The sequence below is a fragment of the Gemmatimonadaceae bacterium genome (assembly GCA_035606695.1).
GTDB lineage: Bacteria > Gemmatimonadota > Gemmatimonadetes > Gemmatimonadales > Gemmatimonadaceae > JAQBQB01.
This window is the reverse complement of the sequence record DATNEW010000026.1, coordinates 401,227-458,897: the sequence shown is the minus strand read 5'-3', so window position 1 is coordinate 458,897 and position 57,671 is coordinate 401,227. Positions and strand designations below refer to the sequence as shown.

Here is a 57,671-nt window from a genome sequence, read left to right as displayed (position 1 = left end):
GTCGACGGCTCGCGCGTCGCGGGCGAGCGCGCGCTTCCTTCCGGCTCGCGCCTCAAGCTCGGCGCGGTCGAGCTGATGTTTCGCTCGCTCGACGGCGGCGACGACCGGCCGGATCCGACGAAACCGAAGCGGTCCTGGCTGCGCGATTTGCTGCGTCGCTTCACACAGCGTACGGCGGAGACCGATTAGAGCAGTCTGACGGCCGTTCTTCCGCGTTTCGAAAGAAATCGCCATACTGGTGGCGTCCCGTTCGACTTCCCCACTCCGAACAGGTCGGCCATGTCGTCACGCTCCCTGGTCGCGCGCGTCGTCGTTCTGCTCGCCGCGGTGAATGCGGCTACCGGCGCGCAGACAGACGCACCGGTGTACGGGCACGTGTCGTTCGAGAACTCGGGCGCGCCGGCCGCGCAGCCCGCCTTCCTCCGCGGCATGGCGCTGCTGCACAACTTCCAGTATCCGGAAGCGGCCGCCGCGTTTCGTGAAGCCGAGCGAATCGATCCGCGGTTCGCGATGGCGTACTGGGGCGAGGCGATGACGTACAATCACGGGGTCTGGCACGAGCAAGACTCCGTCTCGGGGCGCGGAGTGCTCTCCAGGCTCGGTCCGGACGCATCGGCACGACTCAGCGCCGCGCCTACCCAGCGTGAGCGCGACTATCTCGCCACACTCGACGTGTTGTACGGCACCGACGGTACCAAGTTCTCGCGCGATTCCGCGTATGCGGTGGCGTCGGCGCGCCTTGCCGCGAGCTATCCGCGCGACGACGACGCACAACTCTTTTACGCGCTCTCGCTGCTCTCGCTTCCGCGCGTGGATTCCACCTACATGCACGCGGCACAGATCGCCGAGCGCATCATGCGCGCGCATCCCGATCATCCGGGAGCGCTGCACTACGTCATTCATGCGTACGACGATCCGGCGCACGCCACGCGTGGTCTCCAGGCCGCGCGCGCGTACTCGAAGGTTGCCGTGAACGCGCCGCATGCACAGCACATGGTGTCGCACATTTTCATCGCGCTCGGGATGTGGGACGACGTCGTGAAGGCGAACGAGATCGCGGTGCACATGCATTCGTCGCCGGCGGAGGCGTTGGCGGCCGAGTGCGGGCACGGCGGGTTGTGGTTGCATTACGGGTATCTCGAGCAGGGGCGTCAGGCGGACGCGGCGCGGATGATGAACGATTGCCGCGAGCACGCGGGCGATTCGCCGGCCATCGCACGCGGCTTCGCCGAGATGCGGCTGCGGCAGATCATCGACGGCGCTGCCGCCGCCGCGCAACTGCCTACACTGCCCGACAGTCTCGCGATGGCGCCATTCCCGCGATTCATGCTCGCCTACGGCGACGCGTACGATGCGCTGCAACATCGCGACACGGCGGCGGCGCGTTCGTACATCGATCGCATGGTGGCCGCGCGCACGGTGATTCAGAACGCGCCGGCGCGCCCGAACACGGCGCAAGTGTTGGGATTCACCGGTGCCGCGATCGACGAGATGCGCGGAATCGTGCAGATCTACAGTGGCGACCGCGATGGCGGCATCGCGACCATCCGCGCCGCCGCCGAGCGCGAGGAGGCGCTGCCGTTCCTGTTCGGGCCGCCCGAAGTCGAAAAACCGACTCGCGAATTGCTCGGCGAATTGCTGCTGGCACTTCATCGACCGGCCGAGGCGCGCACCGAGTTCCAACGCGCGCTCGCGCGGACGCCGGAGCGGTCGTTGGCGCTGCTCGGACTGGCGCGTTCGAATCTTGTGGCGAGCGACTCTGCCGCGCCGCGCGACGCGTACCGGCGCTTGGCGAACAATTGGCATCGCGCCGATGCGACGACGCCGGCACTCGACGAAGCTCGGCACGGTGGTCCGGCCGCGCGCGCCGGCGCCGCGCAGCATGCGAGCAGCGACGTCGGCGTCATCCGGTTTCCCAACTCGGGATCGGCCGCCGCCCAGGCACCGTTCCTTCGCGCCATCGCACAGCTGCACAACTTCGAGTACCGCGAGGCGCAGAGTGCATTTCACGATGCCGAGCGCGCCGACCCGACCTTCGCGCTCCCCTACTGGTTCGAGGCGCTGTCGCATTCGCCCGTTCTCTGGAGCATCGACGACGCGCCGGGCGCGCGCGCCGTGCTCGCGCGGCTCGGACCGACGCCAGAGGCCCGGCTCGCGAAAGCACAGACATCGCGCGAACGTGCGTTCGGCGCGGCGATCGAAGCGTTCTACGAGGATTCGAGCCTCACGGCGCGTTCGCGCGTATTCATGGACTCCATGTCGGCGCTCGCGCAACGCGATACGTCGGATCTCGAGGCCTCGGCGTTCGCAGCGCTGGCCACGTTGATGTACAACCTGCCGACGAATCCCATGTCGCCGGCCGAGCGCGATGCCGTGGGCCGGCGCGCGATCGCGTTTGGCGAGCGGGTATATCACGCGAGTCCGCGTCATCCGGGCGGCGCGCACTATCTCATTCACGCGGCCGACGCGTATCCGTCGTACACGGCACGTGCGCTGCAGCCCGCATTCGATTACGCGTACATCGCGCCGGCGTCTGAACACGCGCAGCACATGCCGGCGCACACGTTCTTTCGGCTTGGCCTGTGGGACGATGCGAACGCCGCGAACGAGCGCGCGTGGAAGGCGTCGGTCGCCGAGGGAGCACGCGAGCACCGGGCCGCGACGGACCTCGACTATCACAACTTCACGTGGTTGCAGTACGTGTACCTGCAGCAGGGACGCTGGCATGCGGCGCGGGCATTAGTCGACAGTGCGCGAAGGATGATCGCGCCGTACGACAGCGGGTCGACGTTCACCGTCGATGCGCATTACGTGCCGACGTTTCTCGAATTCGGCTACGCCAACGAGACCGGGCGATGGACCGACGGCCCACGCGGCGCCCTCGCCACCGCGCCACTTGGTCCCGCGATGGAGCTGCAGCGTGAGCGCCGGCAAATGGGGGCGACCAATTGGGAGAAGACGATCGGTGCGCTGATGCGCGGCGATACGAGTGGCATGGCAACGGCATCGAACATCTCGGATGCGACGTTGCAGGGCATGGAGATCCGAGCGCTGATCGCCGAGCGCCGGGGCGATCGCGATACGGCGCTCGACTGGTGGCGTAAGGCCGCGCGCGTCGACACGTTGAACGGCGCGGGGCCGCCGCGCTATCTCGTCGCGCGCGATCATCTGGCCGCGTTGTTGATGGCGACCGGCCATCCCTCCGAGGCCGTGGCTGAGTATGAGCGTTCTCTCATTACCGCTCAGAACCGCTCCGCGGCACTCCTCGGGCTGGCTCGCGCCAAGCTCGCGAGCGGCGACACGATCGGCTCGGCGATGGCGTATCGACGGCTATTAGATAATTGGAAACACGCCGACGCTGATCTTCCGGCGCTCGCCGAAGCACGAGCCGGCGCGGACCGGGCGAAAGAGACGCGCGTCGCGATGACTCGCGCGGCGATCACCAAGCAGCGCGTGTGGTTCAAGAACGGCTCGCTCATGCTCGAGGGCTTTCTCTTCAAGCCAACCGGCAATGGGCCGTTTCCGGCGGTGCTGTGGAATCACGGGAGCGAGCACACGCCCGGCGCGGGGACGCAATTCGATTCGATCGGCGGCGCGTTCGTTCCGCGGGGCTACGTCGTGTTCGCGCCGTCGCGCCGCGGCCATGACGAGTCCGACGGCGAGCACATCGCACTCGTGCGCGGACGCGTGGCCGCGACACAGGGACAGAAGGCCGGCGACGACCTGGTGACACGGCTGCTGACGACCGAGCAGCTCAGCGACCAGCTCGCGGCATTGACGTATATGAAGTCGCTGCCGTTCGTGGATACGACGCGAATGGTGGTGGCAGGCTGCTCGTTCGGCGGAATCCAAACCTTGCTCGCGGCTGAAGGCAGCCATGGATTCAAGGCCGCGGTACCGCTCTCGCCCGCGGCGCAGAACTGGGATCACAACGACGCGCTCAAGGCTCGATTGTTGAGCGGCGTCGCCCGCATCAACATCCCGGTCCTGCTCATTCAACCACCGCGCGACGCCAGCCTCGCGCCGAGCAAGGACCTCGGGGCGGCGTTCACTCGGCTGCACAAGGCGTATCGCGGCATCGTCTGGCCCGACACGCTGAGCGCGCGCGACGCCGGACATTGTTTCGGCGGCCCGAACGGAACTCACGTCTGGGCCGGCGAAGCCGTGACGTTCTTCGATACGGTGCTCGCGAAGGCCGCGTCACGTCGATAAGAGAACTCTAAAACAACGCTCAGAACACGTCGAGATCTCGCCCCGACACCACGCGGCCGCTGTACCGCGTCTTGACCTCGGCGACAAACTTCTCGTCGGGCCAGTTGCCGGGAATCTGATGGTAGAGCACCAACAGCTTGGGATGTGCCTTCGTCGCGACGTCGCCCAGCTCGATGCTCGGCGTATGAAACGCGAGATGATACGCCTTCCAATCCGGCGTACGGTTCTCGATGTCGTGTGACGAGATGACTTCGTGCACGAGGACGTCGCAGCCGTTGCACGCCCGCACCACCGCATCGCTCGGCCGCGTGTCGCCCGAAATCACGATGGAGCGATCGGGCGTGTCGAAGCGATAGCCGAACGCGTGCGGCCAGCTGCCATGCAGCACCTCGAACGCCGTGACTCGAACCAGCGAGTCGCGATACACCTCTCCCGCGGACACGTCGAATCCCCGGCCGCCATAGCCGGTCTTGTTCGACGGCTCGCCGCCATAGAGGCGCATTTGAACGTCCGCCTCGTACGCTTCATTGAGATGCCGCACCATCGCCGCCGTTCCCGCGGGACCGTAGACGTCGAGCGGCACCGTCCGGCCCAGGACCCACGGCGAGAACATGAGATCGGCAAGGCCGACGGTGTGATCGGAATGCAGATGTGTTATGAACACCGTGCGGAGCCGCGCGGCTTGCAGCGCGCGAATACCACGATCGCGCACCGCGGCGGCGGCGCGGCGCACCACACCCGATCCCGCGTCGACGATGTACGCGGTGCTGTCGACGACGACCGCGACGGAATTGCCGGAGCGGTCGGGATCGGCGTTCGGCGTCCCGGTGCCAAGAAGGACGACGTGGGTGCGCGCCGTTGCCGCCGGCGTCTGCGCGTGCGCATTCACCCCGACGACTCCGCTGAGCCCGACCAGCACGAGGCCGATCACCGCGCGCGAGCTCATCCCGAATTCTTCTCCAGCCTCGCCATCCGCTTCCTGATCTCCGACACCTGCGGCTGAAACTCGGGATCGGCGTTCTTCCAGAGATTCACGAACTCCTGATAGTTGTGCATGGCCTTGGCGCGATCGCCTTTCGCTTCATAGAGCTCGCCAAGCCGGCGGAGCGCCGGGCCGCGGCCCGTGAAATCGACCAGTGCACGGTAGCTGTTCGTCGACCGGAAGAATTTCTCGAAATACACCGCCGCGGAGTCCGGTATGTTCAACTTGTCGTAGGCCCGGGCGATGTTGATGTACGTGCACGCATCGCATTCGTCGAACGGGCCGTCCGGTACGGAATCACCTTTCCAGAACTCTCGCAGCGCATCCTGCGGCCGATGCTCGGCCATCGCGATCTCGCCGAGCGCGCGGTGCGCGAGCGGCAGTTCGGCGCGCAGGCGATTGGTGTCGCGCACCTCCGCGTCGTGCTCGGCCAGCACCCCTTTCGCGCGATCCGGCCGCCCCGCGCGCGCGAAGATCGTGGCGACGCCGAAGTAATCGCGATCCGGAAGCGGCACGGCGCGCAGCGGCATGGCGGAGAGCGCCGCGTCGATCCGTTTCACCGCCCGGTCCGGCTGCTCGGCCGCGGTGACGTCGATCAACGACAAATTGATCGAATCGACGATCGGCGGCCGCCGCAGCGCAAGCGGCATCGCGGCCGTCAGGGCGGCGAGACGGGCTCGCGTTTGCTCCAACTTGCCTTGCGCTCCGACCGCCTCTGCGAGAAGCGGGAGCGCCGTCGTCGTCATGGCGCCCGTTTGCCCCCCGACAAGCGAATCGAGCGTCGTCTCCTCGTGCGCATAGTCACCCGAGGCGCCGTAAACAATGCCATGCACGACTATGGCGGCGCCTCGCGCGCCGGCCGATGGATTTCGCCTGGCCCACGCGTCGATGTACTCGTGCGCCTCGGCGAACTTGCCGAGATTCGCCAGATTGGCCGCAAGGTCCGTCGCCATCGTCAGACTCGACGGACGATTGCGCTCGGCCATGACAAAGAACGAATCGGCGCGGGCGTACTCACGCCGCGATTCGTACATCAGCCCGAGATTGACGCCGGAGGTTACGGAATCGCCGAGCGCGAGCAATTGCTGCTCGGCGGCGATCGCGCGTTGCCGGTCGCGCCCGGGGCCAAGGAAGTAATACGACGCCTCGGTCGATGCACGCTCCTTCGGTGTCAGACGATCACGAAACTGAAATGCCTTCGCGAGCACCGAGTCGCTGACCGCCGGCCCGTAACTCGCCGCGTTGTACACCGCGCCGAGCTTGCGCCACGCCATCGCGAATCCCGAGTCGACGGCGATCGCCTGCGACAGCTTTGCAATCGCCTTCGGATAATCCGCTTCGACGTCGTACGCGCGAACTCCGTCGGAATACGCACGGAGTGCATCGATCGACGCCGTGGTGACGCGCTCGAGCGGCGGCGCATTCTGCACCGAGCGAAGATTTTCGCCGAGCTTACCGCGCAGGTCGCGCCCGATCACGTCCACCGCGGCAATCAGTTCCTTCGGCCCGTCGACCGCCTTCTGCACGGTCGCGAGCGTCCGCGCCGAGTCGGCGGTCACGAGCCGGACCGAGACGACGAAGCCGTTGCCGAGTTGCGCGACTTCGCCGTCGACGATCGCCTTGATCCCCTCGCGCGCCGCGATGTCGCGCGCGAGCTGAAGATCGACGCGCGACGTCGTCGGTCGCTGCATGCGGGTGAGCGCGGCCGCAACGGACGCGGGAGGCACAAGCGTGATCGTATTCGTCTGCCCGAGACTCGAGCGCAGCGCTTCGGTAACGATGCCAGCGAGCGACGAGTCGGCGCCGCGCACGCGGAAGTCGGTCATGATGATCGGCTCGCGCGCCGTGATGCGCCCCGACGCGAGCAGCGACGCCGCCGGCCCGATGCCGAACGCGCGGAGCACCATCACGACCGCCACCAGCACGACGAAGGCTCCGAACGCGATGAATCCGCCGCGTACCGTGCGCTTCCAACTCATGTGTGGACTCGCGCGCATGGCGATCGTCGCCATCGTGCCGTGCGCCATCGTGCCACCCGGTGTGAGCGTCGGCGTGCTCGTGAGCGCGCGATGCGCCGTGCGCTGCACGAACGCGGTCACGAGGATCGCCGGCAACCCAAGCCCCGCCACGATCAACGCGCCCGGCAAGACCCAACTCGGCAACCCAATGCCGACGATCGCCGCCGTCGCCAGCAGCCATGCCGCGCCAAATGCGAGGGCCCACAACGCAAGCGCGACCCGCAAACGCACGCGTCCACCGAGGAGCACCGCGGATGCCGCGGCGGCGCTGCCGCTGGTCGTCGTCGCGAGCTCGAGCACGCGCACGACGTCGTCCGCGCTCTGCGGCCGCTTCGCGGGATCCTTCTCGAGGCACTGCATCACCAGATCGGCGAGCAGCGGCGGCGTATCGGGCCGCAGCTGCGCGATGCTCTGCGGCCGATCGCCCATGTGCGCGGCGAGCAACTTCTGCGGCGGCATACCGGCGAACGGCGGACGGCCGGCGAGCAGCTCGTACGCCATGCAGCCAAACGAATACAGATCGGCGCGCGCGTCGGTGTCCGGATCGGCGGCGGCTTGCTCGGGCGCCATGTAGACCGGTGTGCCGATCGACATGCCGATCTGCGTCAGTGATCCGCGCGTGGCGGTGGGATGCTCATCGGTGCGGGACGCCGACAGCGCCTTCGCGATGCCGAAGTCGGTGACGACCGCCGTGCCGCCGGTGATCAGGACGTTGTCCGGCTTGATGTCGCGATGCACGACGCCGCGTTCGTGCGCGTAGGCGAGCGCCTTGGCGACCTCGCGAAGATAGTTGACTGAGTCAACTATCGGCAGCGGGCCGAGGCCCAGGCGATCGCGCAGCGATTCGCCCTGCACGAATGGCATCGTGAACCACGGCAGTCCGTCCGTCTCGCCCGACGAAAGCACGGGCACGATGTGCGGATGCTGCAGCCCCGCGGCGACGAGAATCTCTCGACGGAACCGCTCGACGTTCACGCCGGCGACGAGGTCCGGCGGCAGCACCTTCACGACGACCTCGCGCCGCAGCGTCGCGTCGCGAGCCACGAAGACCCGCGACATTCCGCCGCCGCCCAACTCTCTTTCTATCGTATACGACGCGCCCAGCGAGTGCTGAACTTGATCCTGAAAGTCGGACACGGGCGGCGAGGCTCGCGCGGTTGGAAGTGCGGTAAACTTACGGTCCAGCGCGCGGGGGTGCCATGATCGACATCACGCGGCGCGCCCGGGTTCTCACTTGCCGCTGCCCCGCGTCACGGCACGCAGGCGGTTCGTCCTCCGGGAATGAGCGACACGCGTGGCGGCGGCGTGTTCGCGTTCGCGATGCGCAGCGCGACGTCGTGAACGAACTGCGCCACGTGCGCGAGCTTGTCGTAGTCGGAGTACTGCGGCTCGTCCGTCACCTGGTGATAGTCGACGTGAAACCCGGTGAAGAAGAATGCGGTCGGAACGCCGAAGCGATCGTATGCGGCGTGGTCGCTGCCGCAGGCGACACTGCCGCCGACGGCATCGGCGCGCCCGCGCGACCAATCGATGTCGAACCCCCACGTCGCCGCCGCGTTCGCCGAGTCGATGGCATCGGCAAACGTCGGCCGTCCGTCGCGCGGAGTGACGATGGCGACGTATCGCGGCCCTCCGCCCGGCGTGTCTTCCGCGCGCCCCCGGCTCACGTGATCCATCTGAAGCTGTGCGACGATGGAATCGATCGGCACGGTCGGATGGCTGGTAAACCAGCGCGATCCATTCAGGTTCCCTTCTTCGGCGGTGTGCCACACGAAGAGAATGGAGCGGCGCGGGCGAACGCGTGTCGTCGCGAACGCTTCAGCAATCTCTAATAGCGCCGCCGTGCCGGATCCGTCGTCGTCGGCGCCGTTGTAAATCGAATCGAGGCGCGCCGGCCGCAGCCGCCGAACGCTGTCGAGCGCGGCACGGAGGCGCGCGGCCTGGCCCGCATCGAGCATCGGCGGCTCGTCGCGCGCGCCCAGCGTGCGGAACATGCGATTGAAGACCCGCACGGAATCGTGATCCAGCAGCACGTTGCGTGTCCCGACATGATCCGAGTGCGCGCCGATGGCGACGTATTCGCCGCGCAGGGCCGGATCGCCGCCGCGCAGCACCGCGATGACGTTGCGCGCGGGAGCCGTATCGCGCACGCTGTAGGCGAGATTGCCGTGCAGCGCATTTCCGGTCGTTCCGGGACGAAGTGATTCGAGCGGCGACGAGAACAGACGCTGCGCGCTGCCGCGCGTCATGACGAGCACGGGCGCAACATGCGCGGTATCCGGCGGCTCGGCGGAATAAAAGGCCGTCGCCCATCGGTCCATGAACGCCGCCGTGAACATGCGCAGGCCTTGCGGAAAGGGACTGACGCCGACGACGGCGGCCGCGTCGAAATACCGGCCGCCGGGCCGGCGTAACGCGTACAGCGCCGGGGTCACGGCCTGCCCGCGCGCGTTCGTGTCGAGCCTAACCACGACGACCTTGCCGGCGGCGAGCGCCGGCGTGATGTAGCTCGACGTGTCGCCGAGCTTGCCGCCGTAGATCGCGGTGGCGTTGTCGAATGGTCGAACGCGCCAGCGCAGGTCGGGGATGGGTGCGGTCACGTCTCGCACAAATTCGAGCGGCGTGCGATCGGCGACGACGTGTGACCCGGGGTCGAGCCGCACGTTGAGAAGTGGGACGGTCTGGAAGTACGACCCGCCTTCGCCGGCTGGTTCGAGCCCGAGGCGCTTCACTTCGTTCGCGATGTACGTCGTCGCCTTGAAGTTGCCGATCGTGCCGGCGTCGCGGCCCAGCATGGAGTCGTCGGCGATGACGTAGAGGCGCGTCATCGCGTCGGCGGGTGTGATCGCGGGCGACGTCGGCCCCGGCGCGTGCTTGCGCGGCTGCGGCGGCTGTTGGGCGCGGGCGGATAGCGCGGTGAGAGCGAGCGCGAACGCGACGGCCGGTCTCATGAGAGCTCCTGGGGTGGAGGAGTTTCGCGACGTGCCGAACGGTCGAGAATATACCATCGAACCAACATTCGAAACAAAGAAATGTTGTCGCGGCGTATGTAAGCTCTAACGCACGTCCAATCGTTGGACGCGCAACCGTCCGCCGGGAGCACTATGGCAAGTTTCTGAACCCCAACGTGATCTCCGTGAGGTCTACGCCGGTGGCCTGATCGGCCAACTCGTGCATCGCTCGCCTGAGGCTCACCCCCGGCGCGGGCCGATGACCGACCACAAGACGCCGAAGCGATCGCGCACCTGCCCGAACCGCGTCGCGAAGAACGCTTCGGCGATGGGCGTTCCGACCTGTCCTCCTTCCGCCAGCAGTGCGAAGACGCGGTCGGCTTCTTCGTTGGAGTCGACGTCGAGAAAGAGATACGCGCCGCGCACGGGCTGGTAAACCTCCGACGGAACGTCGTTGCCAATGAGATCGACGCCGCCGATGGTCACGCGCGCGTGGATGACGAAACTATCCGGTCCAGGGGGCCGCGGATGGCCGGGAGGAATCGAATCCTTTCGGATCATCGCGGTGATCTTGCCGCCCAGGTGGCGCTCGTAGAACTGGAATGCCTCTTCGCAATTGCCGCCGAAATTGAGCTGCGTGTTGAGATGCATGCGACGTTGTCTCCGGTGGTCTTCAAGGGTGAGATTGGCCCGCGAGCGATCCGCGTCCAGCGGAGCGACGAACGACCGAGGCCGAAATCGACACAGGCGGCAGCCGCAAATCTGCATGTACTCGGCCTCGAGCGTAGGATGCCTGGCTAGATATCGGAATGCGAGTCGCGGCCCTCTACGACATCCATGGAAACCTTCCCGCCCTCGAGGCAGTCCTGGCGGACGTGGGACGTGCCGCTGTGGATTGCATCGTCGTGGGCGGCGACATCTTTCCAGGACCGATGGCGCGTGATGTCCTGCATCACGTGCGGGCGCTTGGCATTCCAGTTCACTACATTCGCGGCAACGGCGACCGCGCGCTCGGCGACGTGGCGGCGGGGCGCGAATCGGCCGGATTGCCGCCGGCGTTCGTGCCGCTGTTCGAGTGGCATGCCGCGCAGCTCGATCGCGCGGACCTCGAGATCGTCGCGCGGTGGCCGTTGACGCTCACGCTGCCGATCGGCGCGTTCGGCGAGGTGATGTTCTGTCACGCGACGCCGCGCGACGACAATGAATTGTTCACCGTGTCGACACCGGCTGAACGGATCCGAGATGCATTCGAAGGCGTCAGCGAGCGCGTGGTGATTTGCGGCCACACGCACCGGCCGTTCGATCGAATGATCGGTGACGTGCGTGTCGTGAACGCGGGAAGCGTGGGAATGCCGTTTGGCGGCAAGGAGGCGGAGTGGCTGCTGCTCGATGATGGCGTCGAGTTCCGGCGCACACCGTACGATCTCGGCGAAGCGAAGCGGCGTGTCATGGCATCGGACTATCCGAGGAAGGAGGAGTTCGTCGAGATGGTGTTGACCGCGCCGTCGCGCTGAGCGCACGAGCACCTCATTGCATCGACAGTCAGGTCGTTGCCGCAAGCGCAACGCGGAGCGGGACCGCGCTCAATCGCTCATCGAGTTGGATGACCGCGGTTCCATCATACAAGACGATGCCGCAGCGAAAGCGCCGGCCCGCGGCGTCTCGCAGCTTCTTCAGACCGCGCAGGTCATTTTCCGTGACCGAGGCGGCGGCCTTCACCTCTACGCCCGCCACCCCCGCAGCCGACTCGAGCACGACATCCACCTCATAGCCGTCGCGGTCCCTGTAGTGGGAGAAGTCGATCGGCACGGGCCGCCAGCTCGCTTGTCGGCGAAGCTCCTGCACAACGAACGTCTCGAGCAGCGGACCAAGGCTCGACCGGTCGAGGTTTAGAGTTTTCGCATCGAGGCCGAGCAGGGCGCATGCGACGCCAGTGTCGCCCAGGTGAAGCTTCGGACGCTTCACCGCGCGGCTCGTGCGGTTGGAATGCCACGGCGGCAAACGATCGATCAGGAAGACCCGCTCGAGGAGCGTGACGTATTCGTGAATCGTTTGGCGGGTCAGTTCGAACGGGGCGGCGAGCTCGGCGATGTTGAGCAGCGAGGCCGTGTTGGCGGCGACGACCGAGAGCAGGCGCGGCAGCGCGTCGAACGAATGAATGCGCGAGAGATCCCGCACGTCGCGCTGGATTTGCGTTTCGACATAGTCTCGATACCACGCGCTTCGCCGTGCCGGCGTCCGTCGCGCCAGCGCCGCGGGATACCCCCCGGCCGCGACGCGCACGGCGAGATCATTCCCCAGCCGCTCCACGATGCGTGTCGGGATTTTGCCGGCGAAGATCGCGTCGAGTACGCGCGGTCTCGCGTTCTCGATCTCTCCCTGCGCGAGTGGGTGCAAACGGAGAATCGCCAGTCGGCCGGCGAGCGAATCGGACAGATGCGGAACGAGCAGGACGTTGGCCGATCCCGTGAGGATGAAGCGTCCGGGACGACGGCGAGCGTCGATCGCCGCCTTGAGCGCGGTGAACAGCTCGGGCACGCGCTGGAGTTCGTCGAGAATCGTCTTCGGCGGCAGCGAGGCCACGAACCCGGCCGGATCGCCGCGCGCGGCGGCGGTGAGATCGTCGTTGTCGAAGGTGAAATAGCGATAGCCGAGCGGCTCGCCGACGGTCCGCGCCAGGGTGGATTTGCCGCTTTGCCGCGGGCCGTGGATGAGCACCGCGGGCGTATCGCGAAGGGCCTCCCGGAGACGAGGGGCGAGGAAGCGCTGGAACGCGCTGGCGCGGCGTGGCATGCGTCCAACCTACCGCCGCGGTCGGCTGAACGCTAGAATTGTCGTCGGCTGAATGCTAGAATTTACGTCGGCTAAATGCTAGAATTTTTGTCGGCTGAATGCTAGAATTTTTCGCGCGCCGTTCGTGCCCCCGGCCCGGCGAGACGCGCGGCGGACCACGCCGGCCGCGCGCGCTCCGCTCGCCGCGCCCCGGGCAGCCTTGCCCGGGCCGCCGGTGCGCTGGCGCGAGGAACGCGTACTGCACTGACGGCGGCCGTGCCGAAGACGATCGAACGCGCCGCTCGCGGCGCCGCCGCCGGTGCGGTCGCGACCATTCCGATGACGGCCGTCATGCTCGCCGCCAAGCACACGGGCTCGATGGGCCAGCTCCCGCCCGAGAAGATCACGCGGCGCGCGCTGGCCGCGGCGAATCAGCAGGCCAGTACTCCGGCGACGAAGGCCGCGGCGGCCGTGGCACACTTCGGGTTCGGCGCCGCGGCGGGCGCAGCGTTCGCGATGATCGCGGACGAGCGCGACGAATTGCCGGCGGCGATGGCGAAAGGCGCGGGGTTCGGGCTCGCGCTCTATGCGCTCAGCCCCCGCACTCGCTCGATGACCTCGAGCGCCGCGATGGCGTCGTCCAACGCCACGGGCGGCGGTGCCCCTTCTCGCATCGCGCGCGCGACGCCCAGATAAAACGCGCCATAGTCCCCGCGTTCGGTCGGGACGCGCGACGCGTCCTCACCGACGCCCAGCGTTCCATAGTTCTCTAATAGGTCGAGCCCCCAGCGTTCGCCGCCGGGGCGTTCACCACGACGGAGTGCATCTTCCTGCGGGTCCAACCCGAACTTCACGTACGCGGCGCGGTCGCCGAGCACGCGGAAGCGCGGGCCGGGCTGGGCCACGACGGAGCTCATCCACAGATGCGATCGCACACCCGACGCATGCGTGAGCGCGACGAAGACGTCGTCGTCCACTTGCGAGCCGGCTCGGCGTGAATCGAGTTCCGAATACGTGCGCGCCGCCTCCGCGACGGGCCCGAACAGGCACAGCGCCTGATCGATGAGATGACTGCCGAGATCGAGCAGGAGTCCGCCTCCCTCCGCGGGCGCATTGGACTCGCGCCAGTTGTCGCGCAACGCCGGACGCCACCGTTCGAACCGCGACTCGAAGCGATGAACTTTGCCGAGCGCATTCTCGGCCAGCAGACGACGCACCGTCATGAAGTCGCCGTCCCAGCGCCGATTCTGAAACACCGACGCCATGACGCCGTGGCGCCGCGCGGCATCGGCGAGACGGCGTGCATCGGCCGAGCTCACCGCGACGGGCTTGTCGACGACGACGGCGCGCTTCGCCTCGACCGCCCGCAACGCGAGTGGAACGTGCGTGCGGTTCGGCGTCGAGATCACGACGAGATCGATGTCGTCGTGTTCGGCGAACAGCTCGTCCGCATTCGCGACGATGCGCGCATCGGGACACTCGGCCGCGGCTTGGCGCTGGCGATCGGCGTTGCTCGTCACGATCGCGCGGAGTCTCATGCCCGGCGTCGTGGCGATGAACGGCGCGTGGAAGTAGCGGCCGCCGAGGCTGTAGCCGATGAGCGCGACGTTGATCATGCTCGACGTCGTCGCGCTCACCAGATGCGAACGCGTGCCTCGGGCGCGAGATACAACTTCTCGCCGGATTTGACCCCGAACGCCGTGTACCACGCGTCGAGGTTTCGCACCGTGAGCGCGCGCCATGGTCCCGGCGAATGCCCGTTCGTGAGCAACTGTCTCCGGAGCGCCGCTTCGCGGAACTTGGTGCGCCAGATCTGCGCCCAGCTCGTGAAGAGTTGTTGATCGCCGGTGAGGCCGCCCACGACCGGCGCCGCCTTGCCGGCGAGTGACGCGTGAAACGCATCGTATGCGGCGGTGAGCCCCGCGAGATCGGCGATGTTCTCGCTCAGCGTCTGTTGCCCGTTGATCGCCGCGTCGGGCAGCGGATGATACGAGTCGTACTGCCGAGCGAGCGCTTGCGTCGACGCCTTGAAGTGCGCGAAATCCGATGCCGTCCACCAGTTGCGCATCAGCCCGCGCGAATCGAACGCGGCGCCGAGGTTATCGAAGCTGTGGCTGATCTCGTGGCCGATCACCGCGCCGATGCCGCCGTAGTTCATCGCGTCGGATCGATTCGCGTCGAAGAACGGCGGCTGCAGAATGGCGGCGGGAAAGTTGAGCGCGTTCATCGCCGGCATGTTCACCGCGTTCACCGTCTGCGGCGTCATGACCCACATGTCGTGATCGACCGGTTTGCGCAGATCGGCGATGCTCTTGTCATAGTTGAATCGCGTGACGCGGTCGGCGTTTCCGTACGCGTCGCTCGGTGTGACGGAGAGCGCCGCATAGCTCGGCCACTTGTCGGGATATCCAATGCTCACGCGCAACGTCGAGAGCTTCGCCTTCGCCTCGGCCTTGGTCGACGGCGCCATCCACGACAGCGCGTCGATGCGATGCTGGAACGCGGTGATGAGGCCGGCGACCATCTTCTGCGCATTGGCTTTCGCGGCGGGCGGAAAGTAGCGCTCGACGTATTCCTTGCCGACGATGAATCCGAGCGCCTCGCTCGTCGCGGCGACCGCGCGTTTGTCGCGCGACTCCTGCGCTTCGGCGCCGCCCACGGTCTTTCCGAAGAAGTCGAACGATTCGCGGTCGAATGACGACGGCAGCACGGCCGCGTGATCCTCGATCGCATGGTAAGCGACGAGGGCTTTCCATGCGTCGAGGGAACCCTTCGCTACCAGCGCCGCGAGGCCGGTGATCGCGCTCGGCTGCCAGGCAACGATAGAATCCTCATGAGATAACTGTGATGACGCAAAGAACGCGGACCAATTGAGTCCCGGCGCTTTGCGTGCGAAGTCCGCGCGAGCCCAGTGATTGTTCCCTTTCGCCGGATCCTCGCTGTCCTCGACCTTCCAGTGCGTCTCGGCGATGCGGGTCTCGAGCCCCACGATCAAATCCGCGTTCGCCGCGGCCGCCGGAACGCCGGCGAGTGTCAGCATGCGCGCGACGTGCGCTCGATATTGCGCGCGAACGGCCGCCATTCTCGACGACGAATCGAGATAGTAGCTGCGGTCGGGCATCTCGAGGCCGCCCTGCAGCAGCGACGCGACGTTGTGTCCCGGATGATTGAAGTCCTGCGCCACCCATAGACCGAACAGATTGTCCGTGTGCAGGACGCCGTTGTTGATCGGATCGACGTCGGCGCGGAGGTGTGCGCCAAGAAAGCGGGCGAGCTCCGTCTTGTTGGCGATCGCGGCGATGCTGTCGAGGAGCGGCTTGATCGGCGCGACGCCGCGTTCGGCGATCGCGGCAGTGTCGAAGAACGCGTGATAGAAGTCGGCGACCTTGCGCTGGTCCGATCCGGCCGCGGCGTTGGCCGCCGCCGCGCGATGCACGATCTCCATCACGTTCGCATCGGCCTTGTCGGCGGCGATGTTGAACGAACCGTATGCGCCCAGCTCGGGCGGGATCTTCGTGCGGCGGTCCCAGGAGCCGTTGGCGTATCTATAGAAGTCGTCGCCGGGGCGAACCGTGGTGTCCATCGCGGCGGCGTCGAGACCGGGGATGGCGCGCTGCGCGATGAGCGGCGAGGCAATCGCGATCGTGATGGCCACCGAGATCAGGGAGCGAAGAGCGAAACGGGGCATATGAGAGTTCCGTGATGTAGAGCTAGGCGGCACACGCCGCCGCGGGCGCCGGGCCCGCGTCGACGAGTCGCTTGTTCGCGGGTTCGACGCGAAGATTGAGGCCCTCGAGCATCGCTCGAGGGACCCATGACAGTTCGGCGCCTGTATCAACGAGCGCCTGAGTCACCGTACGTCGGATGCTTGGCCGCGCGGGGTTCTCGATCTCGAAATCGATGCGAAATGTTCCCATGTCCGTCATCGTACGATCTCCTGGCGTCAGTGGCGTCATTCAAATGATGCGGGCATAGCCTATTCAGCGCAATTCGGTAGAACGCAATGAACGGAATAAACCAAGTGGCCTATTCCGTTCATTGTCCTTCATCATTGTGGCAAGGAGCTAATGCTTCTTATGCCGCTTGTGATGCTTGCGGCCTTTGTGGCCATGAGCAATCACGTCGTTCGCACGTTCGTCCGCGCGCAACGAGCGCGTCATGTCGCCGTGCGAGAGCGTCGTCGAGGGACGATCCCGGCGGAGAACTTCCGGACGCGTGAAGCGCGGATCGACGATGCCGGCCTCCGTTCGCGCGTGTTCGCCGTCGCGTCGCACATGTTGAGGCTGCTGGACCACGACGTGCTGCGCGGCGGCCGCGGCCGCGACGCGTGCGTCGTGATCGGCTCGCCTGTCGTGCCCATCCTGCGCCAGCATGACGCCGGGCACGATCAGAAACGCGAGTGGTACGATGACATTCTGAAATCTCACGACTGCCCCCTCTCGATGAGTTCGTTCGCGGCGAGTGGCGCCGCGTAATGCTCGCAGCGAGTGAAGGGCAACCGGCAAGCCAGCAGTCGTGATGTTCGCTGCTGGGCGTGTGATGTGTGGCACGAACTCGCGTAAAGAATTTCGAGCGAGCTCTAGTCGAACTTCCTCACGGACACAGCGGCCCGAACACGCCGAGCCGTCCTGTTCCGAACTTGCTCGGATCGCGCCGCGACGTCGCAATGACGTGGATGTCGTCCTTCGTGCCGCACAGCGCCCTGACGAATCCTGTCGAATCGATCGACGCAGCGCGAGGATCGCTCACACTCCAGGTCACCGACGTATCCGTCCCGGGTACGGCGTCGACATATGTCTCATACTGCATCGTGTAGCCGATGCCGAGGCCAACACCTGGTTCCGAGACGCTCACGCTGCGGATCGCCGGCGCATCCGCGACCGGTTGCAGCGTGATCGGCACCTTCACCGTCGCGAACGCGCCGCATGGTCCACCGGGCACATTGACGTTCGTGATCGTCACCGGCTGATAGAACGGCTTGGTGACTTCGACGGTGTATGTGCCTGCACGATTCTCCGCGGCACCGATCGAAAGCGGACTCGTGACTTCGACGACCGAGTCGCGATACGCGCCATCGGTGACGACGAGCTTCGCTCCTGGTGCGATCGGCCGTCCATCGGGGCGTCGAATGTCGACTTCGACACCCGCGAATCCGGGGACGGCGCAGATGGTCCCGGAATCGATAACCGGCTCCGCCGGCGCGGCGTGGTGGGCGCACGCGAAAACCAGGGCCACGCCAGCCACGCTCAGAACGGTTTTCACGGAGTTCAACGACATAAACACTCCTAACAATACTCGAATGCCACGCGAGCCGCAGCTCCACCACGTATCTTGCGGCATGGGCTTTTTCTCTCGCGTTCGCGAAGCGCTGAGACAGGCATCTGGTGCGCCCGGCGACGAATGGCATCAGGTGCGCGGCTTCTCGGTGCTCGTGCAGAACACGCGGCCGGACATCGAGACGCACGCGGTGCTGCTTCGTCTCGACGAGGCGTTGGGGCTCATCGATACGTATCAGCCGTGGCGGCTGGCGCATCTTCGGCGCGACGTTCGCCACATTCTCGTCGCGCGCTTTCCCTGTCGCGGCGCGTATTTCCCCGAGCATCGCGTCGTGATGACGGAGCTCACTTTCCTCGCGCGCACCGACATCACCGCGGCGCCCGTGGCGTCGTCGATTTTGCACGAGGGGGTCCATGCGCGCGTACACGCGATGGGCGTGAGTCCGATCGATCGCGACACAGCGCACGAGGAGCGCCTCTGCCGCCGCGCCGAGTTGGCGTTTGGAATGGCGTTGCCGCCGGCGCTTGGCGCGCCGGTCGTCGAGCGCGCGCAGTGGAGTCTCGAGCTGGACGACACTGGTGTGGCGCCGGAGGTGGACTGGGTGGAAGCGAAGCGCCGGCAGGATGCGGTGGATGCGGCTGCGCGATCGCGGGACGGCCACGTCTGATGCTCGAGACCGCCGCCGACTAGCGAAAAAATACGTCATTCACTCGATTGGGCCGCTCCGTACGCGGCCGTATCCTCCTGGCACGACGGCTCGACGAGCCGCCGAGTCGAATTTCATCAGTCAGGAGGACGTCGAATGAGTGCAGCAAAAACCGCCGGTGCGGTCGTGGTGCGCGCCGGCGAGGGACAAGCAGTGCGTTGGGGGCCCGCGGGCGTGGTGCGCGTCGTCGCCGGCGCCGACTCGACCGATGGCAGCTTCAGCATCGTCGAGGTCAAGGAGCCGGCGGGCAGCTTCGCGCCGCTGCACACGCACCGCGGCGAAGCGGAAGCGTTCTACATCCTCGAGGGGAAGATCGAGTTGACGTGCGGCGACGAGACCGTGACGGCAGGCGCGGGCGATTTCGTCTACACGCCGCGCGGCGTGGCGCACAAGTACGTCGTCACCGGCGATCAGGCGGCGCGAGTCCTTCTCTTCTTCTCGCGGCCCGGGTTCGAGTCATTCTTTCTCGACGGCGGCGCGCCGCTCGACCGCGCTCCGTCCGGACCGCCCAAGCCGGAAGACTTGCAGCGGCTGTTCGACAAATACGACCTGGAGGTCCACGAGTCGATGGCGCACTGACGGCGCAGTGAATCGCTAGGGCGCCGTGTGCTTGAACGGCCCGAACTCGCGCGTGCCGGCGCGCAGCCCCGCCTCGATGACGCGGTCGGCGGCACGTACGAGCACCGTCAGCTCGGCACGCGAATGCACGTTCAACTTCTCGTAAATGTTGACGAGATGCGTGGACACCGTTCGGCCGCTGATGCACAGGCGTCCGGCGATTTCCTTGTTGCTGAAACCGTGAACGACGTACGTGACGATCTCACGCTCGCGGTCGCACAACTGTTCCTCGAACACCGTTTTCAGCCCGCCGTTCGGAACGAGATCGCCGATCCGCGACCAGTACGACTCGTTCTCGCGCTGGATGAGCCCGCGCAATTGCTCGGGCGTGAACTCCGCGAGGAGGTCGACGTCGTGGAGCTTGCGCGCGTGCTCCGCCGCGATGTCGATGAGGGCGTGTTCGTCCGGGCCGGTGAAGACGTCGCCACAGGGCGGGCAGGTGAATCTGAGCATCGGGGCTTCGGCTGGGTGTGGCAAGATGTTGTAACTATGTGAGATTTAGGGTTGGGCGCGCGTGGCGTCAAACGCGGCGAGGCCACAAAAAAAGATGTATCGCGGCATAGGCACCTAATTTCCAATTATGGAAACCTTTCCGATCGTCGTGCGCGCCATCGCGCGCTCGGACTACGCCGGTTGGCGCCCGCTATGGGATGGCTACAACGCGTTCTATGAACGCGCCGGGCCAACCGCGTTGCCGGAGGAGATCACGACCGCGACCTGGGAGCGCTTCTTCGCCGACGACGAACCGGTGCACGCGCTCGTCGCGGAATCGAACGGCCGCATCGTTGGCATCGTGCACTTTCTCTTTCACCGCAGCACGAGCCGGCTCGACGACGTGTGCTATCTCCAGGATCTTTTCGTCGCCGAGGATTGCCGGGGTCGCGGGATTGCGCGGGCATTGATTCTCGCCGTGTACGACGCTGCGCGCGTCAAGGGATGCAGCCGCGTCTACTGGCAGACGCAGGCATCGAATGCCACGGCGCGGCGGTTGTACGACACGCTCGCCGACCACCGCGGCTTCATCGTGTATTCGCACGAGCTCTGACCGCGAGTTCGTGACTTCCCGATCGGGCCTTCACCATCGGACAAGGCGAGACGAAGAATCGCCTCGTTCGGAAGAACTGAGACCAGCGGTACCGGCGTCAGCGCCGCATGTCGAGAATCGGCGTCGACTGCTGCGCCACGATGAGCCAGCGCCCGTCGCGCTTGACGAGCATCGTCGTCCGCCGGCGCTTGTTCGAGATCTGCTGCGATCCCGCGGGGCCCGCGACGTCGGAGCGATAGGTGACGACCGCGGCGTCGCCGTACATGCGCACGGCCATCTCGCTCACGTCGTATTTACTGTTTTGTAATCGCCCAGTGCGGAAGTTGTCGAGAAACTGCTGCTTCGTAATGAGCAGGCCGACAGGGTTCACGAACGTGAAATCGGCAGCGAGCAGCGGCTCGAGGGCGTCGGGGTCGTTGGCGCCCGTCGCGGCGGCGACGCGCTCCTCGAGTTGACGGACGGCCGCTTCGTCCGATGAGACGTCGGCGCGCACGGACACATGGTGCGCGCACGCGGCGAGCGCACACGCGGCGAGCGCACACGCGGCGAGCGAGCACGCGGCGAGCGAGCACGCAGCGATGAGCGTGGGAACTGGACGAGGCATACTCAATCATATTGCGGTCCGGCTGCCTGTGAATAGCTCTCGACGCCGCGCATGAGCCACGCCCCAATCGCATAGCTTGGATGACTCGCGAGCTCCGGCTTGAGCACCGCCAACAACGCCCAGAATCGCGCCTCCTTCGCGTACAGGCCACGCTTCGCGTCGCGCAGCACATCGCGCGCGACGGCGCGCACGTCGCGACGTCCGCGCTGGCGTGCCATGTGACGGAGCCAACGACGAACGAACCGCTGCCCGGCCGCCTGCTCGGGATGGACTCCTCGACGGATCGCCGCGACGACGTCGTGATTGAGCCGCTTCATATTTCGGCGCGCGGCGGCCGACTCGGTGTGTGCGGTCGTCGCCCGCCGTTTGTGGTGCGCGAGAAACTCTGCATCCGCGACCAACTCGGCGAGCTCGAGCCACGCATCGAGCTGCTCGAGCGTCGCGTCGTCGGGAAGCTCGACCGACGCGAGACCGAGAATCGTCCGCTCGAGTTGCGGCGTCGCGCGTCCCGACATTCGCCGCGCCAGATGCTCCCGCACGAACCTCGCCTTGTCGGCACGCTCGAGCCGGGCGAGGCGCTCGAGCCGATGAATGCGTGCGACGTCGAGCGCGCCGTTCCCCTTCAACGAGACGCGAATCACCGCCATGCGCCGTCGAATCACTCGCGCCTGGTGCTCGAGCGCCCGAAGCTGCAACTCGGCCACCGCGCGAAGCTCCGACGCGCCGCGCAGCACGCGACCGATCGTCTCGAGGTCGAAGTCGAGATCGCGCAGCGCCCTGATCGCCTCCAGGCGAGCACGATCAGCTGGGGAGTACAACCGATAGCCAGCGGCGGTCCGCCGACTGGGCCGCAACAGCCCGAGTTGATCGTAGTGCCGAAGGATTTGCGGGCTGATTCCGGCTTCGCGCGCCAGCTCCCCGACCGTGACGTCCGCGACGTTCTGGCCCATACTTGACTCTACAATGATTGTAGAGTTTAGACTAGCTGCATGACCACGCCCAATCAACTTCCGACCACGCATCCCTACCGTATGGAACACTGGGAGCGTGAGATCTACGGCATGCCCGCGTTCCCGATGATCGCGACCAGCGATCTCGCCGTGTCGCGCGCGTGGTATGTGTCCACACTCGGCTTCGCCGATGTATTCACGATGAAGGGACCGGGTGACGCGCTGGTGCTCGCGCATCTCCGCTGGTGTAGGTGGGGCGACGTTTTGCTCACGCAGGCCCTCACTTCGGTCGACGGACCGCGCGGAGTCGGCATTACGCTCAACTTCATGACACTCGACGTCGATGCATTGGCCGAGCGTGCGCGGGTCGCCGGCGCGACGATTCTCGAGGGGCCGCACACTCGGCCGTGGAACGCACGCGACGTCACCATCGCCGATCTCGACGGCTACCGCTTGAACTTCACCGGGCCGACGCGTGACGCGAATCGTATGTCGTTCGACGACATCGTGCGGCGAGCGCAGGGAGCGGGCGGCTGATCGCCCACGCAGCTACGCTATGCGACCGGATAGGCTCCGCCCTGGTATGCATCTCCGTGATAGCCCTTGGAACCGATGGCGACGGCCAAGGGGCTGCGATGATCGCGGCCCTGACGCAGGCAATCCAGCGCGTGCGCGAAGTCATACCGCGGAGCCCAGCCGAGCTCGCCCCGAGCGAGCGCGTTGTCATACACGCGATCGATGGACTCCGGCAATCGCCAGCCAGCGTTGGCATACAGCCGCTCCGCGTCCGGGAATAACCGGCGGACAACGCCGGCCGCGTCCGTTCTCAACGCTGGCGCGTCTGCACGCTGAAACGGTGTGGTTGCCGAGATGATGAAGCGACCAAGCCCAAGTCTCGCGGCATTGTCGATCGCGAGCATGTGCGCGTCGACGACGTCCTGCACATCGACACGACGATGGAGGAGCTCGTTCGCCTGGGCGTTTCCCAGTTTGAATGCGGCGCGTTTGGCCGGATCATCATCCGGTTCAGGAAAGAAACGCGACGTTCGTAGCACGATGACGGCAAGATCCCGCTGTCGATGAAAGAGCTCACAGACGTTCTCGGCCGCGATCTTCGTGACGCCATACATGTTCTTCGGTACCGGTACCGTGTTTTCGGTGATCCAGGTGGCCGGGTCAGCAGCCCGCGGCACCAGCGCCGCTCCAAACGCGCTCGTCGTGCTGGTGAAGATGACGACTCGAACGTTGGCGGCGACCGCTTCTTCGAGCACGGCGAGCGTGCCGCTCACGTTCGTCTGCACGAAATCGTCCGCGCTGTGGGTAGCGAGATGCGGCTTGTGGAGCGACGCCGTGTGAATGACGGCGTCGACGCCCCGCAGGCACTCGCGAAGACAGGCCCTGTCGGTGATCGAGCCGACGACGTTGGTAAACGCCGAGGCCGCGATGTCCATGCCCACTGCCGGCTGATCGCGTTGCGCAAACGATCGCATCAGCGCCTCGCCCAGGTGCCCTGCACTTCCAGTGACGAGAATCTTCCGCGGCATTCGACAATGAGCGCTCAACGAACGACCGAGAACCAACCGTGACTCGACTCCCACGATGCGCTATCCGAGCCGTACCCCATTACCCGGCCATCGGCGAAGTTGAGCACCGCCGTGAGCGTGTGCCCCGACGCTGCGCGGTAGGACAACACCCATACGGTGTCGTTGATCTTTTCCGCGCCGTACCGCTGCTCGCGGACGGACACGCCGTTGTGCGGACCGCCGACGATCCGCCAGGTGATGCTGCCGTCCGCGTTCAAGTCGTGCTCGATCGGAACACCGGCCATCGGGCCGTCGTCGAACGTCCATGTGATGGTTCTGCCCGGCGCGAGATCCAGCATTATCGTTTCCTCCGGTGAGCGTTCGCTTTAGAGCTTACTCGAGAGCGTTTGCTGCTCGACGATGCGTTCGCCGACTCGGCGGCGATGGACAACCACTTTCCGGCGACGCGAAACGGCTCGCCGCTGCGCGACGCACGCGCGATGACGAAGGCGCCTTCCAACCCGAGGATGACCGCTTCGCCGAACGACTGCCGCCGCGCGTGATCTTCCCACGGCAGACGCGCGGCGATGCATGCGGCCCATTCCTGAAACACGCGTTCGCACACGCGCTGGATGGCCTTGTCCTCGGCCCTGAGATCCAGTGCGACGGCGCCCACGGCGCAGCCCTTGTCGGCGCCGCTATTGTCGAATCCCGCGGCGGCCGTGTCGAACAACGCCCGGACGGCCTGCGCCGGATCGCGCCCGTCAGCGAATATTCGCTCGAAGAGCGGCGGGAGTCTCGTGGCGTGCGCCTCGAGCGCCGCTTCGACCAGCTGCGCCTTGCCACCGGGGAAAAAATGATACAAGGAGCCGATCGGCGCATCGGCGCGCGCGACAGCGTCCTTGATACCGGTGCCGGCCATGCCGGATTCGCGCAGGAGGTCTTCGGTGGCGCGAATGAGTCTGGTGTGCGTGTCGGGTCGGGGGAGTTTGGCCACAGCTTCGATTATATAGACCGTTCTACTAATTGCAAGACCCGACGGCGAATCCCCGGAGTCGCTCCGCCGAGCACGACACAGATGCAATGGGCAAACGACCCATTGTCGATCCGTACACCGACGAAGACCTTGGAGTGCCCAAACCACCGTGGTGAGCCGTATGCGAATCGTTTCGCTGGTCCTGGTCGTCGCCACCGCGATCGATTGAGCGCACCATGTCGCATCCACGGCGACGCGAGCTGCGCGCACTGCTCCGCGCCATCGTCCAATGCGCCAACGACGAGCGATCGAACGACGAATTCGGCGAACGACTGCGACTGGCGTTCAGGAGCGGCGACCGGACTCGCCTCGTCACTCGAGCGATCGCCGCGTACGAACGCCTTGGCGAATTCGACACAGCGCGCGCACTCGTCGACGACGCCGACGCGCAGGACCGGTATCTCGCAATTCGCGCCCTCGCCGCGGCGCGCGCCGCGCGATCGATCGAAGAGGCATTGGCGCTCTCCGCAATGTTCACCGCGGCGGAACATGCAGAGATTCTCCACGGCATCGGCACGATGGTGCTCGACCGATCGGGGGCTCGTGGAGCGCTCGCGCGCTTCAAGGCGGCGCGGCAGATCGAATCCCCGCAGGTGCGTGACGGCGCGCTCCTCGCGCTGCTGGCCGAAGAGCTCGACCGCGAGTATCGCGGCAAGCCGCATCTCGTTCGGATCGCGCAGGCGATAGAAAATCCAATGCTTCGCACGACGGCGCTGTACGCGATCGTGCGGTATTACGCCACGCACCACGCGTGGCCGCTCGCGGCAAAGCTCGCTCACCAGTTGCCGCCGACTGCCGATCGCGACGCTCTCTTCGGCTGGTTGGTGGAAGAGAAGGCGGAAGACGTGGTTCACGGACACCGTACGCAGCGACTGCGTGAACCTGAATCGCCAAGCGCGAGCCGAGAGATCGCGAACGCCATTCAAGATTCTGAAGAACGTGTGCGGCTTCTCGAGTTGATCGAGCGCGAGGGCCGCGATGCGATCGAGTCGGAGGCGCCGGAGTTCCCGCCGTCGTCATTGCCCGACGAGGACGTTTTTCCGGTTCCGGAGATTGGAGCGTCGCTCCTGGCGGAATTTCGCCAGCAAGGCAAATCGGAAACACCGCTGCCGTTGTCGTTCATTGGCCCGCTCACAATTCGGTCGCTCAAACGCGTGGTGGATGCAGGCCCGTCTGGCCTGCCGCGCGACTTCGCCGCGTTCGACTCACTGAAAGCGGCGGCCGAACCACTGATCGCGGCGCGCGACATCAACGGCGCGATCGCGTTGGCTGCATCCGTCCGTGAGCGGTCGCCGCTCGGGCACGACGCGTACCTGCACTGGCTCGGGCGGAGATTGGCGAGCGACGGCGCGCCCACGCATGCACTCGCGGCGGCGGACGCGATCAGCAGCGCGTCGCCAAATGCGCGCGCACGTGTCGTGCTCGAGCTTGTCCGGGTGCTCTCCCAGCGCGGAGACCGCGGTCGCGCGCGCGACCTGGCCGAGGAGTTATGCGTGCAATGGCCACCCATGGCGGCGCGTGCGTTCGCGATCCTCGCCTCAGTCGCGCTCGCGTCGGGAAACGGCCGCGTTGAGCGCGCCGCACTGCGCGAGCTCGGCGATGCAATCGGAGCCGCGCGCCACAGCCGCTTTGGCCGACCGTGGGACGACGCCGTGTGTGAACCCGATATCGCAGACGTCGTCGAGACGCTTCGCGAACGGCGCGATGCCGCCGGTCTTCGCCTATTGTCGACTCGCGCCGGCTCGTGGCCGTTCATCGAGCACATGGCCGACGAGATCGAGGCGGCCGCGGTTCGCGATCGGGTCGCGAGCGATCTCGTTGCGGCACGATTGAGTTCGGCCCTTGGCCGCTCGCTCGCGCTCGCGCCGAGCGATGCGAGGGACACGCTCGTCATCGAGGTCGCGCGCGCGGCGCTCGAGCGTGGCGAGAGTCGAGTCGCGATCGACGCCGCGGCCAAGCTGTCGGAGGCGCACCGCGAGCGTGCGCTTCACGATCTCTCGATGCACTGGTTGTCATCCGGCGAGATCGACCTCGCTGTCGACGCGGCACGGCGAGTGAAGGGCGGCCGCTGGCGATTACCGTTGCACTTGGCCTTGGCCAGGCACTATCGGAATCACGGCTCCGCGTCGTCGAGCAAGAGGGCGCGGCGATACATGGCCGAGGCCATCGACTCGCTCGACGGCTATCTGCGGTGGCGCGATCGTGCGTCCTGGACCGAGCGCGGACAACCGGTCGAGCGCGAGCTCGTGACTCTCGCCGCCCAACACGGCTTCATCGGCCGCGTGATGCATGCCGTGCGACGCATCGATCCGACGACCCGCGGACCGCTGCTCTTGATGCTGCTGGACCAAGCCGAGGCGTCGAGCGAATTGGCGAGGTAGCGGCCGCACGCGAGTGCTGCGAGCGGAACCGCAAACCCTAGTCGATCCGCGCGTATTCGATTTTGAGCTCGCGCCGATCGCCGGCGGCGAGCACGATCAGCGCCGCCGACCAGTCGGCATCAGCATCTCTGAATGAGAATTTTTGTACAGCGATACCATTCGCGGCGGCCGCCTTCCCTTCCGCCTTCCAACCACCGGCAACGAGTTGGCGGGCGTAGTGCGCGAGCACGGAATCAGCGGGGATGGTCGTGACCACACTGGAGGTGACCGTTCCTCCAGAGCCGCTCCAGCTGCTTCCGCCGCCGCCAGTCGTCGTCGCACCTGGAGGCGGCGTCAACGGCGGCACCGTGACCGGGAGATGCCGCATCATCGACATGTCCGGTTGCTGCGTACAGCTCTGGCGTGCGCCTTCGCCGTCGACGACGTCGATGGCGATGACGCGCGGCGCATGCAGCGAATCGACCGCGCCGAAGGTGACCATCGTCGACGCCTTGCAGTATTGCTCGGGAATTCCCGGCGGCGGGTCGGTGGCGACGAAGCCCCCGGTTTTCGGCGGCATTTGTTGGAAGCGCGAATAACCGGCACGTGTGACGAGCGCTCGAACGATCTCCATTGGATCGCCCTGTTCAGAGAACGCGAATACCGCCGCGCGCAACCGGAACATCGACGGATCTCCAATGATGCCGCCGCCCAGCACGCGTGCGCCGGCCGGCACCAAATCGGCTGGCCAATCCGTTGGCGGGCGCCCGTCGAAGTACTGCGGTTTTCCGATGAACGAGGGTTCGAGGTTCATCGCCTGGGCGACGACGATGGGAATCGTCGGCTGTGTTTGCGCCCCGACTCGAGCGCCGGTGATCGCCAGCGTCGCGGTGAGAATACTCAAACGCGCGGCGTGCGTGCGTCGAAACGCGATCATCGAATGCCTCGCGGATTCATGTTCAACGAAAGAGTGAGCGCGTTGCCGCCGCCGACCGCCATGAGCACTCCTTCCCACGTCGATCCCGACGGCGTCGTCGCCTCGAAGAACTGGGCGGCGAGTCGATCGCTGATCGCGGCGGGCGCGGCGTGCCAACCGGCCGCGGTCAGTTGAGCGGCGTAGTGCGCGAGGATCGCCGACGGGACGAGTCCGGATCCGGTGACTTCGGCGTTCGAGTGCACGTCGGCGGACCCGCTTCCGCCACCGCTGCGCCCGACGTGAACGCCGGGCGGCGCGGTGAGCGCGGGGATCGTCAGCTCTTCGGGCTGCCGTTGCGGGGCAGCAGATACCGGGCACCGCATGTTACCGCGGTAGGGCCGATAGGTCACGCGCACGAGGTTACGGTTCGCTCCGGCAAGCTGCTCGGCTGACACGTAAGCGCTGTCGGAGCAGAAGAAATTGAATCGATCCGGCCCGCCGTTGGAGAATCCCGAACGCGGCGGCGAGGGTGGCCGAGTGAATCCGGCGTGTTGGAAGAGCTCGTCGAGGATGGGCGCGAGGCGGCGAGTCGTATCAGCGAAGACGACGGTGAGCTGGTCGGTGTTCGACATGCCGCCGACGATTCGAGCGGGCGCTCCTGGGACGAGCGTCGACGGGTACCCGGGCGGCAGCGTGCCGACGCTGTACACGGGCGCCGTGCGCGCCACCACGGCGCGGTCGGAGACGAGCGCGGTGACGAGGGGCGCGGGGATGAGCGTCGGCTCGACCTGGCGATGAGCGGCGCAGGCCGCAGCGAGCTGAAGACACGCGCCGAGGAGAGCGGCGCGGCTGACGCGGGTCACATGAAGATGACTGCGATGACAGCGCATACCAAAAACACTAATACATGATGTCGCGGCGGGCTACGTGGCCAGATCACGGCAGCCGGCGCCGACGATGCGGCGACGGCGGCATCGCGGCAGAAATCATCGTTTTTGTGTCATTGCAGACGCGTGTGCACGGCGCGATTCTCGATTAGCGATAGTCGTGTAGAGTTCGAGTACAACGCAGAGGAGAAGGCCGGATGCACCGATGGTGGACGTGGGCCCTTGGGATCGTGTTCTTCGGCGGGTCAGCCGGGCGATCGGCCGAGGTCGAGTGGTCGGCCTACGGACGCGATGCCGCGGGCACGAAGTATTCACCCGCGGCCGAGATCACGCGTGACAACGCACGCGATCTCGTGCAGGTCTGGACGTATCGCACCGGGGATTTTGCGCGCGGAAGCGGCACCGTCCGTGATGAAACGACTCCGTTATACGTCGATAATCTGCTCTATGTCTCAACGCCGTTCGGAGGCGTGCGCGCACTCGAGGCCGAGACAGGGCGCGAGGTCTGGTCGTTCGATTCCGAGCTGGATCTCTCGGCCGGTTACGGCGATCCGACCAACCGCGGCGTCTCGACGTGGGTAGACGCGCGGCGATCGGCGAACACCGCATGCCATCGCCAGATCTACGTCGCCACGCTCGATGCGCGGCTGATTGCGCTCGATTCACGCACGGGCAAGCGGTGTTCTGACTTCGGCAGCGACGGTCAGGTGGATCTCAACAAAAACCTCGTGAACGCGCCGCAATCGAAAGCGGAATACGCGGTCACCTCACCACCCGCCGTCATCGGCGACGTCGTGGTCGTGGGCTCGGCCGTCCGCGACAATGAGCGCACGGACGCGCCCGCGGGAATCGTTCGCGCGTTCGACGCGCGAACCGGGGCCGAGCGATGGAGTTGGGATCCTGTCCCGCGCACGCCTGAAGATTCGGCCTACGCAACATGGCGCGGAACCAACGCACATCACACCGGCGCCGCGAACGCGTGGTCGATCATCAGCGCCGACAGCGCGCGCGACCTGGTGTTCGTTCCAACGGGTAGCCCGAGCCCGGACTTTTTCGGCGGTGAACGTCTTGGGCGCAACGACTACGCGAACTCAATCGTCGCGCTTCGTGCATCCACCGGCCGCGTCGTGTGGCACTTCCAGGTCGTGCACCACGATCTGTGGGACTACGACGTGCCCGCGGAGCCGGCGCTCGTCGACATTCAGCATGACGGGCGCACCATTCCCGCGCTCGTGCAGACCACGAAGATGGGGTATGTGTACGTGCTCGATCGCACGACCGGCAAGCCGGTGTTCCCTGTCGAGGAACGCGCGGTACCGGCGAGTGACGTGCCCGGCGAACAAGCGTGGCCGACGCAACCAGTCCCGGCACTTCCCGCGGCGCTCGGACCCACGCGCTTCAATCCGAGCGACATCTTCGCTGTCTCCGATTCGGGCCGAGCCTGGTGCGCGGCGCAGCTGGCGAACGTCCGGTCCGAGGGCATCTTCACGCCGCCCTCGCTGCGCGGAACGGTCATCTTTCCGGGAAACATCGGGGGCTCGAACTGGAGCGGTGTCGCGATCGATCCGGCCCGGCAACTCGCGATCATTCCGTCGAATCGCATCGTCACGGTCGTCGATCTGATTCCGCGAAGCGACGTGCACGAGCGCGCGATGGGCGGAACGCGCTTCGACGAGTTCTCCCCGCAGAGCGGAACGCCATACGGCATGCGCCGGCGGCATTTGATCGCCCCGGACGGCGTGCCGTGCAACCCGCCGCCCTGGGGCGTGCTCACCGCGATCGATTTGCGCACGGGTGCAACACGATGGCAGCGGCCGTTCGGCACCGTGTCGTCGCTGAAAAAAATTCCGGAAAGCGCGAACTGGGGCTCGCCAAATCTCGGCGGAGCGATGCTGACCGGCGGTGCGCTGGGCTTCGCGGGAGGCGCCGTGGATCAACGCCTGCACGCGTTCGACGTCGAAACCGGCAAGGAGCTGTGGTCGGCCGTGCTGCCGGCGGGAGTACACGGTTCGCCCATGACGCTCGTTACGCCCTCGGGCGAGCAGCTCATCGTCGTCGCCGCGGGTGGTCACCGCGAGCTCAGCGACAAGCTCGGTGACAAGGTCGGCGACTATATCGTCGCGTTCGCGCTCCGCAAGCACGCGGTCGTCACGCGCGCGCCGCAATCAGTGGCGGCAGGCGATTACAAGGGCCACATCATCCTCGATCAATCGCGCCTTCCGCTGGACGTGCATCTCGCTATCGCCGGGGGCCGAGCGACGATGGAATTCGCAATCCCGAATCCAAAGGTCACCGGGCATGCGGTCGGCCGCGTATCGAACGACAGTCTCAGTGCGGACGGGACGTGGAGCTTCGAGGCGCAGCACTGTTCGGGATCGATTCGATTTCGCGGCACAACCGCGAATGGTGGCGGCGACCTGATTGGAGAACTGGAATACCTCGACGGCTGTTCCGATCATCGCATGAAACCGGGCACGTTCGCGGTTCGGCGAAACACACCGGGGAGCTGACCCGTTGCCTCATGTAGGCGCTCTACGTATAATACGTAGGCAAACTACAATTGAGGACACCGTCATGCCCCGCCAAGCGCCGCCCACTTCGCGCATGGAGCTACTACAAGGCACGCTGGATTTGATCATCCTCCAGACGCTCCGCTGGGGGCCCGCGCACGGTTACGGGATTCTGCGACTCATCCAATCGCAATCGGCGAACGCGCTCAAGATCGAGACGGGCTCGCTCTATCCCGCGCTCCAGCGGCTTCTGCGGCAACGCCTCGTCGCCGCGGAATGGACGGTGTCGGAGAACAATCGCCGCGTCCGCGCCTACCGTCTCACGCCAAAAGGCCGCGAGCGACTCGCGGCCGAGCGCTCGCAGTGGGAGCGGATGTCGAACGCGATCGCGGCGTTGATGCTGCCGCCCGCCGCGAAGGAAACGTGAGTCTCTCCGACTGGCTGCCCTGGCGCCGCGAGCGGCAAACCGTAGATCTCACCGACGAGCTTCGCGCGCACCTGGAACTGGCGGCCGCCGATCGCGTCGCGCGAGGGGAATCGCCCGAAGACGCGGCGCACAACGCGCGGCGCGAATTCGGCAACGCGGGACTTGCCCAGGAGATCGCGCGCGACCAGTGGGGCGCGGTGGGTACGTGGATCGAGCGAACCGTGCAGGACATTCGCTACGCCGCGCGCATGTTCCGGCGGGCGCCTGGATTCACGGCGATCGTGTTGTCCACGATCGCCCTCGGCATCGGTGCCTCGGCGGCGATCTTCAGCGTCATCGACGCGGCGCTGCTTCGGGATCTCCCCTACCCGCACGCCGAGCAGCTCGTCCAAATCGAGGACGACTTCCTCGGCACCGGTGCGCGCGACGTCGGGATGTCGGGGCCGGAGTGGCACGACCTGACGGCCTCGGGCGTCTTCGACGGGGTCTCACCGACGCAGTTCGACAACAACAACCTCACCGGGTTGTCGCGTCCGCAGCGCGCGGGCATCCTCATCGTCTCGCCGAACTACTTCTCCGTGCTCGGCGTGAAGGCACAGTTCGGATCCGTGTTCGATCCGAACGACGCGACGCCCGGCTTCAATGAGCAAGTTGTCATTAGCGACGGCTTATGGACGCGCGCGTTCGGCCGCGATCCGAAGGTGCTCGGACGCATCGTGCAGCTCGACTCGGACTCGTATCGCATCATCGGCGTAGCGCCGGCGGGATTTCAGGCGCCCGAGCATGCGGTCGAAGCGCGCGGAACCGAAATGTGGGTAGCCACCGGCTACGCCGGGCCGCCGATCACGACGTACATGTTGCGAACTCCCCTCGTTCCCGGCGCGATCGCGCGCGTACGTCCGGGGCTCTCGATTGCCGATGCGCAACGGCGGGTGGACGCGCTGGTCCATTCGCTGCGCCAGCAATTTCCGGCGGACTATCCGGCGGCGATCGACTGGCACGTGCGTCTCGTGCCGCTTCGAAAGTACGTCCTCGGCGATGTACGACAACCACTCCTCTGGATGCTCGGCGCCGTCGGGCTGGTGCTGCTCATCGCGTGTGCGACGGTAGCCAATTTGTTGCTCGCGCGCGCCACGAGCCGGAAGCGTGAGCTCGCCCTGCGGCAGGCGCTGGGCAGCGCGGCATCTCGGCTCATCCGGCAATTGCTGACGGAAAGTCTGCTGCTGTCCGTCGCGGGCGGAGTGCTCGGTGTCGCGGTCGCGTACATCGCTCGCGGGGGGATCGCGCGGCTGGTTCCCGAGGCGGTGCCACGCCTGAACACCGTCGCGATGGACTGGCGCGTGGTGCTGCTCGCGTTCGGCCTGTCGTTGATCGTCGGCGTGTTGTTCGGGATCGCGCCGGCGTTGCAGATTCGCCGTCTCGACGTGACGCGCGTGTTGAAGGAAGAAGGCCGTTCATCCACGAGCGGCGGAGAGCAGATGCGCACACGGCGCGCGCTCGTCGTCGCCGAGTTCGCGCTGACGCTGACGCTGATGATCGTGGCGGTGCTGCTCCTCCGCAGCTTCCGCGAGCTGCTCGCCGCGCCGCTCGGCTTCGATACGCATGCCGTGTCGTTCGTCCGTACGCGGCTGCCCTATCCGAACGACTCGACCGAGGATCTTTACCCGAGCGCCGGCGCTGAAGCGCCGTTCATTAGAGAAATCATACGGCGGGTCAGGACGCTGCCGGGCGTTCAGGACGTCGCGGTCGGCGGCGGGGCGGCGGTGCCGCTCGATCATCCGTACCCGGACCAGCCGATCATGCGGATCGTCTTGGAACGGCGGGCCGAGTCGGGCAATCAGCCCGTCTACACGACCGGCACGATCGTGACCCCTGAATACTTTCATTTGTTGCGGATACCGCTCGTCCGGGGCCGGCTGTTCAACGACTTCGATACCGACGCGAGTCCGACGGTGGCGGTGGTCAACGAAGCGATGGCGGAAAAGTATTGGCCCGATGGCAATGCGATCGGGCAGCGCGTGAAGCTCTCACCGCGCGCGCGGCAGTGGGCGACGATCGTCGGCGTGGTCGCGGACACGCGCGCGGAGTCACTCGCCACGGCGCGCCATCCGATCATCTATGCGAGCCTGTACCAGTACCAGCGAAAGCATTTCGCGATCTTCGTTCGGGGGCAGGTCGAGACGGCGGCGTTCGAACGCGACGTTCGCGCGCAGGTGCAGGCGGTGAACCCGTCGCTGCCCGTGTTCGGCGCGACGACGCTCGACGAGACGCTGTCGGCGTCTCTCCTTCCCCGTCGTTTCGCGATCGTGATGATCGCCGCGTTCGCGAGCGTGGCGTTGATGCTTTCGAGTCTTGGTATTTACGGAGTCATATCCTACATGGTGGGCGAGCGCTTCCACGAGATCGGCGTCCGCGTCGCCCTTGGCGCGCAGCGCGCGGATGTGTTGCGCCTGGTGCTTGGGCATGGGCTTAGGCTCGCGGTGGCGGGCGCCGTGGCGGGGATTCTCGGCGCGCTCGTGGTGGCGCGAGTGATGGGTGGGGTGCTGTACGGGGTTCGGCCGTGGGATCCGGTCATCTTCGTTGGGGTGAGCGGGGGGCTCACGTTGATCGCGATCGCGGCGTGTTATGTCCCGGCGCGGCGGGCGATGCGCACCGATCCGATGGTGGCGATGCGGGATTAGGGCAGCGACGCACGGTGGCGGGAATCGGGCTGGTGTTTTACGAATCGAGAGGAGTCACTTCACGGCGGTGACGGCGTCTCGAGCTTGCGAGATGACCTGGCAAGGATCCAAATGACTTTTCTGTTGCGAGCGAAGTAAGAAATACTTCGCGAAAAGCCGAACTCAATCGCAGCTCCGGCCTCGCTGCCAACGGCTCCGCCTCCCTTGAAGTTTCAGTCCTTCTCACCGGTACGTACTGCTCGGAGAAGCACCGCCGAGAATCCTCCGATTAGCACGGCCGAGATTAGCATTTGGAGCCAATTCTCATTCGACCATCGCGTCACGAAGCCGTACATGGACATCCCGACGCCGCTGACGACTGCGAACGCGGCAACCATGGCGACAAAGAATAAACCGAACGTTTGTCGCGTGAGCGGTTGAAGAGCGCCGATGATTGCACCTCCGGCCATACCGCAACCGAGGTATGCAACGACCAATGCAGGAAGTCGCACGCCAACGCGATCAAAGGGGGCCGCCCCACGCAGGCCGTACAGCACCAGCACATACATCACGTATAGGCAGCCAACCGCAAAGCCCAGTATCACCCACGTACGTATGCGATCTATAATTGCCGGATATCGAGCCGGACGGTGTGTCATTGAGTTTCTCCTAAATACTCGGAATCAGCTCACGGCTTGCATGCGTTTATCGCTTGACCCGCTGCGCGAATCGTTGCGACAACAGGAAAGAAATCCCAACCACTCGCGACTCCGAACATTCCGGCCGTGGGAGTTTGCAGCGTGCCCCGATTGTCAAACGAACCTATATAGCCAGCGGCAGCCACGACCGCTCCACTAGTTGCGATCATAGCCCGACCTCGTGCCCGCGCGGCAAAGTACAGGCCTTGCTCCGACCCCCGCACAAACATGCTGCTCAATCGAGCTGAACGCGCAGCAAGGATTGCCGACTTCGCCGCAAGGCCGCCTCCGACGACAAATGTTGCGTCCGAGGCCGCCGTAATGGCGACAGTGGCGATCCCGCTAATGCAGGCCACTTTGTCTGCAGGCCCATGGAGCGACCCTCCACCGCTCATTGATCCGAATACCGAGCGCGCAGCACCGCCAAAATTGTCCTTGATGTAGTCCCAGGTTTGCGCCCAATTCAAGTCTTGGATAACTCGCATCGCCGATGAAGTTGTCGGGTCGAGACACTGAACGCCGGGCGGACAATCCGGCTCCAACCCGGTTGGATCGCGGTGATTCACCGCGTCTCCGTCAGCAAAGCCGTAAGTATTCAGGCCACCGGCGAGACTAATCGGATCTTCCTGCATAAACTGCCCCAACTTCGGATCAAACTGCCTCGCCCGCATGTCGATGGTGCCGGTCGCATTCTGATTTCCCCCAATCAGCGTCCCCCACCAAGCGTCTGATCCAACATTACTAACGGGCCGCTGGAAGCCCACGCTCATATCGAGCCCGGGCCATGGAATGTGCTGGCAGCCGACCATCGCACCGGGACGCCCACAATCAAGCACGCCACCGGCCGTCGTCGTCGCAAAATCCACCGCGCCTTGCCAATCGCGATGCAGGATCGCGTAGGTGGCGAAGCCATTTTCCACGCGCACCATCGCGAGCGGCGCATCAGTCGCCGGGCCGTTGAGATACGCAACCACGCCGTACTGCCCAGCCACGCGCGGATCAGTCGCCAAATCGTTCTCGAGAACCGCGGCGCTCGCCGTGTCATGTCCCGGCTGCCGAATCTCGTACAGCACCTGATCCCCGTCATAGACGAACCGCTCCACCGCGGACGCGCAGATCGGCAGCGCACGCACGTTCACATCGAGACAGTACGGGTCGCGATGCGCGCGCATCCATACACGACGGCCCAGCGCATCGTACCGGTACTCCTCGAACACACCACGGCCCATCGACGCGTACGGGAACACCTGTGTCGTGTCGATTTGCAGAAGAGCGTCGTTGCTCGTCCGCAATACGCTTGACACCAGCTGACCGTCTCCGCGATATGAGTTGAACAAACTCGACCACGCCTCACCGGGGGTTTGGTCTGGCGCGCACTGGAGCTGAGGCCAGCACGTCACCGGCAGATGGACGAGTTCATCCCGCTCCGTGAGATTGCCGAGCAAATCGAAGTGCGGGGTCAACGAGTAGTCCGTTTGCGCCGCGGGCACTCCTGTAATTCCGCTGATACGCGTCGAATGCGGCTCGAAGCGATTCGTGAAATCTCCCTGCCACGTCGTAGCGGACACACTTCGAGTCAGCGCGTTGCCCAGTGGATCGCGCGCGTAGCTCTCGTTTTGCGGACCACCGGCAACGAGCACGGCACCGAGTCCCGTATATCCAAACCCAAACGACTTGGCCGCACCGAACGTCGTCGTCGCAACATTCGTCATGTTGCCCGAGCCGTCCATCGTAAGGAAATCGTTGTGATAGACCGTGTTGTCGGCGGCCTTCTCAACACGCGTCTTCGGCCGCCCATCGGCGTCGTACGTGTACTGCTGTCGCGTACCGTCGGACACCACGGCTGAGTCGAGTTCCCCGGCGGCGCCGGTGAAGTACGTGAACGTGCCGTACGACGGCGCCGAGATCGAGCTGAGCGCGCCGGTTACCGGATCGTATCCGTAGTTCACCGTTCCGATGAGTCCACCGGTCATGCCAACGTTGTTTGGCGCGGTGAATGAGACCCGACGACCACTCGGATCGTAATGATACGAGTTCACGTACACGTGCGAGAATGCCGAGAGATCCGTGTCGGCGATTCTCAACGTGTCACTCGCGATCGCACCACCAAGCGTGTATGCACGGCCAACCTGCGCGTATTTGTTCGTCGCGCTTACCAAGTTGTCCATGTTGTCATACACAAAGCGTTGAACATCAGCATCGGCGGTCGGATCCGAGGAGGCCGGGACGCCGCTAACGGATCGCGTCACCGGTCGCCCGATCACATCGAACGACGTGACATCCGTGCCCGTACCGGCACCGACGCCCCGCGTCACAGTGACCACACCTTGCAATGCGTCGTACGCCATCGTCACGTCGCTGCCCGGCTTGTTCGGATCGTAGCGATGGGTCATGCGTCCGGCGCCGTCGTACTCCGCCGCGACGACGATGTCCTGAAGCGTGCCGCTATCCGGCCTGACGGTTCGAATCGCGTTCAGGCTGTTTCCTTCCGCATCGTACCGAGTTTCGACTTGCACCGCCTGCCAGCCGTTGCCGTTCACGCGATTCGCCGGTGCGGAATCGATCTCGAACCGAACCCGATCGAGCGTGTCGTAGCGGAACGTCTGGTACCGCCAGAGCGACGTCGGTGCATCGTTGAGAGGCGACTGAACTTGGACCGGCCGGCCGATCAGATCCTCCGTCGTGGTCGTCACCATACCGCGCGGGGTGGTCACCTGATTCACATTGCCCGATTGGGCATCGTAGCCGTAGACGGTGGCGACGATCCCTCCAGCGGTCGCCGGCGACGGTGATTCAACCCGATTCACCTGCCGGTCCGCGTTCCGGATCAACGTCACGTGACTCGGCGCGCCACGCCCGTCTTCCTGCCACGCGACGTCGCCGTTGCCGTCGTAGCCCATTCGCGTGAGCTGGTTGGTCGGCGAGGTAATCGTCTCGAGCTCGTCGAAGCGGCTCGTCGCGTTCCAGCCGTAGGTCGTCACGGCATCGCCGCTGGCAAACGGATTCTGATCGGTCGACGTGGCGATGAGCGCGCGTTCGTTGTAGGCGATCCGGGTCGTGAAACCATTCGGTCGAACGACCGCGGTCGGAAGTAGGGGCCAGCGTGAATCGGCACGCTCGATCGTCGTGCTGCGACCCAGCGCGTCGGTTAGTCTCGTCAGGGCGCCGAATGCATTGAGCGAAATCTTCGTGGCGGCGCCGCGCTGGTTCGTGAGCGTTGTGACAACAGCGCTCGAATCCGTGGGATTCGCCTCACATGGCAAGAGACTCGTCGCCTCCGCCGCGCAGAACGATTGGACCAGGTCGGCGGACGATCCTTGCATTAGCAGTGTACTGCCGGTGAGCACGTTCGCGACGTCGTCGTAGTCGAAACGCGTCGTGAACCCGCGGCGATCGGTACGAGTCGTCAATCGTCCCGATGCGTCATACCCGAACGACACGCCGTACGTGTCCGGGCCCGAGAATCCGGAGATCGTGATCTTACCGGCTCCGTGACTCACGTTGATGACGCGCGCACCGTCGGGGCTCGACGGCGCCACTACACTGGACAAATAGCTTGGCCCTCCGGAGAGGGGCTGGTACAAATAGTTGAACGTGTAACGTTGCACTCGCGTGCTACTAACTGGTCGCGGAAGTTCCATCGACATCGGCGTGGCGTGCGCGGCATCGACGTACGCAAACACTGTCCGCATGCCCGTCGCACTGACGAGCGTGTCCATGCGACCAAGGTTGTCGAATTCAACGTAGCCGCCGTTGCGGAGCGCGCGGAACCATGACGTACCGCGCTGAATCAACGTGTCTGGCCGATCGATCGTCGGCTGCACGGTCCAAATAGAGTCGTTGGCCTGCGTGTACAACCGCGCGCTGCCGTCGCCGGCGACCCACAGTTTTTGATTCGTCGAGTACGGAACGAGTTGCTCGAGACCGTCGAGCCACCATCCGGCGCCAAATGGGCTGTCGAGTCGATTCACGATCGCGACGGTGCCTGTATCCCGATACTGCGTCGTAGTGCTGCCGCCCTGCATGTCGACGGCGATCGCATAGTGATAGGCCCCGGTCTTGAGGCTGCTCACATCGACCGGAACGACGAGACGGCGCGGTGCCCCGCCATTCCACTGTGCTTGCCAGACGAATGGCATGTGGGCGAACTCTTGCTCCTGAGCGCCAGCCGATGGTGTGATGAGCACGTGCGCATTGACGCCGGTTATGGCGTCGTTGCCCGGAGGCACGTAGACGTCGGCAGCGAACAATGCCTTTTCGTTATGATGGCGCGAATTGTACGTGAGCACCGGAGCCTGCAGCGCTCCCATCGTGGTCGTACCGGGCATGGCGTGCGACAGACGCAAATCACCGCATTCGTAGGCTGCGTTGCTTCCCGCCGGAACCGTGACGCAGGCGCCGCGCTCCACGGCACCGCCGAGGTTTTTGCCAATGGCCGCGACAACGACGTCCGCAAGAGATTGCGTTGTGACCGTCCACACACCCGTCGCATGCAGGCTCGGATCCTCCACTCCGGTCACGGTCAGCGTCGCGCTTCCACTGCTCGGAGCGGTCCCCGGCGCAGCAAAGCTCACCGTCACTTCAGCGGATCCCGTGCCATTCGGCGCCAGCGGGTCGGTCTGGCCAGTCTGCGACGAGCATGCCGCGCTTGGGACGCAGCTCAGCGAATAATTGAAGTGCATCGGTGTCCCGCTGGGATCCGTCGACGTGTTCCGAATCGTGAACGACAGCGGTTTAACGGTGCCCGGTGGAACAGAGATCGAGCTGGACGAAGGAGTAACGGTCACCGCATGGGAGATGGTCTGCTGGCCAAGGAGATAGAGAATGCTGCCATCGGCGTGCGTTCCAGCGGCTGCGCCAAGGCCATCCACACTCAACGTGATGGTCTCTTGGGTGCCTGAAGCGGTCGTGCCGGGCGGAACGTCAAACGTGCCCGTCATCGTCTGTGTCGCTCCCGGTCCGAGTGTGATCGTGCCGCTCACCGACCCCGTACTCGAGTGGCACCCGGCGCTCGGACCGCTGCAAGTAAACTGATAAGAGTAGCTGTCCGTCGAATTGCTGACGTTGCGAATGAGATATTCGGCACCGAAGTCGCCCGGTAGCGGCAGGTTCACCGGGAACGGCCCCACAGCGGGAACTACGACGACGGCATGGGGCATCGTGCTAACGGTCGTCCAAACGACTTGGAGAATTTGCTGCGTCCCGGTCGGCAACACGGCACGCACGTTGAACGAGAGCTGCGCCAGCAGTGCCGCGTTCGGCGCCTGCACCTCGACGGACACGTCCTTCGTCTCGCCTGGACCAAGATCGAGCGTGATGTTGTGCGCAAGCGAGTCCACGACGAACGTGAGGCCGCCGCCGTTGAAGCCCGCGTTGTAGTGGTTGAAATGCGACGTGAGATTGGTGACCTGGAACGTATAGGTCGCCGTCGATCCAACGCTGAGCAACGCGGACGAGACCAAGGGCGCGGCACTCTCGGCGTAATAGCTCTCGATGGACGGGGTCCAGGCCGTAATACTTCCCTGATCGTTCACCGTCTGACCGTCGACCGCCGTGTAGGTCGCCGTGACCGAGACCGCGGTCGACATCGAGAGCATGACCGGCGTCGAGAAGAGCACCGACGCCGTATCCGCCGAGCCTGGCGCGACGGTGAGCGTCGAGCGCGAGACGGCGCACGTGGTCGCGGCAGGGCACGAGGGGGTGAGGACGTATGTCGCAGGCAAGCTGCCTGCGTTGCGAATGGTGAACTGCTGCGTCGCCAACGCGCTCATGTCCACTGTCGTGGAAATCGATTTTGGCGTGACGTCCGGTTGGAAGCTCGCGATGGGCGCGAGCATCGTGAAGGAGGTGCTGACCGTAGTCACGTGACCGACGCCATCCATTGCATCCGCCGTAATCGTATGCGCACCCGGACTCACCGGCCAATTCAGCCACGTCGACGTTCCCGACGCCACACAGCCAGTCACCGGTGCGAAATTGTCGGGGAGCAGTTGCCCATCGAGACGCACGTGGCGTTCTACCAAGGCGCTGCTCTGATCACACCACGCGACGACGATGGCCTGGCTGAGTGCCCTCGTCACGACATCGCTCGTCGGCGACACGATCGTGATGTTCGGCGGTTCCGCGTCGATCGTGACATTCGTCGTCGCCTGGCTCGTCACGGTCGTCGACTTCGTGCTCACGTAGCGCGACGCGAGCGAAATTGTCGTCGTGCTACTCGTCGCCTGCGCGGTGTAGCTCACGGTGACTTGACTGCTCTGCCCCGCCGCGAGCGCGAGCGACGAGGCCGACGCGCTGCACCCGCTCGCGAGCGCGCCGCACGTCGGCGTCAGTGTATAGGTCGCCGCGAGGGAGCCGGGATTCCGGACGGTGAACGTCTCCGACGCCGCGGCTCCGCCGGCCACGACATGCGACGCCGCCAGCGCGGTGGTTTGCGGCTGCTCGTCGTTCGCCTCGTCGTAGTTGAAGGTGCGTGTTAGAGAAGTAGTATGCACGCCGTCGGTTGTCGTCGCGACAAACGTGTTCAGCGTAGTGAGCGCCGGCACGGCGAATGTCGCCGTCCCGGACGTCGCGCAGCCGCTCACGGTCGTCGACACATACGTACCGGTGACCGTCACCCCGTTGAAGGTCGCCGCCGGCGCGGTCACGATGCCGTCGGAGTCGCACACATCCACGGCCACCGAAGCGAGCCGCGTCGACACCGTCGCCCCGTCGGCAGGCGTGATCGCGATCGTCGGCGGGATGGCATCGGCCCGCGTGCCGACGACGCGCGCGGTGTCGGCTTCGTGGAGCGCGACGCCGAATTGCCCGTAGTCGTAGTCGGCGATGAGCTGAATCGCCGCGGTCGGCAGGCCGGTCGCCGGCGGCGTATAGGTGATGGTCACGGCGCTCGAGGCGCCCGGATCGAGTGTGACCGATGGCGCGCTCAACGCGCAGCCATTCGTGCCGAAGGATCCGCACGACGCGCTGAGATCATATCGCGCGGTCATGTTGCCCATGTTCTCGAGCGTGTAGTTCTCGGTGCGCGTCACGCCGGCCGTCACGCCCGTCGTTGCCGTGTGTGGCGAGAGCAGCGGCCTGTGATAACCCGTCACCGGGTGCGTCATGCCGGAGTCGGCCGAGACCACGGTGCTACCGAGTGCTTGATTGCTGGTGTCGGCGCCGACGCGCTGTTCGACGAGGAGCTTGACGTCGATCGGCACTTCCGCCGGAGAACCCAGGATGCCCGAGCCTGGGAAGGCGACGAGTATGATGCGCTCCGTGTTGGGCGCGACCGATATCACCCGCGATACGTTCTTGAGCCAGCAGCTCGCCGCCCACCCGGTGCACTGGGCGCTCAAGGTATAGATCGCGGTCGTCGCGCCGGCATTCAAGATTGAAAAACTCTCATCGTCCTCGGAGGCGAGTGGGAAGACGCGCACCTGCCCGGCGGTCTGCTTCGGGAAGACCTGCGGCGGCATCGTTGCGGGCGGAAGCACGATCGTCGTCGCCGCGACGCGCGACGTGTCAGCCTCATGGAGCGCGACACCGAATTGCCCGTAGTCGTAATCGGCGATGAGTTGGATCGTCGCGGATCCGCCACTCGTGGGCGGCGAGAAGGTGACACCGACGGTGCCCGACGCGCCCGGATCGAGCGTGATCGACGGCACGGTCGGCGTGCAGCCAGTGAACGCGCCGCACGACGCAGCAAGATCGTACCGTGCGGTCATGTTGCCGAGGTTTTGGAGCGTGTAGGTCTGCGTGCGCGCGATGCCGGCGGTGTCCGTCACTGTCCCCGAATGCGGAGAAAGCTGTGGCGTGTGAAAGCCGGTGGTCGGATGCATGATGCCCGAGTCGGCCGATACGACCGTCGTGCCGAGCGTTTGGGTGACGGTGTCCGCGCCGACGCGCTGCTCGACGAAGAGCTTGACGTCGATCGGCACTTCCGCCGGAGACCCTAGAATCCCGGAGCCGGGAAACGCCACAAGGACGTTCCGTGCGACGTTCGGTGCGACCGCGATGACGCGGGGTGATTTGAGCCAGCACGTTGCGGCCCACCCGGTGCACTGCGTCGTCAGCGTATAGACCGCCGTCGTCGCGCCGTGATTGGTAATCCAGAAACTCTCGTCGTCCTCCGACGCGAGTGGGAACGGATGCACCTGGCCTGCGGTCTGTTTGGGAGAGACGTCCGGCGGCAAGCTTGGCGGCGGCGGCGCCACGGTCGTCGCGACGATCCGCGACGTGTCGGCTTCGTGGAGCGCGACACCGAACTGCCCGTAGTCGTAGTCGGCGATGAGCTGAATCGTCGCCGACTGTCCCGCGGTCGCGGGCGGCATGTACGTCACGTTGACCGTCCCCGCCGCACCCGGATCGAGCGTGATCGACGGCACGCTCGGCGTACAGCCGGCGAACGCGCCGCACGACGCGGCGAGATCGTACCGCGCGGTCATGTTGCCGAGGTTTTGGAGCGTGTAAGTCCGCGTGCGCGCAATGCCGACGGTGTCCGTCACTGTCCCGGAGTGCGGGGAGATCGCCGGCGTGTGAAAGCCGGTCACCGCGTGACCGAGCCCGGTGTCGGCGGACACGACGGTTGTGCCCAGCGTTTGCGTAGCCGTATCGGCCCCGACGCGTTGCTCGGCAACCAGCTCGATGTCTACTGGAACTTCCGCCGGAGAACCAAGCACACCGGACCCGGGAAATGCCACGAGGAGAGAACGTCCAGCGCCCGGAGCGATCGCAATCACTCGCGGAACGTTTTTGATCCAGCAACTCGCGGCCCAGCCGGTGCAGCGCGCCGTCAGCGTGTAGACGGCCGGCGCCGTGCCCAGGTTCATGACGGTAAAACCTTGATCATCTTCGACGGCCAGCGGGAATACTTGCGCCTGCGTCGCCGTGGCTTTGGGGGTCACCGTCGGCGGCATCGTTCGTGGCGGCGCGACAACGGTCGTCGACACGACCCGAGACGTGTCGGCTTCGTGCAGCGCGACGCCGTACTGCATGTAGTCGTAGTCGGCGATGAGCTGAATGGTCGCCGACTGCCCTGCCGTCGCTGCCGGCGTGTAGGTGACGCTCACCGTCCCCGACACGCCGGGATCGAGCGTCACCGACGGCGTACTCAGCGAGCAACCGGCGAACGCGCCACACGACGCCGCAAGATCGTAACGCGCCGTCATGTTCCCGAGGTTCTTGAGCGTGTAGCTGTCTGTGCGGCTCGTGCCGGTCGGCACCGACACCGATCCCGCATGAGGAGAGAGTTGCGGCGTGTGGAAGCCGGTGACCGGATGCAACACGCCGGTATCGGCGGATACGACATCGGTACCCAACGTCTGCGTCGCCGTGTCGGCGCCGACGCGCTGCTCGGCGATCAGCTTGACGTCGACGGGAATCTCGGACGCCGCGGTGAGAACACCAGCGCTCGGGAACGCGACGATGAAACTGCGGCCGGTCCCTGGCGCGACGGCGATCACCTGGGGAAAGTTCTTGATCCAACAATTGGTTGCCCACCCCGTGCATTGCACGCGCAGCGTGTAGACCGCCGGCGCGGTGCCAAGGTTCATGACGGTGAAGATCTCGTTGTTTTCGGCAGCGATCGGGAACGGCACCGCTTGCGACGGCGAGAACTTTGGCGAGACCGTTGGCGGCAGACTCGGGATCGATGACTCACCCGCCAATGACCCCATCACCACGCTCGGCGTGCCGGTCGGAGTGACGCCGGCGCTGAGTGAGTTCATTCGCTCAGCAGCGAACTGGCCGGAGGCAACGGATGCGATGCACGCGATACATCCGAGAAACAGAGCGATTGTGGCGACTCGACGCCGGAGGAACGACAACGACACGGGGGCGGACTCCGCGAATGGAGGGAGGGAGAGCGCCATCCACAAAAGCAACGCGCGCGCCGCAACCGCGGCGCGCGCTAATTCACAAGGACATAAGAGTTTACGTATTTACGACTGCTTCAACCATGAGCGCGATGCGCGCCTCTCTCGTGCCAATGCATGCGAATGCGTGCAAATGCGCTAACCGTATGCGAGCTCGAAACCGTCGCGGGCCGGCATCACGCCCGTCTCCGTCGGCACCGGAATCCCCAGCCGCCGCATCCGCCGATAAATCGTGGTCCGATGCACCCCCAACCGATCCGCCGCGATCTCGGTATCCCACGCGACGCTGGCCAGTAACTTTAGAAGTTGCTGATGCTCGCTCAACCGCCGCTCCCCGACACGATCTTCGCGCGAGCGCGCACGCTGCCCGAGCACCATCGCCACGGCATCGGCGTCCAACCCGCCGCGCGCGAAGATCGCCGAGGCATCGACGACCTGCTTGAGCTCGCGCACGTTGCCGGTCCAGGGCTGATCCTGCAGCAGCCGCATCGCCTCCGGCGTGACCAACAACGGCGACGCAGGCCGCGAGCGCCTCAGGAAATGCGCAACCAACAACGGCACATCCTCCAACCGCTCGGCCAACGCCGGCACGCTGATGATGATCCCACTCAACCGGTGCGCCAGGTCGGCGCGAAACCTTCCCGACGCCACGAGTTGCTCGAGCCGTTCGTTCGTCGCCGCCACCGTTCGGAAATCACTCCGGGCGTCGCGCGCCGACCCGATCGGCCGAAACACGCCGGTCTCGATCGCGCGCAACAGTTTGGCCTGCGAACCGACCGCAAGACCGCTGATCTCATCGAAGAACGCCGTGCCGCCATTCGCTTCGCGCAAGAACCCGAGGGTCTCGCCAATTGCGCCGGTAAACGCGCCGCGCGCGTGGCCGAACAACGCATCCTCGAACATCGAATCGGCCAGGGCGCAGACATTGAACGGCACCAACGTGCCGTTGCGACGACTCAGCCGATGCAGCGACTCGGCCACGAGCTCCTTCCCCGTTCCGGTCGCGCCTTCGATCAGCACGCTCACATGAGTCGGTGCAACGGCCTCGATGAGCGACCGAAGCCGTTGCATCACTAACGAGTCGCCGAGTAGTAGAGAAGAAAGTTCGGTCACGGCATCACCTTGTTCGCGCGGTTCCGCATGGGATCAGTGAGTCGCTGCATGTCGGCGTCATTGCGAATGACGCGGGGAGTCAAGAAGATGAACAATTCAGTTTCATTGCCCGAACGCGTGTGGCTTCCAAAGAGGCCGCCGATCAACGGGATGCTCGAGAGAATTGGAATACCGCTCACTTGCACGTCGCGCTCCTTGTCGCTCAGGCCCCCGAGCACGACGGTCTGACTGTCTCGCACGAGAAGGTCCGTCTTCACGGATCGCGTTGAAATAACCGGCGCGTTGAACGCGGTCTCGGTGGTCGCGCTGCTCACCTCTTGCGTCACCGAGAGCGCCACGATGCCGTCTACACTGATCGTGGGCCGCACGCTCAGCTTGGTGCCCACGTCTCGATACTCGACGACCTGATCGCGCACACCGGCATCGGTCGGCAGCGACCGCGACACTTGCACGAACGGCCGCTGGCTTCCCACGTTCACTTCGGCCTGCTCGTCGTTCGCGGTGAGCACGATGGGACGACTGACGATGCGCACGTCGCCGCGACTCGCCGCCGCGCTGATCGTCGCGTCGAGATCGAGGCCGCCAACGCCCATGACCTTGAGCGTGAAATCAGCCAAGCCCGCGTTCGCGGGAGTGAACGTGCCGCCGATCGTCGTGTTTTCGGTGCCGGGAATGTGGTGCTGGTCGATCGAGGCCTCGATGCCGAGACTGAAATTGCGGTCGCGGCGCGCCTCGACGATCAGCACTTCAATGAGCACCTGCGCCGGACGCACGTCGATCTGCTCGACCGCGGCGCGAATCAGCTCGAAGTCGGCACGATTGGCGCGAATGAGCAAACTGTTCGCGTGCGGGTCGGCGACGATCGTCAGCTCGCCGGTAATTGTCGCAGCATGCCCGGCGGTACCCGGCACACTCTGCGGCAACGGCGTCGCGTCGAGTGGCGGGATCTGATTCCCTCGCAATTCATCGGCGAGCGTTGGGGCGCGGCTGCCGCCCATTCCCGACTGCTGCGGAGCGGCGCGGCCAAACAATGTATTGATCGTCGTCGCCACGTCCGCCGCGCGGGCATGCTTGAGCGGCAGCACGAAAAGCTCGGGCGCGGTGGTTTGACGCCGCGTTGCATCGGCCGCGGCAGGACCGGCTGCACCCATCTGCTGCTGCACAATATTCGGCGAACGAATCACTTCTTTCGGACGCGCGCGATACGTGCGCGTCGCGCTGTCGTCGACGAGCTCGTACCCTTGCGAGTCGAGTAACCCGCGCAGCAACATCGGAATCTCGGAGCGAGGCACGGGGTGCGGCGTCTCGAGACTCACCTGTGGACCGGCGGTCGAGCCGCTGAAGATGACCGGCTTGTCGAGATACGCCTGAATCATCTGCACGGCCGACCGAAGATCGGTGTTCGACACGTGCACGACAACGCTGTCGGTCGCCTTGGCGGCTTGCGTGCGCGCGACGCCAGGTATCGCGAACGCGATGCCGACGACCGCCACTACTATAGAATGGCGCATCACGGGCGCCTCCTGAAGCTCAGCACCCATGTGGTATCCGGTCCCTTCACGATCACGCTGTCGCGCGTGACCGAACGAATGGTGAGGCGATCGTAGGTGCCGCCGGTGCGCACGACAGTGCCAGGCGGTTGTCCCGGCAGGCCGTCGATCATCGCCTGCCACGGTGGGCCGCCGACGATTCCCTTGAGAGTCATGGCCGGCCGATACATCGGCGCGATGCCGCCAAGCGCACCTGCTCCCGGTGCGCCATCGGTCGCGGGATCATACGCGACGCTCGGCTGCGAATGTGACAAGCGAAACGGATCGCTCGACGTGAGCAAATCTTCAGTTTCATCCATCCAGGCGCCGAGTGAGTCCGCTTGGCCCTTGCGCACGGACGGAATGGAGAGCGCGTGCGCATCCGCGCCCGGTGCCGCTTCGACCCAGCGGCGCTGGCCCAACGCACCCAGGCATGCGACGCATCCCAAGTAGAGGGCCACGGCTGTGTAACGCGTCACCGCGCGCCCCGCTTCGGCGTGATCAAGGCCAATGCATCGACGCCGACGTCGACGCGCAGCATCTCGGGCTTTGCATCCGGCCCCGCGGGGTCGGGTTGTGTGACCGCGAGATCGCGCACGGACATCGCGCGCGCGTCCGTTTCGATGGTGCGGAGGAACGCTGCCAGGCCCGCGACGTCGCAAACGCCGATCAGCCGCACACCGACGCGCGTGAGGCCGGGACGCGATAGCGTGTCGGCGCGGATCTGGATTGCGTTGGCTTTCACATCGAGGTCGCTCGCGAAGTCTTCGACGAGCGAAGCCAAGGTTCCAGCCGCCGCGGCGGCGGACGCTCCGGTGATCAGCGTAGTATCGAGCGCGGCGACGCGAGCCTGGCGCGCGCGAAGTGAATCTCGTAGCGCGGGCAACTGCCTTACCGATGCACGCGCGAGCGCCAGCCGCTCGCTGAACACGGCCGCGCTGTCGACGCGATCGCGCTGCCACGCAAGTGCGGCCGGCACGCCCTTGGCGGTTACGGTGAGTCCGCCGATGACGGCGACCCCAACGATCAATATTCGCCGATCCCGCGGTGTGAGTTGCAGCGCGATCATCGCGAGGCTCCCGCCGCCGGGGCCGCTCGCGGCTTCGTCGTCGCGACACGCGGACGCGAGCGACGCAACCGGAACGACGCTCGCTCGAGCTTCGCTCCCGCGAGCGTCTCGCGCGTCACCGATCCGGTGATGCGCGCCGCTTCGGTCTGCGACACGGCGCCAAGCTCCGGCAACAGATCCGCGACCGACGGCCCCGTCGCAACAAACGACACCTCGGCCGAATCGGCACGCAGTGTCACGAGTGCGGTGGAATCGGGCAGCGCGCGCGTAATGTCGCCCAGAAGCCGCTCGATGCTTCCCCGCTCCGTCTCGAACCGCGCATGCGTGTCGAGAAGTTGGGTCGCCGCGCGAAGTTGATCCTGGACGCGAGTGGCGGTCGAATCCAACCGGCCGTAACGCGCAAGCATCGACCGCGCGACACGCAACTCTCGCGTGGCGCGAAGGCCGGGAGCGAGCACTGCCATCGCGCCGGCGACTACTACCAGGAGCACGGCCGCGGCAGTGGCCATGCGGCGCATCGACGTCGTATTCGCGGCGTCGCGCGGGCGAAGCGCCAAGGGCGTACGACGTGAAGCATTTGCCACCGCATAGGCGCCGACATAAGGCGTTGCGTCGTCGGCGAGAGATCGAAGCGCCGGCGGAACGGTATCGTGAACGACGTGCGTGAGCGCACTCGTCGTCGGCAGCACGAGATCGACGAGCAGCCCGCGCCGCCGCGCTTCGCCCATAACTGTATTCACACTGCTCACGTCGAGAGCGGCGCCGAAGCGCGCGCCGTCGGAGGACATATATAGAGGTGGAACAACCACGCGACTGCGCGCCAGAAAGAATGCTGAGGTGTTTTCCCGCACGACGGCGTTTAGCAATTTCTCATTCTCGAGCGGCGGCAGTCCCTCGAGCCGCTTGATCTGCGCCCGCGCACCGCTCAGGCCGAACTGTACGTGCGGCCGCCGTCGTGTACGCGGCATCGTTGCGATGACTCGGGAGACGGCCTCCGGCAAGCCATCGACGCCGACGATCGATTCGCGGTGCGACCAGCGCACGTTCCGCCGAGCAACCAACACCGCGCGAATCTCATGATCCGCTACGTCGAGGCCAAGACGATACCCGATCATGGCCGCGCTCGCAGGCGGATCACAGCGACGCCGTTGGCGACGCGAGCCAGTCGCATCTCGATGGTGATCTCACTGAGCGGCACGCCACGCGCGGCGCGGCTTCGCATCACCCACGCATCGGGATCAGGGGTCGTGAGCCGAGCAGCGTCCGGGAAGCGCGCGACGAGCTCCGACGCGGCAGTGTTCGAAACGCCGATCAGCGCCGTGGTCAGATCTTCGATCGGCGTTCCGGCATTCTGTGCGGCAACAACGTTATCCGCTGTTTCGGCGGTAAACCCAGGAATCGCGAGCAGAACCTGTACCGGGGCTGTCGCGAGCGACACGCGTCCGGGTTCGACGGAGAAGAGTGAATCCAGCGTGGTCGCCGACTCGAGTCCTCGAATCGAACGCAACTCGCCGACGTCGATGAAAGGGCTGGTATCGCGCCGCGCGACAATCGCGGCAGCAATCGAGTCCGGCACATTCGTGACGGACGCAAGCGCACGCGCAATGACTTCGCTCGTCGCTGCGTTGACGTCGACGTGCGTGCCGGCCGCCTCGAAGCTGACGTCGCACCCCGTCACCATCGGTGATGCCGCGACCTGCACTGGCAACGTTCGCCAGATGCGCCCGGCTTCGGCGACACCACTTGCACCCGCCAATAACGAATCGACCGCCGCCTGCGCGCGACGCCCGCATCCGAGCGCCTCCCAGTACGCGCGCCACGCATCGGTACGATTTCGCGCGGCGCGGACACTGTTCCTTCCGGCAAGAAGTCCGGCAAGCGAGACGACGGCGGCCATTCCCATCACCCAGAGCACCGTGATCATCGTGAAGCCACGGCGCTCAGTCACGAGACGGTCCCACGGCAAGCATCACCGTATCGGCGTCTGTCACCAGCGCCACGGCGGTGGGCAGCGTCGCGACGGTGTGCCAGTGTTTCACCCACGTCGAATCAGCCGACGTGTGGTCGAAATATCGAAACGACCACGCACCACGACGGCGTTCGAGCGGCCAGGTGGGGCCGCTGTCGACCTGCACGCCGACGATGCTGCTGTCGGCCAATGAATCGATGGTGACGATGACGCTGCACGGCGCGGTCCAGCCTCTCGAGGTGCGACAACGCGTCATTGCCGCGACGCTCCGCTCGTCGCCTCGAAACGCGTGCGTCGTATCGTTGCTGCGTTCGGCGTCGCGGAAGAGACGGCGCAACTCGTCGTGGCCGTTGCCCCCGCGCGTCGACACGTTTCCCGCGTTCACGAGCCGGCCGCTTTCGTCGCTGGATTGTTGCAGCAGAAGTACGCAGCCGAGGGTGACGAGGCCCGCGACGGCGAGCGTCGCAAGCACCTCGATCAGCGTGACGCCGCGCCGCGGTTCAAGGCGCATGCGTCGTATCCGGCCGATAGAGTGTTGTCCGCAACAAGGGCGGCGTCGCGTCGCTGCCCGCGACGGACACGTCGAACAACGCGCGCCCAACGGGCGTGACGGTCAGCACCAGCGAATCGACGTTCGATGGACCTTCGTGCGCAACGAGCATTGGCCCATCCCACACAACGAGTCGTTCCAGCAGAGCGGACGCGCGATCGATCGAGCGTTCGCTCGCGCGCGTCGTCGCGATTGATTTCGCCGTTTGACCGAGCAGCGTGATCAGCCCCGTTCCCGCGCTGGCGAGCACCACGATTGCGATGAGCACCTCGACGAGCGCGAGCCCCGGGCGGTTGCTAGCGCGCATTGCGCCGCCCGGTGAATGCATCGACGTCGAACGCGGAATCGGCGACGACAGCGCCACTCGGCAGCGCCACCGCATACACGATCTTTCCGCCAACAGGAAGCGCAATCGTGATGACGCGTGCCTGAGCAATCGCGGCGGTCACCGAATCCGATAGTACTGTCGCGGGTGCGAGTGGATCCGGCCGTTCGATGCGACGCGCCGCGGTCGTCGTCACACTCGCCAGTATGCCAAGGATCGCGAGCGTGACGAGCAGCTCGACCAGCGTGACCCCGCGTCGCAAACTCATCATGCGGTGGGCCGCACGCTATAGATCGCCTGGAGTAGCGCGGCGGCAACGAGCGCCACGACGGACGCGAACACGAGCAACAACGCTGGTTCGAGCATTCGCACGCTGGCCTTCACGACGCGATCCGCGCGCTGCTGCTCGATGCGCGCCGCATGCCCGAGCATCGAAGCAAGTCTTCCCGACTCCTCACCGGCGCGCACGAGCCGAACCGCCGTCGCCGTGGAAGCGCTCTCCGCATCGAGCGCGTGCGACAACGTGTGCCCGGACGTCACGAGCCCGCGCACCGCCATGATTCGATGCTCGAGCTCCGCATCCGCGGTCGCGCGCGCCGCGAACGGCAGCGCGACGTTGAGCGTGACGCCGCTCTCGAGCAGAGCACCGAGCGCGTGCGCCATGCGCGCGACGGCGGACGCTCGCCGAATCGATCCAACCAGCGGAATCGACAGGAGCAGCCGATGCCACCCGCGGCGCCCGCTGTCCGTCGAGACCCAGGTGCGCCACGAAATGCCGCCGATCACGACCACGACGACGACCGGCACCATCAACACTCGTGCGTGATTGGCTATGGCCAACACAATGCGGGTCGACATCGGCAGCGCTTGACCGAGGTCAGCGAGAATCTTCGCGAATCGTGGAAGCACAACGGTGATCAACACCGTGATCGCACCGACGCCGGCGACTGCGACGACGGCGGGATACGCGAGCGCCGCTTTCACAGCGGAACGTGTTTCCGCAATACTCTCCGTCAACTCGGCCGCACGACGAATCGCCGAGCCAATTCCCGCCCCCGCCTCACCCGCTTGCGCGATTCCGATCACGAGCGCGGGAATCTCGATCGGCGCGTTGCCGAGTGCGAACGCGAGACTCTGTCCTTCTCGCACCGATTGCCGAATCTGCGGCAGCGCGCGCTGCCAACCCTTGGGCGCGAGGTCCTCGAGCGCATGCAGCGCACGCGACACCGGCAGCCCGGAATCGAGCAGATCCGCGAGCACGCGTAAGCCGAGTGCGAGATCGGCGGCGCTGATCGCCGTGCGCTGCGCACGCCGCGATCCACGCGACTCGATCTCGAGTGGATACAGCCCAATCGAGCGAATCGACGCGCGCGCCTCCTCGATCGACTCGGCATCGAGCGTTCCGTCGGTGACGCGGCCGTCCGACGCCGCGGCGCGATACGCAAAGATCTCCGGCATGCGGCTATCGCTGCACGGGGCCATTCCACGACGTCACGTCCGCGTTCTCACCGTCGCCGCCGGGCTGGCCATCCTTGCCGAGCGTGTAGAGGTCGTAGCTGTTCGGGTTCGCGACGCCGGGCGAGACGTACACGTACGGCCGGCCCCACGGATCGATCGGTACGAGTTGCCGCAGATACGGCCCCTTCCAGTTAGCAGGCGCGTCGCCCGACACGGGAATCGTGCGCAAGGCTTCGAGCCCCTGCTCGGACGTAGGAAAGGCTTCATTGTCGAGACGATACGCGTCGAGCGCCAATGAGAGAATTTGAACCTGATCCTTCGCCGTGTTGTGCCGCGCGTCGCCGATGTTGCCGAACAACGAGGGCGCGACGATGGCCGCGAGCGTCGCGATGATCGCGATCGTCACGAGCAGCTCGATGAGCGTGAACCCGCGTCGAGCTCCACGCGCGGCGAAGGACCGTCGTGAACTAATCCTGTACGACACGTGCCACCTCCTCCACTGTAGTGAGTCCCGACTCCACTTTGTGCCAACCGTCCGTGCGCAGCGGAATGAGTCCGGCGTGCGTCGCGAGCAGGCGAAGCTGTGCGCGCGACGCACGCGCGGCGATCGCATCGCGCACGTCGTCAGTGACGCTCAGCATCTCGAAGATTCCCAAACGCCCGCGATACCCAGTGCCCCGGCACGCCGGACAACCGGCGCCGCGCACCAGTTTCACATGTCCCACCGGCCGCCCCGCAACCGCCGCGACCGTCTCCGGACTCGGCTCATACGACTCGCGGCAGTCGTCGCAGATGCGCCGCACGAGCCGCTGCGCGAGAATTCCCTCGAGCGTCGCCGCGACGAGATAGTCCGGAATGCCGAGATCGAGCAGACGCGGAATCGCCGACACGGCATCGTTCGTGTGCAGCGTGCTGAAGACCAGGTGCCCCGTCATCGCCGCCTGCACCGAGATCTCGGCGGTCTCCTGATCGCGCATCTCGCCGATCATCACGACGTCGGGGTCCTGGCGAAGAATGGCGCGCAACGCGGCGCCGAACGTCACGCCTGCCTGGCGATGCACCGGCATCTGCGTGATGCCGGGGAGTTGATACTCGATCGGATCTTCGACCGTGATGATCTTCTCGACGCGCGAGTTGCGGCGCTGAAGCGCGCCGTACAGCGTCGTCGTCTTTCCGCTGCCTGTCGGTCCGGTGACGAGCAGCATGCCATGCGGCCGCGCCGAGAGGAGCGCCATGTCCTTGAGCACCGGCGCGGACATGCCAAGTTCGTCGAGCGTCACCGGCCGCCCACCGTGATCGAGCAGACGCAGCACCACGCTCTCGCCGTACATCGTGGGAATCGTCGAGACGCGGAGATCGAGCTCGCGCGCCTCGAGGCGTACGCGAATGCGTCCGTCCTGCGGGCGACGCCGCTCGGCGATATCCAATTCCGCCAGCAGCTTGATCCGCGACACCACCGCGTGATGCAGATGACTCGGCGGTTCGGGCGCGGGCACGAGCACGCCGTCGACGCGGAAGCGTGCGCCGAGTCCGGTCCGAGTCGCTTCGAGATGGATGTCGCTGGCCGCGGCGTCGTACGCATCGCGCACGAGGAGATTCACGTATCGAATGACCGGCGGTTGATTGGCGAGATCGCGCACGTCGGTGGCGAGATCGTCGCTCGACTCGCCGGCCTCGGCGCGCGCGAGCTCGATCGTTCGCTCGGCACGCGTCGTCAGTCGCTCGACCAATCGCTCCAATTCATCCTGCTCGACCGACTCCACGACGACGTCGCGGCGATACGCCGCCGCCAGCTCGTCGACGCCGGTGCGCAGCACATCCTTCGTCGCGGCGAGGACGAGCTCACCGCTCGACGACAGTCCCTTCGGGCAGACGCGATGGTGCAGCAGGTACTCGCGCGAGACGCCGGCGGCCAGCTCGATGAGTGCTTCTGTCGGTGCGGTCATGCCGGCACGGCACGCGTGAGTACGCGCTCCAAGACGGGTGCGGCAGCGCGACGAATGAACCGCTCGACCTCGGTCCGATCCGCATCGGGCAACGTTTCGGCTTGTCGCGATGCATGGTCACGCAGCCTGCGGCACAGGCGCCAGATGCGCTTGGACGTGGCGTCGTACGACGAACCGACCCAACCTGCGATCTCACGGTGTGACGCGCCCTGGCCGATCCACATCAGAATCGAGTATTCCTCGTCGCTGACCCGAGCGACCAGTTCCTCGGCGAGCTGGCCGAGCACGCGACCGACGGAAGCGGAGCCAGCGTCGGGTCCAGCGCTGGCGCGCAGTGATTCCTCGGAGCAGAGCGAAGTCACGACCCACTCGCCCGTCGTGTCGTCCGCCGCGGCTTCCTGATTGCGCCGCCGGCGCTCCGCCGAGCGGCGCGAGTTCAAGTAGCGATTGCGGAGCACGCGAATGAGATAGGCTTCGACGCTCGCCGGCTTCGGCGCCGATGGTTGCGCGAGGCGAATGGCTTCGTCACCGAGCACCTCGCTGACGTAGACACCGACTTCGGACGGCGGAATGCGTACGCGACGCGCGTACGCCTCGAGGATGGGGCGATAGCGCGCGTCGAACACGGCGACGGCGCGGTCGGCGCCGTCTGTCAGTCCGGTCAGCAAGGCGTCGTCGGACAACATGACGGACTGTGTCATCTCAGCACGCCCGGATGAACGTGAACACACCGATGGACGGCACCGGCGGCAAGACCGGACGCGTACAAGGCGTGGCCCAGCTCGCAGCGATGAGAGCCGCGAATACGGTTGTGAGCGTTCGCATATGAGTGGACTGAACTGAAGAGGTAGGTTGTCTCAACAGGAGAGACACCGGCCCCGGACAGCGCGAACGGGACGAGCCGGTTGGATCCGGCGATCATGCAGACGACGCGTTAGGCGGGTCATGTGCGTGCCCGGGATGCCGGCAGGCAAGTAAGCAGCGACCGTTAGTGGAGCGTCAGCGAGCGAGTGCGCTCACGTTGCGCTCACGTTGCGCACGTCGCACCACGATGTCCGAGGTTGTTGTCACCGCGGCGGCAGGGGGCGTTTCGTTCCGCGTTGCGGTGCGCGAAGCGCGTTTCGCAAGAGAAGAATCCGCAAATTCATCGCGAGGCTGCTTGCGCGCGAAGGGCGTCTACTTTCAAAGCATGCGGCCATTCGTTGTTAATGCGGTCAGTGCGCTCGCGCTCGTGATGAGCCTCGCGAGTTGCAATCGCCCCAAGCGCCTCCCCGTCGCGGACACGCTCACGACGACGCACCCCACCGTCGCCGGCGTCGATGGACGACTCGGACCGACCCTCGACTCGATCGCGGCGAGCGCCATTCATCGCGGCGTCGCGTCGGGCGTGGCGATCGCCGTCGCGCGATACGGCCGGCTCATCCATCTGCGCGGCTACGGCACGACTGATTGGGCAGCGGGCGCCGATGCCGTCACGGACTCCTCGCTGTTCGACGTCGCCTCGCTCACGAAAGTCGTCGCGACGACGACCGCCGCGATGCTGCTCGTCGAACAGGGAAAGCTCGATCTCGATCGCCCCGTGCGATTGTACGTGCCCGAGATCAAGGCGCGCCCCAAGGCCGCCATCACGTCACGCATGCTTCTCACCCACTCGGCGGGATTCGAAGCGGGCGCCCCGCTCTACCGAAAATTTCGCGGGCGCGCGGCATATCTGAAGGAGATCAACCGCCGGCCGCTCGCGTACAAGCCCGGCAAAGGCGAGACGTACAGCGACTGGGACATGGTCGTGTTGCAGGCCGTGATCGAGCGCATCACGAAGCAACCGCTCGATTCGTTCGCCGAGCAACACATCTTCCGGCCGCTCGCGATGACCGATACGCGCTACACGCCGAACATCGCCGACGCGCAGTTGCGCCGGCGCATCGTGGCGACGGAAAACGATCCCGCGCGCGGAGGCCTGCTGCGCGGCACCGTCGACGATCAGAACGCGTGGGCCCTGGGCGGCGTGGCCGGACATGCGGGGTTGTTCACGTCGGCGCGCGATCTCGCGGTGTTCGCGCAGATGCTGCTCGACGGCGGGCTGTCGCACGGCAGGATGTTCCTGCGCGCCGAAACGGTCGCGCACTGGACGGCGCGTCAGTCCGAGACATCGAGTCGCGCGTTGGGATGGGACACGCCGGCGCCGGGCGCGAGCTCAGGTCGTTACTTCTCGACGCGGAGCTTCGGGCATACCGGCTTCACCGGCGCGTCGCTGTGGCTCGATCCCGAGCGCGGCGTGTTCGTCGTGTTGTTGATGAACCGAATCAATTCACGCGGCGCGAGCGAGGCGCATCTCGCGATTCGCCGCGCGGTGTCGGATGCCGTGCAGGAGGCGATTCTGGACGCGCCGCTCGTCCCGTGGGAGTCGCGGCTGTCCAAAACGCACTAGTGGGCCGCCTTAGCCGTCGCGGTAGGGCGACGGGCCATCGTCCTCATCAGACGCGTTCCAGCGCACTCGCTGTGTCGCCGGCGCGGTGGTGGCATCATCAGTTGGAACGAGCTGCCGAGCCATGTCGATGAGCCCCGCGCTCAAGTGGGCGCCGTACTCGAGCAGATTCACGGCGCGGCTCTTCACCGCCAGCAGAAAGGCGAGCGGAGGCTGATCGCGTTTCTTCGCGTTGCAGTCGCGGCAGGCAAGGACGAGGTTGTCGCGGCGATCGTACG

47 protein-coding genes (2 of these 47 only partly in view) are annotated in these 57,671 nt (G+C 65.8%); 13 read left to right on the top strand and 34 right to left on the bottom strand.

Features of this window, described 5'->3' with window-relative positions:
* Together VN706_12970 and VN706_12965 are read left to right on the top strand one after the other, a co-directional pair.
* Window positions 1–189 carry the final stretch of an FHA domain-containing protein gene (locus VN706_12970; GenBank protein ID HXT16542.1) on the top strand. It extends 981 nt beyond the left edge of the window, so 189 of the gene's 1,170 nt are visible here — the last part of the coding sequence; its start codon lies beyond the left edge, outside the window; the stop codon is at window positions 187–189.
* A 90-nt stretch (window positions 190–279) separates the two neighbouring features.
* Window positions 280–4,212, top strand: coding sequence for a prolyl oligopeptidase family serine peptidase (locus tag VN706_12965; GenBank protein ID HXT16541.1), 3,933 nt, complete (start codon window positions 280–282; stop codon window positions 4,210–4,212).
* Between the two features lie 19 nt (window positions 4,213–4,231).
* Here the strand turns inward: VN706_12965 and VN706_12960 are convergent, their stop codons facing one another.
* The 4 genes from VN706_12960 to VN706_12945 form a co-directional block, all read right to left on the bottom strand.
* Complete coding sequence (locus VN706_12960) at window positions 4,232–5,158, bottom strand: MBL fold metallo-hydrolase (protein ID HXT16540.1); 927 nt, start codon at window positions 5,156–5,158, stop codon at window positions 4,232–4,234.
* On the bottom strand, window positions 5,155–8,349 hold the full coding sequence (locus VN706_12955; protein ID HXT16539.1) for a protein kinase: 3,195 nt from the start codon (window positions 8,347–8,349) through the stop codon (window positions 5,155–5,157). Before VN706_12955 ends, VN706_12960 begins: the two co-directional genes overlap by 4 nt.
* A 113-nt stretch (window positions 8,350–8,462) precedes the next feature.
* Window positions 8,463–10,163: a M20/M25/M40 family metallo-hydrolase gene (locus VN706_12950; protein ID HXT16538.1), complete on the bottom strand. Its 1,701-nt coding sequence runs from the start codon at window positions 10,161–10,163 to the stop codon at window positions 8,463–8,465.
* 240 nt (window positions 10,164–10,403) lie between these two features.
* Window positions 10,404–10,814, bottom strand: coding sequence for a VOC family protein (locus VN706_12945; protein HXT16537.1), 411 nt, complete (start codon window positions 10,812–10,814; stop codon window positions 10,404–10,406).
* A gap of 158 nt (window positions 10,815–10,972) precedes the next feature.
* On the opposite strand from VN706_12945, the gene VN706_12940 reads away from it, so the two are divergent.
* Window positions 10,973–11,677, top strand: coding sequence for a metallophosphoesterase family protein (locus VN706_12940; protein HXT16536.1), 705 nt, complete (start codon window positions 10,973–10,975; stop codon window positions 11,675–11,677).
* 28 nt (window positions 11,678–11,705) lie between these two features.
* On the opposite strand, the gene VN706_12935 is transcribed toward VN706_12940, so the two are convergent.
* On the bottom strand, window positions 11,706–12,956 hold the full coding sequence (locus tag VN706_12935; GenBank protein HXT16535.1) for an ATP-binding protein: 1,251 nt from the start codon (window positions 12,954–12,956) through the stop codon (window positions 11,706–11,708).
* Between the two features lie 255 nt (window positions 12,957–13,211).
* Between VN706_12935 and VN706_12930 the strand changes: the two genes are divergently transcribed.
* A complete protein-coding gene (locus VN706_12930; GenBank protein ID HXT16534.1) occupies window positions 13,212–13,631 on the top strand; it encodes a hypothetical protein in 420 nt (139 codons plus the stop codon).
* Here the strand turns inward: VN706_12930 and VN706_12925 are convergent.
* From VN706_12925 to VN706_12905, 5 genes are all read right to left on the bottom strand, one after another.
* Window positions 13,520–14,572 (bottom strand): Gfo/Idh/MocA family oxidoreductase, encoded by a 1,053-nt coding sequence (locus tag VN706_12925; protein HXT16533.1) that lies wholly within the window; start codon window positions 14,570–14,572, stop codon window positions 13,520–13,522. The two genes, VN706_12930 and VN706_12925, sit on opposite strands and share 112 nt — an antisense overlap.
* Window positions 14,569–16,623, bottom strand: coding sequence for a M13 family metallopeptidase (locus VN706_12920; protein ID HXT16532.1), 2,055 nt, complete (start codon window positions 16,621–16,623; stop codon window positions 14,569–14,571). The genes VN706_12925 and VN706_12920 overlap by 4 nt, the downstream gene beginning before the upstream one ends.
* 22 nt (window positions 16,624–16,645) lie before the next feature.
* Entirely contained in the window at window positions 16,646–16,861 is a 216-nt protein-coding gene (locus tag VN706_12915; GenBank protein ID HXT16531.1) for a hypothetical protein, read from the bottom strand.
* A 138-nt stretch (window positions 16,862–16,999) separates the two neighbouring features.
* Window positions 17,000–17,362 (bottom strand): hypothetical protein, encoded by a 363-nt coding sequence (locus VN706_12910; protein HXT16530.1) that lies wholly within the window; start codon window positions 17,360–17,362, stop codon window positions 17,000–17,002.
* Window positions 17,363–17,528: 166 nt separating this feature from the next.
* Window positions 17,529–18,170: an Ig-like domain-containing protein gene (locus VN706_12905; protein ID HXT16529.1), complete on the bottom strand. Its 642-nt coding sequence runs from the start codon at window positions 18,168–18,170 to the stop codon at window positions 17,529–17,531.
* A gap of 103 nt (window positions 18,171–18,273) precedes the next feature.
* Here VN706_12905 and VN706_12900 point away from each other — a divergent pair, with 103 nt between their 5' ends.
* Complete coding sequence (locus tag VN706_12900) at window positions 18,274–18,879, top strand: hypothetical protein (protein HXT16528.1); 606 nt, start codon at window positions 18,274–18,276, stop codon at window positions 18,877–18,879.
* 135 nt (window positions 18,880–19,014) lie between these two features.
* Window positions 19,015–19,497 (top strand): cupin domain-containing protein, encoded by a 483-nt coding sequence (locus tag VN706_12895; protein HXT16527.1) that lies wholly within the window; start codon window positions 19,015–19,017, stop codon window positions 19,495–19,497.
* A 15-nt stretch (window positions 19,498–19,512) separates the two neighbouring features.
* Here the strand turns inward: VN706_12895 and VN706_12890 are convergent, their stop codons facing one another.
* Complete coding sequence (locus tag VN706_12890; protein ID HXT16526.1) at window positions 19,513–19,989, bottom strand: LuxR C-terminal-related transcriptional regulator; 477 nt, start codon at window positions 19,987–19,989, stop codon at window positions 19,513–19,515.
* Window positions 19,990–20,116: 127 nt separating this feature from the next.
* Between VN706_12890 and VN706_12885 the strand changes: the two genes are divergently transcribed.
* Window positions 20,117–20,581, top strand: coding sequence for a GNAT family N-acetyltransferase (locus tag VN706_12885; GenBank protein HXT16525.1), 465 nt, complete (start codon window positions 20,117–20,119; stop codon window positions 20,579–20,581).
* 97 nt (window positions 20,582–20,678) lie between these two features.
* On the opposite strand, the gene VN706_12880 is transcribed toward VN706_12885, so the two are convergent.
* Both VN706_12880 and VN706_12875 read right to left on the bottom strand, forming a co-directional pair.
* The gene (locus VN706_12880) at window positions 20,679–21,185 is read right to left on the bottom strand and encodes a nuclear transport factor 2 family protein (GenBank protein HXT16524.1); all 507 of its coding nucleotides are present in this window, start codon (window positions 21,183–21,185) and stop codon (window positions 20,679–20,681) included.
* Window positions 21,186–21,187: 2 nt separating this feature from the next.
* Window positions 21,188–22,135 carry a MerR family transcriptional regulator gene (locus tag VN706_12875; GenBank protein HXT16523.1) on the bottom strand — a complete coding sequence of 316 codons (948 nt, stop codon included), beginning with the start codon at window positions 22,133–22,135 and terminating at the stop codon, window positions 21,188–21,190.
* Window positions 22,136–22,174: 39 nt separating this feature from the next.
* Here VN706_12875 and VN706_12870 point away from each other — a divergent pair, with 39 nt between their 5' ends.
* Window positions 22,175–22,672 carry a VOC family protein gene (locus tag VN706_12870; protein ID HXT16522.1) on the top strand — a complete coding sequence of 166 codons (498 nt, stop codon included), beginning with the start codon at window positions 22,175–22,177 and terminating at the stop codon, window positions 22,670–22,672.
* A 17-nt stretch (window positions 22,673–22,689) separates the two neighbouring features.
* On the opposite strand, the gene VN706_12865 is transcribed toward VN706_12870, so the two are convergent.
* From VN706_12865 to VN706_12855, 3 genes are read right to left on the bottom strand one after another with little or no spacing between them, the layout of a single operon-like run.
* On the bottom strand, window positions 22,690–23,679 hold the full coding sequence (locus VN706_12865) for an NAD(P)-dependent oxidoreductase (GenBank protein HXT16521.1): 990 nt from the start codon (window positions 23,677–23,679) through the stop codon (window positions 22,690–22,692).
* A gap of 14 nt (window positions 23,680–23,693) precedes the next feature.
* A complete protein-coding gene (locus VN706_12860) occupies window positions 23,694–24,017 on the bottom strand; it encodes a hypothetical protein (GenBank protein ID HXT16520.1) in 324 nt (107 codons plus the stop codon).
* On the bottom strand, window positions 24,017–24,655 hold the full coding sequence (locus VN706_12855) for a TetR/AcrR family transcriptional regulator (protein HXT16519.1): 639 nt from the start codon (window positions 24,653–24,655) through the stop codon (window positions 24,017–24,019). Before VN706_12855 ends, VN706_12860 begins: the two co-directional genes overlap by 1 nt.
* A gap of 215 nt (window positions 24,656–24,870) precedes the next feature.
* Between VN706_12855 and VN706_12850 the strand changes: the two genes are divergently transcribed.
* Window positions 24,871–27,075, top strand: a complete 2,205-nt coding sequence (locus VN706_12850; GenBank protein HXT16518.1) for a hypothetical protein — start codon at window positions 24,871–24,873, stop codon at window positions 27,073–27,075.
* A 37-nt stretch (window positions 27,076–27,112) separates the two neighbouring features.
* On the opposite strand, the gene VN706_12845 is transcribed toward VN706_12850, so the two are convergent.
* Both VN706_12845 and VN706_12840 read right to left on the bottom strand, forming a co-directional pair.
* Window positions 27,113–27,991, bottom strand: a complete 879-nt coding sequence (locus VN706_12845; protein HXT16517.1) for a hypothetical protein — start codon at window positions 27,989–27,991, stop codon at window positions 27,113–27,115.
* On the bottom strand, window positions 27,988–28,833 hold the full coding sequence (locus VN706_12840) for a hypothetical protein (GenBank protein HXT16516.1): 846 nt from the start codon (window positions 28,831–28,833) through the stop codon (window positions 27,988–27,990). Before VN706_12840 ends, VN706_12845 begins: the two co-directional genes overlap by 4 nt.
* Window positions 28,834–29,054: 221 nt before the next feature.
* Here VN706_12840 and VN706_12835 point away from each other — a divergent pair, with 221 nt between their 5' ends.
* The 3 genes from VN706_12835 to VN706_12825 all read left to right on the top strand — a co-directional run bounded on the left by VN706_12835 (window position 29,055) and on the right by VN706_12825 (window position 34,475).
* On the top strand, window positions 29,055–31,367 hold the full coding sequence (locus tag VN706_12835) for a pyrroloquinoline quinone-dependent dehydrogenase (GenBank protein HXT16515.1): 2,313 nt from the start codon (window positions 29,055–29,057) through the stop codon (window positions 31,365–31,367).
* A gap of 94 nt (window positions 31,368–31,461) precedes the next feature.
* Window positions 31,462–31,794 carry a PadR family transcriptional regulator gene (locus VN706_12830; GenBank protein HXT16514.1) on the top strand — a complete coding sequence of 111 codons (333 nt, stop codon included), beginning with the start codon at window positions 31,462–31,464 and terminating at the stop codon, window positions 31,792–31,794.
* Window positions 31,791–34,475 carry an ABC transporter permease gene (locus VN706_12825; GenBank protein HXT16513.1) on the top strand — a complete coding sequence of 895 codons (2,685 nt, stop codon included), beginning with the start codon at window positions 31,791–31,793 and terminating at the stop codon, window positions 34,473–34,475. Before VN706_12830 ends, VN706_12825 begins: the two co-directional genes overlap by 4 nt.
* 212 nt (window positions 34,476–34,687) lie before the next feature.
* Here the strand turns inward: VN706_12825 and VN706_12820 are convergent, their stop codons facing one another.
* From VN706_12820 to VN706_12750, 15 genes are all read right to left on the bottom strand, one after another.
* Window positions 34,688–35,113 carry a hypothetical protein gene (locus VN706_12820; protein ID HXT16512.1) on the bottom strand — a complete coding sequence of 142 codons (426 nt, stop codon included), beginning with the start codon at window positions 35,111–35,113 and terminating at the stop codon, window positions 34,688–34,690.
* Between the two features lie 29 nt (window positions 35,114–35,142).
* Window positions 35,143–44,862 carry an RHS repeat-associated core domain-containing protein gene (locus VN706_12815; protein ID HXT16511.1) on the bottom strand — a complete coding sequence of 3,240 codons (9,720 nt, stop codon included), beginning with the start codon at window positions 44,860–44,862 and terminating at the stop codon, window positions 35,143–35,145.
* Window positions 44,863–45,147: 285 nt separating this feature from the next.
* Window positions 45,148–46,122, bottom strand: coding sequence for a sigma 54-interacting transcriptional regulator (locus VN706_12810; protein ID HXT16510.1), 975 nt, complete (start codon window positions 46,120–46,122; stop codon window positions 45,148–45,150).
* Window positions 46,119–47,633, bottom strand: coding sequence for a secretin N-terminal domain-containing protein (locus VN706_12805; GenBank protein HXT16509.1), 1,515 nt, complete (start codon window positions 47,631–47,633; stop codon window positions 46,119–46,121). Before VN706_12805 ends, VN706_12810 begins: the two co-directional genes overlap by 4 nt.
* Complete coding sequence (locus VN706_12800; GenBank protein HXT16508.1) at window positions 47,633–48,130, bottom strand: hypothetical protein; 498 nt, start codon at window positions 48,128–48,130, stop codon at window positions 47,633–47,635. The genes VN706_12805 and VN706_12800 overlap by 1 nt, the downstream gene beginning before the upstream one ends.
* Window positions 48,127–48,720 (bottom strand): GspMb/PilO family protein, encoded by a 594-nt coding sequence (locus VN706_12795; protein ID HXT16507.1) that lies wholly within the window; start codon window positions 48,718–48,720, stop codon window positions 48,127–48,129. Before VN706_12795 ends, VN706_12800 begins: the two co-directional genes overlap by 4 nt.
* A complete protein-coding gene (locus VN706_12790) occupies window positions 48,717–49,835 on the bottom strand; it encodes a hypothetical protein (protein ID HXT16506.1) in 1,119 nt (372 codons plus the stop codon). Before VN706_12790 ends, VN706_12795 begins: the two co-directional genes overlap by 4 nt.
* Complete coding sequence (locus tag VN706_12785) at window positions 49,832–50,668, bottom strand: hypothetical protein (GenBank protein HXT16505.1); 837 nt, start codon at window positions 50,666–50,668, stop codon at window positions 49,832–49,834. Before VN706_12785 ends, VN706_12790 begins: the two co-directional genes overlap by 4 nt.
* On the bottom strand, window positions 50,661–51,200 hold the full coding sequence (locus VN706_12780) for a prepilin-type N-terminal cleavage/methylation domain-containing protein (protein ID HXT16504.1): 540 nt from the start codon (window positions 51,198–51,200) through the stop codon (window positions 50,661–50,663). The genes VN706_12785 and VN706_12780 overlap by 8 nt, the downstream gene beginning before the upstream one ends.
* Window positions 51,190–51,546, bottom strand: coding sequence for a hypothetical protein (locus VN706_12775; GenBank protein ID HXT16503.1), 357 nt, complete (start codon window positions 51,544–51,546; stop codon window positions 51,190–51,192). The genes VN706_12780 and VN706_12775 overlap by 11 nt, the downstream gene beginning before the upstream one ends.
* Window positions 51,536–51,835: a prepilin-type N-terminal cleavage/methylation domain-containing protein gene (locus tag VN706_12770; protein ID HXT16502.1), complete on the bottom strand. Its 300-nt coding sequence runs from the start codon at window positions 51,833–51,835 to the stop codon at window positions 51,536–51,538. Before VN706_12770 ends, VN706_12775 begins: the two co-directional genes overlap by 11 nt.
* Entirely contained in the window at window positions 51,832–53,022 is a 1,191-nt protein-coding gene (locus VN706_12765; protein HXT16501.1) for a type II secretion system F family protein, read from the bottom strand. The genes VN706_12770 and VN706_12765 overlap by 4 nt, the downstream gene beginning before the upstream one ends.
* Window positions 53,023–53,026: 4 nt before the next feature.
* On the bottom strand, window positions 53,027–53,506 hold the full coding sequence (gene gspG, locus VN706_12760; GenBank protein HXT16500.1) for a type II secretion system major pseudopilin GspG: 480 nt from the start codon (window positions 53,504–53,506) through the stop codon (window positions 53,027–53,029).
* Window positions 53,490–54,968, bottom strand: coding sequence for a GspE/PulE family protein (locus tag VN706_12755; GenBank protein HXT16499.1), 1,479 nt, complete (start codon window positions 54,966–54,968; stop codon window positions 53,490–53,492). Before VN706_12755 ends, gspG begins: the two co-directional genes overlap by 17 nt.
* On the bottom strand, window positions 54,965–55,669 hold the full coding sequence (locus VN706_12750) for a hypothetical protein (protein ID HXT16498.1): 705 nt from the start codon (window positions 55,667–55,669) through the stop codon (window positions 54,965–54,967). The genes VN706_12755 and VN706_12750 overlap by 4 nt, the downstream gene beginning before the upstream one ends.
* Window positions 55,670–56,157: 488 nt before the next feature.
* Between VN706_12750 and VN706_12745 the strand changes: the two genes are divergently transcribed.
* Window positions 56,158–57,396 carry a serine hydrolase gene (locus VN706_12745; protein HXT16497.1) on the top strand — a complete coding sequence of 413 codons (1,239 nt, stop codon included), beginning with the start codon at window positions 56,158–56,160 and terminating at the stop codon, window positions 57,394–57,396.
* 9 nt (window positions 57,397–57,405) lie between these two features.
* Here VN706_12745 and VN706_12740 read toward each other — a convergent pair whose 3' ends face one another.
* Window positions 57,406–57,671, bottom strand: the 3' portion of a protein-coding gene (locus VN706_12740) for an HNH endonuclease signature motif containing protein (GenBank protein ID HXT16496.1). The gene runs 247 nt beyond the window's last position; 266 of the gene's 513 nt are visible here — the last part of the coding sequence; its start codon lies off the right edge, out of view — the gene reads right to left on this strand; it ends in the stop codon at window positions 57,406–57,408.

Excerpts from the sequence above, each read along its gene's own strand:
- VN706_12965 (HXT16541.1), top strand. The coding sequence starts at position 280 with ATGTCGTCACGCTCCCTGGTCGCGCGCGTCGTCGTTCTGCTCGCCGCG.
- VN706_12960 (HXT16540.1), bottom strand. The coding sequence starts at position 5,158 with ATGAGCTCGCGCGCGGTGATCGGCCTCGTGCTGGTCGGGCTCAGCGGA.
- VN706_12950 (HXT16538.1), bottom strand. The coding sequence starts at position 10,163 with ATGAGACCGGCCGTCGCGTTCGCGCTCGCTCTCACCGCGCTATCCGCC.
- VN706_12945 (HXT16537.1), bottom strand. The coding sequence starts at position 10,814 with ATGCATCTCAACACGCAGCTCAATTTCGGCGGCAATTGCGAAGAGGCA.
- VN706_12940 (HXT16536.1), top strand. The coding sequence starts at position 10,973 with ATGCGAGTCGCGGCCCTCTACGACATCCATGGAAACCTTCCCGCCCTC.
- VN706_12935 (HXT16535.1), bottom strand. The coding sequence starts at position 12,956 with ATGCCACGCCGCGCCAGCGCGTTCCAGCGCTTCCTCGCCCCTCGTCTC.
- VN706_12920 (HXT16532.1), bottom strand. The coding sequence starts at position 16,623 with ATGCCCCGTTTCGCTCTTCGCTCCCTGATCTCGGTGGCCATCACGATC.
- VN706_12915 (HXT16531.1), bottom strand. The coding sequence starts at position 16,861 with ATGACGGACATGGGAACATTTCGCATCGATTTCGAGATCGAGAACCCC.
- VN706_12900 (HXT16528.1), top strand. The coding sequence starts at position 18,274 with ATGGGCTTTTTCTCTCGCGTTCGCGAAGCGCTGAGACAGGCATCTGGT.
- VN706_12895 (HXT16527.1), top strand. The coding sequence starts at position 19,015 with ATGAGTGCAGCAAAAACCGCCGGTGCGGTCGTGGTGCGCGCCGGCGAG.
- VN706_12890 (HXT16526.1), bottom strand. The coding sequence starts at position 19,989 with ATGCTCAGATTCACCTGCCCGCCCTGTGGCGACGTCTTCACCGGCCCG.
- VN706_12885 (HXT16525.1), top strand. The coding sequence starts at position 20,117 with ATGGAAACCTTTCCGATCGTCGTGCGCGCCATCGCGCGCTCGGACTAC.
- VN706_12880 (HXT16524.1), bottom strand. The coding sequence starts at position 21,185 with ATGCCTCGTCCAGTTCCCACGCTCATCGCTGCGTGCTCGCTCGCCGCG.
- VN706_12875 (HXT16523.1), bottom strand. The coding sequence starts at position 22,135 with ATGGGCCAGAACGTCGCGGACGTCACGGTCGGGGAGCTGGCGCGCGAA.
- VN706_12870 (HXT16522.1), top strand. The coding sequence starts at position 22,175 with ATGACCACGCCCAATCAACTTCCGACCACGCATCCCTACCGTATGGAA.
- VN706_12865 (HXT16521.1), bottom strand. The coding sequence starts at position 23,679 with ATGCCGCGGAAGATTCTCGTCACTGGAAGTGCAGGGCACCTGGGCGAG.
- VN706_12860 (HXT16520.1), bottom strand. The coding sequence starts at position 24,017 with ATGCTGGATCTCGCGCCGGGCAGAACCATCACATGGACGTTCGACGAC.
- VN706_12850 (HXT16518.1), top strand. The coding sequence starts at position 24,871 with ATGTCGCATCCACGGCGACGCGAGCTGCGCGCACTGCTCCGCGCCATC.
- VN706_12845 (HXT16517.1), bottom strand. The coding sequence starts at position 27,991 with ATGATCGCGTTTCGACGCACGCACGCCGCGCGTTTGAGTATTCTCACC.
- VN706_12835 (HXT16515.1), top strand. The coding sequence starts at position 29,055 with ATGCACCGATGGTGGACGTGGGCCCTTGGGATCGTGTTCTTCGGCGGG.
- VN706_12830 (HXT16514.1), top strand. The coding sequence starts at position 31,462 with ATGGAGCTACTACAAGGCACGCTGGATTTGATCATCCTCCAGACGCTC.
- VN706_12820 (HXT16512.1), bottom strand. The coding sequence starts at position 35,113 with ATGACACACCGTCCGGCTCGATATCCGGCAATTATAGATCGCATACGT.
- VN706_12815 (HXT16511.1), bottom strand. The coding sequence starts at position 44,862 with ATGAACTCACTCAGCGCCGGCGTCACTCCGACCGGCACGCCGAGCGTG.
- VN706_12805 (HXT16509.1), bottom strand. The coding sequence starts at position 47,633 with ATGCGCCATTCTATAGTAGTGGCGGTCGTCGGCATCGCGTTCGCGATA.
- VN706_12795 (HXT16507.1), bottom strand. The coding sequence starts at position 48,720 with ATGATCGCGCTGCAACTCACACCGCGGGATCGGCGAATATTGATCGTT.
- VN706_12790 (HXT16506.1), bottom strand. The coding sequence starts at position 49,835 with ATGATCGGGTATCGTCTTGGCCTCGACGTAGCGGATCATGAGATTCGC.
- VN706_12780 (HXT16504.1), bottom strand. The coding sequence starts at position 51,200 with ATGCGCCTTGAACCGCGGCGCGGCGTCACGCTGATCGAGGTGCTTGCG.
- VN706_12775 (HXT16503.1), bottom strand. The coding sequence starts at position 51,546 with ATGCGCGCTAGCAACCGCCCGGGGCTCGCGCTCGTCGAGGTGCTCATC.
- VN706_12770 (HXT16502.1), bottom strand. The coding sequence starts at position 51,835 with ATGATGAGTTTGCGACGCGGGGTCACGCTGGTCGAGCTGCTCGTCACG.
- VN706_12765 (HXT16501.1), bottom strand. The coding sequence starts at position 53,022 with ATGCCGGAGATCTTTGCGTATCGCGCCGCGGCGTCGGACGGCCGCGTC.
- VN706_12755 (HXT16499.1), bottom strand. The coding sequence starts at position 54,968 with ATGACCGCACCGACAGAAGCACTCATCGAGCTGGCCGCCGGCGTCTCG.
- VN706_12750 (HXT16498.1), bottom strand. The coding sequence starts at position 55,669 with ATGACACAGTCCGTCATGTTGTCCGACGACGCCTTGCTGACCGGACTG.
- VN706_12745 (HXT16497.1), top strand. The coding sequence starts at position 56,158 with ATGCGGCCATTCGTTGTTAATGCGGTCAGTGCGCTCGCGCTCGTGATG.